The organism is Microcoleus sp. B9-D4 (genome assembly GCF_036705105.1).
Taxonomy (GTDB): domain Bacteria; phylum Cyanobacteriota; class Cyanobacteriia; order Cyanobacteriales; family Microcoleaceae; genus Microcoleus.
Genome location: NZ_JAUBTS010000002.1, coordinates 57,706 through 110,711 on the forward strand (window position 1 = coordinate 57,706; position 53,006 = coordinate 110,711).

General features: G+C 45.3%; 44 protein-coding genes. 16 read left to right on the forward strand and 28 right to left on the reverse strand.

The genetic code is table 11. The features are described 5' to 3' along the window. Nucleotides 1-118 precede the first annotated feature (118 nt). The 4 genes from QUB24_RS01630 to QUB24_RS01645 all read right to left on the reverse strand — a co-directional run bounded on the left by QUB24_RS01630 (nucleotide 119) and on the right by QUB24_RS01645 (nucleotide 5,211). Nucleotides 119-1,807 carry a dynamin family protein gene (locus QUB24_RS01630; protein WP_333149990.1) on the reverse strand — a complete coding sequence of 563 codons (1,689 nt, stop codon included), beginning with the start codon at nucleotides 1,805-1,807 and terminating at the stop codon, nucleotides 119-121. Then, on the reverse strand, nucleotides 1,804-3,882 hold the full coding sequence (locus QUB24_RS01635) for a dynamin family protein (RefSeq protein ID WP_333149992.1): 2,079 nt from the start codon (nucleotides 3,880-3,882) through the stop codon (nucleotides 1,804-1,806). The genes QUB24_RS01630 and QUB24_RS01635 overlap by 4 nt, the downstream gene beginning before the upstream one ends. A 33-nt stretch (nucleotides 3,883-3,915) precedes the next feature. Further along, on the reverse strand, nucleotides 3,916-4,248 hold the full coding sequence (locus QUB24_RS01640; protein WP_333149994.1) for a hypothetical protein: 333 nt from the start codon (nucleotides 4,246-4,248) through the stop codon (nucleotides 3,916-3,918). A gap of 441 nt (nucleotides 4,249-4,689) precedes the next feature. Next, nucleotides 4,690-5,211: a pentapeptide repeat-containing protein gene (locus QUB24_RS01645; RefSeq protein WP_333149996.1), complete on the reverse strand. Its 522-nt coding sequence runs from the start codon at nucleotides 5,209-5,211 to the stop codon at nucleotides 4,690-4,692. Nucleotides 5,212-5,438: 227 nt separating this feature from the next. On the opposite strand from QUB24_RS01645, the gene QUB24_RS01650 reads away from it, so the two are divergent. Further along, nucleotides 5,439-6,977 (forward strand): SagB/ThcOx family dehydrogenase, encoded by a 1,539-nt coding sequence (locus tag QUB24_RS01650; RefSeq protein ID WP_333149998.1) that lies wholly within the window; start codon nucleotides 5,439-5,441, stop codon nucleotides 6,975-6,977. 361 nt (nucleotides 6,978-7,338) lie between these two features. On the opposite strand, the gene mnmE is transcribed toward QUB24_RS01650, so the two are convergent. Together mnmE and QUB24_RS01660 are read right to left on the reverse strand one after the other, a co-directional pair. Beyond that, nucleotides 7,339-8,724 carry a tRNA uridine-5-carboxymethylaminomethyl(34) synthesis GTPase MnmE gene (mnmE, locus tag QUB24_RS01655; protein WP_333150000.1) on the reverse strand — a complete coding sequence of 462 codons (1,386 nt, stop codon included), beginning with the start codon at nucleotides 8,722-8,724 and terminating at the stop codon, nucleotides 7,339-7,341. 50 nt (nucleotides 8,725-8,774) lie between these two features. Next, nucleotides 8,775-8,984, reverse strand: coding sequence for a hypothetical protein (locus tag QUB24_RS01660; RefSeq protein WP_333057296.1), 210 nt, complete (start codon nucleotides 8,982-8,984; stop codon nucleotides 8,775-8,777). A 508-nt stretch (nucleotides 8,985-9,492) separates the two neighbouring features. Between QUB24_RS01660 and QUB24_RS01665 the strand changes: the two genes are divergently transcribed. After that, nucleotides 9,493-11,691: a tetratricopeptide repeat protein gene (locus QUB24_RS01665; RefSeq protein ID WP_333150002.1), complete on the forward strand. Its 2,199-nt coding sequence runs from the start codon at nucleotides 9,493-9,495 to the stop codon at nucleotides 11,689-11,691. Between the two features lie 181 nt (nucleotides 11,692-11,872). Then, nucleotides 11,873-14,062 carry a tetratricopeptide repeat protein gene (locus tag QUB24_RS01670; protein WP_445300377.1) on the forward strand — a complete coding sequence of 730 codons (2,190 nt, stop codon included), beginning with the start codon at nucleotides 11,873-11,875 and terminating at the stop codon, nucleotides 14,060-14,062. 326 nt (nucleotides 14,063-14,388) lie between these two features. Here the strand turns inward: QUB24_RS01670 and QUB24_RS01675 are convergent, their stop codons facing one another. From QUB24_RS01675 to QUB24_RS01685, 3 genes are all read right to left on the reverse strand, one after another. After that, complete coding sequence (locus QUB24_RS01675) at nucleotides 14,389-15,822, reverse strand: protein adenylyltransferase SelO family protein (RefSeq protein ID WP_333150006.1); 1,434 nt, start codon at nucleotides 15,820-15,822, stop codon at nucleotides 14,389-14,391. Nucleotides 15,823-16,141: 319 nt separating this feature from the next. Beyond that, the gene (locus tag QUB24_RS01680) at nucleotides 16,142-18,595 is read right to left on the reverse strand and encodes a GH116 family glycosyl hydrolase (RefSeq protein ID WP_333150009.1); all 2,454 of its coding nucleotides are present in this window, start codon (nucleotides 18,593-18,595) and stop codon (nucleotides 16,142-16,144) included. A 340-nt stretch (nucleotides 18,596-18,935) separates the two neighbouring features. Next, nucleotides 18,936-19,493: a gamma carbonic anhydrase family protein gene (locus QUB24_RS01685; RefSeq protein ID WP_333150011.1), complete on the reverse strand. Its 558-nt coding sequence runs from the start codon at nucleotides 19,491-19,493 to the stop codon at nucleotides 18,936-18,938. 106 nt (nucleotides 19,494-19,599) lie between these two features. On the opposite strand from QUB24_RS01685, the gene QUB24_RS01690 reads away from it, so the two are divergent. Together QUB24_RS01690 and QUB24_RS01695 are read left to right on the forward strand one after the other, a co-directional pair. Continuing rightward, nucleotides 19,600-20,109, forward strand: a complete 510-nt coding sequence (locus QUB24_RS01690; protein WP_006631343.1) for a TIGR02652 family protein — start codon at nucleotides 19,600-19,602, stop codon at nucleotides 20,107-20,109. Nucleotides 20,110-20,308: 199 nt separating this feature from the next. Beyond that, complete coding sequence (locus QUB24_RS01695; protein ID WP_333150014.1) at nucleotides 20,309-20,746, forward strand: VOC family protein; 438 nt, start codon at nucleotides 20,309-20,311, stop codon at nucleotides 20,744-20,746. Nucleotides 20,747-20,806: 60 nt separating this feature from the next. On the opposite strand, the gene QUB24_RS01700 is transcribed toward QUB24_RS01695, so the two are convergent. Together QUB24_RS01700 and QUB24_RS01705 are read right to left on the reverse strand one after the other, a co-directional pair. Next, a complete protein-coding gene (locus tag QUB24_RS01700; protein ID WP_333150015.1) occupies nucleotides 20,807-21,559 on the reverse strand; it encodes a cupin domain-containing protein in 753 nt (250 codons plus the stop codon). 121 nt (nucleotides 21,560-21,680) lie between these two features. Continuing rightward, nucleotides 21,681-21,914: a hypothetical protein gene (locus QUB24_RS01705; RefSeq protein WP_333150017.1), complete on the reverse strand. Its 234-nt coding sequence runs from the start codon at nucleotides 21,912-21,914 to the stop codon at nucleotides 21,681-21,683. Nucleotides 21,915-22,303: 389 nt separating this feature from the next. On the opposite strand from QUB24_RS01705, the gene QUB24_RS01710 reads away from it, so the two are divergent. Beyond that, nucleotides 22,304-24,304 (forward strand): heavy metal translocating P-type ATPase, encoded by a 2,001-nt coding sequence (locus QUB24_RS01710; RefSeq protein ID WP_333150019.1) that lies wholly within the window; start codon nucleotides 22,304-22,306, stop codon nucleotides 24,302-24,304. A gap of 181 nt (nucleotides 24,305-24,485) precedes the next feature. Further along, the gene (locus tag QUB24_RS01715) at nucleotides 24,486-25,790 is read left to right on the forward strand and encodes an Nramp family divalent metal transporter (RefSeq protein ID WP_333150021.1); all 1,305 of its coding nucleotides are present in this window, start codon (nucleotides 24,486-24,488) and stop codon (nucleotides 25,788-25,790) included. A gap of 92 nt (nucleotides 25,791-25,882) precedes the next feature. Here the strand turns inward: QUB24_RS01715 and ctpB are convergent, their stop codons facing one another. Beyond that, nucleotides 25,883-27,202: a carboxyl-terminal processing protease CtpB gene (ctpB, locus tag QUB24_RS01720; protein ID WP_333150024.1), complete on the reverse strand. Its 1,320-nt coding sequence runs from the start codon at nucleotides 27,200-27,202 to the stop codon at nucleotides 25,883-25,885. Between the two features lie 196 nt (nucleotides 27,203-27,398). On the opposite strand from ctpB, the gene QUB24_RS01725 reads away from it, so the two are divergent. Then, nucleotides 27,399-28,244 carry a hypothetical protein gene (locus QUB24_RS01725; protein ID WP_333150026.1) on the forward strand — a complete coding sequence of 282 codons (846 nt, stop codon included), beginning with the start codon at nucleotides 27,399-27,401 and terminating at the stop codon, nucleotides 28,242-28,244. Between the two features lie 112 nt (nucleotides 28,245-28,356). Here the strand turns inward: QUB24_RS01725 and QUB24_RS01730 are convergent, their stop codons facing one another. After that, on the reverse strand, nucleotides 28,357-28,926 hold the full coding sequence (locus QUB24_RS01730) for an rRNA large subunit pseudouridine synthase E (protein ID WP_333150028.1): 570 nt from the start codon (nucleotides 28,924-28,926) through the stop codon (nucleotides 28,357-28,359). Nucleotides 28,927-29,185: 259 nt separating this feature from the next. Between QUB24_RS01730 and wecB the strand changes: the two genes are divergently transcribed. Next, on the forward strand, nucleotides 29,186-30,298 hold the full coding sequence (wecB, locus tag QUB24_RS01735; protein ID WP_333150030.1) for a non-hydrolyzing UDP-N-acetylglucosamine 2-epimerase: 1,113 nt from the start codon (nucleotides 29,186-29,188) through the stop codon (nucleotides 30,296-30,298). 109 nt (nucleotides 30,299-30,407) lie between these two features. On the opposite strand, the gene QUB24_RS01740 is transcribed toward wecB, so the two are convergent. The 3 genes from QUB24_RS01740 to QUB24_RS01750 form a co-directional block, all read right to left on the reverse strand. Further along, nucleotides 30,408-31,640, reverse strand: a complete 1,233-nt coding sequence (locus tag QUB24_RS01740) for a TPM domain-containing protein (RefSeq protein WP_333150032.1) — start codon at nucleotides 31,638-31,640, stop codon at nucleotides 30,408-30,410. A gap of 288 nt (nucleotides 31,641-31,928) precedes the next feature. Further along, a complete protein-coding gene (locus QUB24_RS01745) occupies nucleotides 31,929-32,450 on the reverse strand; it encodes a hypothetical protein (RefSeq protein WP_333150034.1) in 522 nt (173 codons plus the stop codon). An 8-nt stretch (nucleotides 32,451-32,458) separates the two neighbouring features. After that, a complete protein-coding gene (locus tag QUB24_RS01750; RefSeq protein WP_333150036.1) occupies nucleotides 32,459-32,956 on the reverse strand; it encodes a TIGR00725 family protein in 498 nt (165 codons plus the stop codon). 141 nt (nucleotides 32,957-33,097) lie between these two features. On the opposite strand from QUB24_RS01750, the gene QUB24_RS01755 reads away from it, so the two are divergent. Then, entirely contained in the window at nucleotides 33,098-33,334 is a 237-nt protein-coding gene (locus tag QUB24_RS01755; protein ID WP_333150038.1) for a hypothetical protein, read from the forward strand. Then, nucleotides 33,319-33,681, forward strand: coding sequence for a type II toxin-antitoxin system PemK/MazF family toxin (locus QUB24_RS01760; RefSeq protein ID WP_333150040.1), 363 nt, complete (start codon nucleotides 33,319-33,321; stop codon nucleotides 33,679-33,681). Before QUB24_RS01755 ends, QUB24_RS01760 begins: the two co-directional genes overlap by 16 nt. Nucleotides 33,682-33,806: 125 nt before the next feature. Here QUB24_RS01760 and QUB24_RS01765 read toward each other — a convergent pair whose 3' ends face one another. The 10 genes from QUB24_RS01765 to QUB24_RS01810 all read right to left on the reverse strand — a co-directional run bounded on the left by QUB24_RS01765 (nucleotide 33,807) and on the right by QUB24_RS01810 (nucleotide 41,963). Continuing rightward, on the reverse strand, nucleotides 33,807-34,166 hold the full coding sequence (locus QUB24_RS01765) for a DUF5615 family PIN-like protein (protein WP_333150042.1): 360 nt from the start codon (nucleotides 34,164-34,166) through the stop codon (nucleotides 33,807-33,809). Beyond that, nucleotides 34,150-34,401: a DUF433 domain-containing protein gene (locus QUB24_RS01770; protein WP_332957339.1), complete on the reverse strand. Its 252-nt coding sequence runs from the start codon at nucleotides 34,399-34,401 to the stop codon at nucleotides 34,150-34,152. The genes QUB24_RS01765 and QUB24_RS01770 overlap by 17 nt, the downstream gene beginning before the upstream one ends. Nucleotides 34,402-34,661: 260 nt before the next feature. Continuing rightward, the gene (locus QUB24_RS01775) at nucleotides 34,662-34,907 is read right to left on the reverse strand and encodes a hypothetical protein (RefSeq protein WP_333150044.1); all 246 of its coding nucleotides are present in this window, start codon (nucleotides 34,905-34,907) and stop codon (nucleotides 34,662-34,664) included. A 15-nt stretch (nucleotides 34,908-34,922) separates the two neighbouring features. Beyond that, entirely contained in the window at nucleotides 34,923-35,348 is a 426-nt protein-coding gene (locus QUB24_RS01780) for a hypothetical protein (protein WP_333146726.1), read from the reverse strand. A gap of 20 nt (nucleotides 35,349-35,368) precedes the next feature. After that, nucleotides 35,369-35,689 (reverse strand): hypothetical protein, encoded by a 321-nt coding sequence (locus QUB24_RS01785; RefSeq protein ID WP_333055249.1) that lies wholly within the window; start codon nucleotides 35,687-35,689, stop codon nucleotides 35,369-35,371. Nucleotides 35,690-35,776: 87 nt separating this feature from the next. Continuing rightward, nucleotides 35,777-36,022, reverse strand: a complete 246-nt coding sequence (locus tag QUB24_RS01790; protein WP_333150046.1) for a hypothetical protein — start codon at nucleotides 36,020-36,022, stop codon at nucleotides 35,777-35,779. Beyond that, complete coding sequence (locus QUB24_RS01795; protein ID WP_333150048.1) at nucleotides 36,019-36,387, reverse strand: GIY-YIG nuclease family protein; 369 nt, start codon at nucleotides 36,385-36,387, stop codon at nucleotides 36,019-36,021. Before QUB24_RS01795 ends, QUB24_RS01790 begins: the two co-directional genes overlap by 4 nt. Nucleotides 36,388-36,590: 203 nt before the next feature. Continuing rightward, nucleotides 36,591-40,577, reverse strand: a complete 3,987-nt coding sequence (locus QUB24_RS01800) for a S8 family serine peptidase (RefSeq protein ID WP_333150050.1) — start codon at nucleotides 40,575-40,577, stop codon at nucleotides 36,591-36,593. Between the two features lie 277 nt (nucleotides 40,578-40,854). After that, complete coding sequence (locus QUB24_RS01805) at nucleotides 40,855-41,136, reverse strand: hypothetical protein (RefSeq protein WP_333146709.1); 282 nt, start codon at nucleotides 41,134-41,136, stop codon at nucleotides 40,855-40,857. A 107-nt stretch (nucleotides 41,137-41,243) separates the two neighbouring features. Next, on the reverse strand, nucleotides 41,244-41,963 hold the full coding sequence (locus QUB24_RS01810; RefSeq protein ID WP_333150052.1) for a hypothetical protein: 720 nt from the start codon (nucleotides 41,961-41,963) through the stop codon (nucleotides 41,244-41,246). A 242-nt stretch (nucleotides 41,964-42,205) separates the two neighbouring features. Here QUB24_RS01810 and QUB24_RS01815 point away from each other — a divergent pair, with 242 nt between their 5' ends. The 4 genes from QUB24_RS01815 (at nucleotide 42,206) to QUB24_RS01830 (ending at nucleotide 46,985) form a co-directional block, all read left to right on the forward strand. Beyond that, nucleotides 42,206-43,303 carry a tetratricopeptide repeat protein gene (locus QUB24_RS01815; RefSeq protein WP_333150054.1) on the forward strand — a complete coding sequence of 366 codons (1,098 nt, stop codon included), beginning with the start codon at nucleotides 42,206-42,208 and terminating at the stop codon, nucleotides 43,301-43,303. A gap of 74 nt (nucleotides 43,304-43,377) precedes the next feature. Further along, the gene (locus QUB24_RS01820) at nucleotides 43,378-43,650 is read left to right on the forward strand and encodes a hypothetical protein (RefSeq protein WP_333150056.1); all 273 of its coding nucleotides are present in this window, start codon (nucleotides 43,378-43,380) and stop codon (nucleotides 43,648-43,650) included. Between the two features lie 206 nt (nucleotides 43,651-43,856). Next, nucleotides 43,857-44,897: a DUF1822 family protein gene (locus tag QUB24_RS01825; RefSeq protein ID WP_333150058.1), complete on the forward strand. Its 1,041-nt coding sequence runs from the start codon at nucleotides 43,857-43,859 to the stop codon at nucleotides 44,895-44,897. A gap of 24 nt (nucleotides 44,898-44,921) precedes the next feature. Beyond that, nucleotides 44,922-46,985 carry a WD40 domain-containing protein gene (locus QUB24_RS01830; protein WP_333150060.1) on the forward strand — a complete coding sequence of 688 codons (2,064 nt, stop codon included), beginning with the start codon at nucleotides 44,922-44,924 and terminating at the stop codon, nucleotides 46,983-46,985. Nucleotides 46,986-47,109: 124 nt separating this feature from the next. On the opposite strand, the gene QUB24_RS01835 is transcribed toward QUB24_RS01830, so the two are convergent. Continuing rightward, the gene (locus QUB24_RS01835; RefSeq protein WP_333150062.1) at nucleotides 47,110-47,994 is read right to left on the reverse strand and encodes a 4-hydroxybenzoate solanesyltransferase; all 885 of its coding nucleotides are present in this window, start codon (nucleotides 47,992-47,994) and stop codon (nucleotides 47,110-47,112) included. A 210-nt stretch (nucleotides 47,995-48,204) separates the two neighbouring features. On the opposite strand from QUB24_RS01835, the gene QUB24_RS01840 reads away from it, so the two are divergent. Next, nucleotides 48,205-49,821, forward strand: coding sequence for a Ppx/GppA phosphatase family protein (locus QUB24_RS01840; protein WP_333150064.1), 1,617 nt, complete (start codon nucleotides 48,205-48,207; stop codon nucleotides 49,819-49,821). 510 nt (nucleotides 49,822-50,331) lie between these two features. On the opposite strand, the gene QUB24_RS01845 is transcribed toward QUB24_RS01840, so the two are convergent. Next, a partial coding sequence (locus QUB24_RS01845) for a Calx-beta domain-containing protein (RefSeq protein WP_333150066.1) occupies nucleotides 50,332-53,006 on the reverse strand: 2,675 nt, incomplete at its 5' end.

Here is a 53,006-nt window from a genome sequence, read left to right on the forward strand (position 1 = left end):
TTTGTGGAACAGGCATCTTGCCTGTTATTCCCACAATCAAACTGAATTTTTGTGGAACAGGCATCTTGCCTGTTATTGATGATTTGATAGTGCCATGAAAGTAATATAAAATCTCAAATCATATAACTTTTATTCTCTCCAATTGTGCTTCTAAGTTCTCGATTAAATTATTTACTAACTGTAACTGGTACTGTTGAACAGTCATATTTAATGGCTCTTTGCTGTCGTGAAAACAGATAACTTTTCCGGCGATTTCCTTGTAGTGTTGCAGCATGGAAAAAGTATCGGTACTGAAGCGAGCGAGATAGTTTTTAGCAGCCTCGCTGCAAATTTCCGTTACTTGATTTAAATAAGCTTCTGGCGATTCAGGCGGCTTTTCATACCCAGTTCTTTTATTCAAAATATAGCTAGCACCGCCGACTACTGCGGCTCCCACAGGCCCGCCCAATAGCCAACCTAAGCCTGTGGCGATCGCCACTGGAGCCACTTCGCTGTCGATCGACTTTTGTGGTGGAGGTGGCGGCGGCTCCGGTAAACTGACTTGCGGGGATGGAGGAAACGAAATCAAAAGTGCGATCGGCTGTTCTTTCTCAAAGAATTCGCAAGCTTTATTTACCCATTCTGCGATGGTTTGCTGCTGATGTAAGACCTCTCTCTCAAATTTTAGCTTCCACGCATCAAAACTTCCTTCCTGGAGCGACAGCGCCATTTCCGATTGATACCGCTGCAAAAGTGTGGGCTGGTAAAGCCAAATCTCGAAATCGGAAACGCTGGCTTGAAAGCCTTTTGATATCAATTTTTCGGCTTTTTGTTTAATTTCAATTTTGTCTTTGTGCTTTTTTTGAGCTGTGGCTATTTCTGCGGTGACAGTTTCAGCTTTGGCTCGGAGAGAGTGGCAAATTTTAGTAGCTATAGCTTCAATTCTGGGCAACTTAACTGCTAGTTGTTCCTGTTGAGCTGCCACAATACTCTGCAAAGCCGATTCAAAGCTGGCAATTCCTGTAGTTTGGGCTGCAGCCACATCTCCTTTCAGCCTCGCCCTCAACGCCGGCAAAGCATCGACGCGGTAGATATTGCTGATATTATTCGGCAAATTGGAGCGAAAACTTTCGGCAACAAACAACAAGCGATTGTAAACTTGTTTTTGGTCGTCTGGTTCGAGTAGATTGAGAAAATTGGCAACAAAGACGACTGTGTTGATGTTGCGATCGCTCAACCAATCTCTCAAGTTCTCCCGTTCCCCTAAAGTCATCAATTTGCGAGCATCTAAAACCTGCACAACTAAATCAGCCGTTAGCAATTTATCCCGAACCAAATTATCCTGTTCTTCCCGATCGTTGGTTCCCGGCAAATCCAGCAATTCCACACCGGTTTGCAGGAATGGATGGGGACAGTAAACATTCACGGCCGCCACATCATCCCGCATTTGTCTGGCGTCGTCAAGGATGGCATAGCGTTTCAAAACCTCAGTCCCCCGTTCGCTAACTTCCGTGCCGTCTTTCAGGGTAATTTTGGCGTGCAATTCCTCGCCATAGTTGACATAAATGGCAGCACCTGTAGTGGGCACTAAGTCGATCGGCAAAGCACGATTTCCAAGCAAAGCATTGAGCAAAGTTGACTTGCCGTAATTAAACGGGCCAAAGACAGCAATTTGAAAAGTTGGTTTGGCGAGATAGTCGCAGATTGAGGTGGTATCTCGGTAAAGTTGGGAGTTTTTGTCGAGTTCCAGAATACCGAGTGCTGATTTGAGATTGTTTGTTAAATCTTGATAAGTTTCGGGTTGTTGCATATTGTTTTTTTCTTTCATTTAGCGGAGGCTAGGAAACCTTGATATAGCGATTCAATGCTCTGCGACTCGGCAGAAACATCAGCCTCCAATTTTTTCAACCGCTGCGATTCAGCCTGACAATTAATCTCGCGAGATTCCTTTTGTTCGAGCAAATTATCTAACTCAGATTTCCGAGAATTAATATCACCATTCATGCGATCGCCCACTTCTCGTCCGTAAACATCAAAACACTCTTTCACAGCATCGTGAATCGGCTGCCACTGCTCTTGAGCCACCTGCGGCAGATATTTCACCAGCTCTTTTTTCGCGGCTTTCACCAACTGTTTATGAGCTCCGTCTGCTTGCAAAACCCCAACACCCATCCCCAACAATGCCAAGTACAGCGGCCCCAAAACAATCCCGGTCAAACTAGCAAGAATCGTACTAACGCTTAACACAGTAATTAAGTTGAGCAGGATATTTTTCCAATCAAAACCCGCTCCTGCCATTGCTACGCCCGCCAGATTTCCGGTGGTTAATGAGAACAATCCCATCGCCCATTTTGCCCAAGATGGCGAGTTATCTTCCTTCGAGTTGCTGACTGCTGCTGGTATTTTTTGCCCCGTCAGTTTTTCTGTGATTTTTTCAGTCACTTTCGTGTAAGATGCTCCGTAATTTGCCGCACTTTGTGAGAGTTGCGAAAATGCTGAATTCATCTCTTGTTCTGCCGTGAGAGTCCAAGCTGCTAGTTTGTCATTGATGTACTGCTCGAATGCTCGTTTGAGCGATGCTTCAAAGGCTTCTCGCTTGCCTTGGCTGAAGAAATCCAGAAATCTCAGCTCTGGTTGATACCGCAAGAAATCTGTTTCAAAGGTATTTTCTAAGTTGAGAACGTAGGCACGGAAAGAATCTGCGATCGCCCGCGATTTACTATCTCTAACTTCGATAATTTCTTGTTGAAATTCATCGCGAATCTGAGTCAGCTTTTTAAACTCCGGCTCAACTGAATTAATCTTTTCCTTCAACTCATTGACATCGCGATCGAGTAATGGTAATCTGCGGGCAACAGCGTCGCGGACGCGAGCAGAAATTTGACGCGCCAAAGTCCTCGCCGGACGCAATTCCGAAATCGCCCTTTCCTGCGTCAAAAACGTATTTAGTGCCGCCATGAATTCGGGAAAACCAGTTCCTGCCAAATCCGCATCCGGGTTTTTCATCCGCAACCTGAGTGCCTTAATTGAGGTAATTGCAAACACTCGCTCGTCGTAAATGTCGTGGCCTTCTGTTAAACAATATTCAGCCAAATTAGCTTGAAAAACCCGCCGCAGTTTCCCTTCTGCTTCTGCTAATTCTTCAGGATCATCTGGGTCTATCAAACTTTCCCGCACCTGATCCCAAGCATTTATCAGGAAGAAAATGCTCAATCCGCGATTTTTGATGTAATTTTCTAGATAGCGTCTTTCGCCCATTGTGCAAGGCTGAGTTGCCCTGAGTACAAATAAAATAGCGTGGCAGTTGTTTATGTAACCGAGAGATAATTCATTCCGGGATTCTGTATCGTTCAGTCCGGGACTGTCTACTATTTCTATGCCTTTTTCTAGCAAAGGTAAGGGATATTCTACTACGGCGCAATCGATATCGGGAAATGCTGGTTTCTTTTCTTCTTCTAGGCGTTTTGCCTCAGCGGGGTCAATTGTGTAGTTCTGTTTAAAACTTTTAAAATCTAGCTGTTTTGGGCTTTTGCCGTCATTGAAATAAATGGTGACTTTTTTTTCTGAACCATAGCGCAAAATCGTCAGCAAAGCTGTACAGGGATTTACATCGCTGGGCAGTAAGTTTTCGCCGATTAACGCATTGAGAAAAGTGCTTTTACCGCGTTTCATGTCGCCTAGCACTAGCAGGCGAAAGACTCCTTGGCGCAAGTTTTTACTGGCGATATCAATGTCGGCGTTGTCTGTTTCTAAACCGAGTTTTCCCGATGCTTCTCCTCCTGCTAATTCTGATTGGTTGATGGCTGTGGCGATGTTGCTGAGGCGAGTGGCAATTTCTCGGCGGACGGCGGCTACTCGCTCTAAATCATTGAGAAAGTTGCTAGTTTCTACTTTAAGGTTCATGGGTATTTCCTGATAGTTTCCTGCTTGAAATTTTCAACTTTTGTCTTCTTCAATAAACATTTTGTAAGCGATCCAAGCAATGCCTCCCACTATCAGGGCGGCTGCCAGCCAAGATGCTATCCGAACTGCAACGATAACAGCAATGACAATGCCTGTAAATTGAGCGGCTGCTATAATTTTTCTGCGCCACTGTTTGAGTTTGCCGTTAACTTGGCTGTCTGGTTCTTGGTACTTGCTTGTTAGATGTTCTGGCACTGAGCGGTCAATTTCGGCTTCTAGTTCGCGGAGCCGAATTTCTTGTTCTCGCTTCCGCAGTTCTTGTTCTTTGCGCCGGAGTTCTCGGGATTTGTTGTCAGGAGAATTCATAAATTTTAGCCTGTTTTCCGCTGGAAAAATGTGTTATTTATTGTCAATGTTGCGGATCGATAAGTTCTCTACGACTGTAACTCACATTTTCCGGCGTGTCGAGAAATGTTAAGAAATTTTAAAAAGGGCGATTCCCTACGGGATAGCTACGCTGTCGCGCATTTAAATTGTATATTCAGGGCGGGCGGGACGCCCACCCCACCCCACAAGACGGGGAATTGTTTTTTAACACACAATTTAAGTGTAGAACAGCTTACGCTTCACGACTAAGGATCGCGAATTAAATAATTTACACTCTTGAAAGTGGGTTGGGCGTCCCGCCCGCCATTTCTGGACGGGCGGGACGCCCATCCCACAAGAACCATCAAAATTCTAAGTTATTTAATTCTCATTCCTAATTAAGCCGATCGCCCTACGCCCTAGACTAGCCGATGCAAGTCATCAATAGCCTTCGGGCCCGATAGTAGTGCGATCGCACTCGGCTTCCGACAAATCAACCAAGCGCGATCGAAATAAGTTGCAGCCCGCTAATTGAGCTTTACTTAACTTTGCTTTCTCCAAATTAGCTCGGCTCAAATCCGCATATCTCAAATCGGCATTCGTCAAATCTGCATTGTACAAATCTGCACCTTGCAAATTGGCTTTCTGCAAATTAGCACCTTGCAAATTGGCGTGACGCAAATTTGCTCTTGATAAGTTGGCTCTTGATAAAGTTGCTTCCGACAAGTTAGCTTGATAAAGTTGAATGTCGCCCAATTCAGCCTCTTGCAAATCAGTTTTATAAAGATTGGCTTGAGTCAAATTTCCGTAGGGCAAATAAGCTCGCCTCAGAACGCTACCCGAAAGATTTATTTCTGTCAAATCTGCTTGAAACAAGTTATCTTCACTTAAGTCAACGGCGTTAAAGTTTCGCTGGCCCTCAGCATACTGAGCAAGCAATTCCTCAGCGCTTAGCTTTTGCATTTTCATTCCTCATGACGACAGCTACTGCAGCCAATCCATAACAGTAATTAATGGTTATTATTCTGTGTATTTATACTTAGGCATTGTTTTATGTTAAGCTTGTGTAACAACGATCTCATTTTTTCTAAGATTTTTTTTATATTTGTAAATTTTTGCCTTGCTCGACCAGTAAGCGGTTAGTAATGTCAAGATCGATCGAGAAACCACAGCGAATCCTCTACTGAAATATGCCAGAACTTCCTCTCTCCATTGCTCAGCACTACCACGAACGGACAAAATACGACCCTGAAACCATTGCGGCCAAAAGCAAACAGCTAGATTGGACAGAGCAACCTGTGCCTTTCAAAGAATATAAAATTGGAGCGTATTTTGACCTCAAGCCTTATCTAAAAGACCCCTCCGAGGATGCCGATGCCGAGCCCGATGCCGCTTGGTGGCATCGTTTATCTAGCTTATTGCTGTGCAGCTACGGGTTGACGGCGAAAGTGCAGACGGTAGACGACAGCTACCTCTATTTGCGATCTGCACCGTCGGCGGGTGGACTCTACCCAGCAGAGGTTTATTTAATTTCCCGTGGCACTGCCCAGTTGCCACCCGGACTCTACAACTATCAGTGCAGAACTCATTCACTTGTTCATTTTTGGGACAGTCAAGTTTGGCCATCATTGCAAGCCGCTTGTTTCCAGTCGCCAGCGCTAGAAAATACCCAATTGGCGATCGCCATTACCACTGTTTTTTTCCGTTCTTCTTGGCGTTACGAAGACCGAGCTTATCGGCGAATTTTTCTAGACACCGGCCATTTATTGAGTAATATCGAGTTAGCTTGCGCCGTCAACGATTACCGACCTCACCTGATTGGAGGATTCGCCGACGAAGCTGTCAATGAATTACTGTACATCGACTCGGAGCAAGAAGGAGCGATTTGTGTAGTTGCTTTAGCCGACTTGCTAGATATTGACCAAAACTTGCCTAAATTTAAAACAGCTTTGCCCGGAAACACCACGACAGATTACCCAAAAATTTCCGAAGGTCAACTGTTAAAATACCTCCACAAAGCCACGCATTTAGAATCAGACCCTACCGGATCTGACGGCTGGAAACTTGATGAAAGTGAAGGGGTACTAGAGGATAAATACAACTTTCCATTTTGTACTAAAGTTTCGACGGTCACTCCTTCGATTCCTTGGGGAGTGAACCTGGAAACTTTAGAAAACACTATGCTCAAAAGGCGTTCTACCCGTGCTTATACAGGTGCTTCTTTGAGCTTGGGCGAACTACTAGCTATGCTGGATTTTACTTACCAGCCGCAGCACTATATCGACCAAGGATTAGACGGTTATCCAGACTATTTCGATCTAAGTTTGATCGAGACTTTTATTGCTGTTTCGGGAGTAAATGGGTTAGAAGAAGGCTGTTACTATTACGCTCCGAAAGCTCAAGAATTGCGGCAAATTAGGTTTAAAAATTTCCGCAGGGAATTGCATTTTTTGTGTTTGGGGCAAGACTTGGGCAGAGATGCGGGGGCGCTGTTGTTTCATACGGCGGATTTAAACAGGGCTGTAGCAAAATATGGCGATCGAGTTTACCGCTATTTGCACATGGACGCGGGTCATTTGGGCCAGCGGTTGAATTTAGCAGCTATGCAACTGCGTTTGGGTGTCAGCGGTATCGCGGGTTTTTTTGACGATCGCGTCAATGACGTTCTCGGTATTCCTGCGGGTGAGGCTGTGCTTTATATTACAAGTCTCGGAAGACCTCGATCGTAAGAATGACTTAGTTGTTATTTGTCAGTAGTATTGCTTCACCAAGCCCAGCCGCATCTAAATTTTACAGTCAAGTTTGATGAAATTAACATCTTACACCATTCTCAAGAACAGGCAAGATGCCTGTTCCACAAAGAGTGAAATTCGGGGTTTCAAAAAGAGTGAAATTATTGTAGGGAGTAGGGGTTGGGCGTCCCGCCCGCCCTAAAAATACAACAGAACAGGCAAGATGCCTGTTCCACAAAGAGTGAAATTCGGGGTTTCAAAAAGAGTAAAATTATTGTGGGTTGGGCGTCCCGCCCGCCCTAAAAATACAACTTAAATGCGAGACAGCTTACCTCTTTAATTTACTCTTTTCCTCTTACTATTTGCCAATGCAAAACCTGCTAAATATTCTGTCGAGCACTGATTCTGTCACTTCTTCCCCCGTCACTTCCCCCAATGCTTGAATTGCACCGCGCAAATCTATTGTCCAGAAATCTAAAGGCAATTTGTTGCTAATAGTATCCGTGCATTGTTCCAGAGAAATTTTAGCTTTGGTTAAGGCCGCTGCTTGTCGCTGGTTGATTGCTAAGTCTGAGTTGGCTGCTTGCAAATTTCCCCCGTGGACGGCATCTAAAATTGCTGTTTCTAAGTCTTCTATGCCTCGATCGATGGCGGCCGCTGTGGTAACTATACGGTGAATTTCTGAGGAAAAAGGTAGTTCGGGGAGGGTTTTTACTAAGTCGATTTTGTTGATAATTATAATTAGGTGGCGGTGCTTTACTTGTTCGTAAATTTCCGAATCTTTCTCTGTCCAACCAGATTCCGCGTCAATTGTCAACAACACTAAATCGGCTTGTTTTGCTGCGGCGCGCGATCGCTCAACGCCAATTTTTTCTACCTTGTCTTCGGTTTCTCGAATGCCCGCAGTATCGAGCACCTGCACCGGAATTCCGCCCACAACTAGCTGCGACTCTACCACATCCCGCGTCGTACCGGGCAAATCCGTGACGATCGCCCGATCGCTCTTACTCCACGCATTCAACAAACTCGATTTTCCCACATTCGGCCGCCCAACAATCGCTACTTTCAAACCAGTTCTCAACAATTCTCCACGATCGGCAGTCGCCAAAATTGTTGACAATTCCTCCAAAACATGATTTATTTCCAAAGAAGTTTTAGCTTCATCTAAAGGCGGCAAATCTTCCTCAAAATCAATTCTCGCCTCAATTTCTGCCAACACGTCCAAACAAGTTGTTCTCAATTTGCGAATGGGCTGCGCTAATTTTCCCTGCAAACCGGCCAAAGCACTTTGTGCAGCAGCAGGGGATTTTGCTCCCACCAAATCTGCAATACTTTCAGCTTGAGTTAAATCAAGCCTCCCGTTCAAAAAAGCCCGCAGCGAAAACTCTCCCGGCTGCGCCAATCTCGCCCCATGTTCCAAACACAACTGCAAGACTTGCTGCACGGCCATGATACCGCCGTGACAGTGAAATTCCACCACATCTTCGCGAGTAAAAGAACGCGGCGCTTTCATGATTAGTAACAAAGCTTCATCGACTAATTCTTGAGTTTTGGGGCGACGGATGTGGCCGTAAAGAATGCGGTGAGACTCCCAAATTTGCCGTCCTGGGGCGCGAAACAGAGTTTCGGCAATTTTTAAGGCTGCGGAACCGGAAACTCGCACAATGCCGACGCTGCCTTGTTGGGGAACTATGGCAGTGGCGATCGCTGCGATCGTTCCTCCTTTTGTTAGTGATTCAGACATTTTTATTGTTCACACATTTAAAAGTTCTCTCAATCTCCTGTTTTTGAGTATCAGGCAATTGCTTCTCGGTATTTGAGAGTATAAATCTCTAGTTCGTCATTCAAAAAATTAAAATAGTCGCCCTTTAGGGCAAAATGCACCAGTTTCCGGGTCGAAGCGTAGGAGATATTTGGTAATCTTTTCCCTAGAATCGCTAATTGCTCGTCGGCTGCGAGAGACCAGATAACTTGAATTAGGGATTCAACCACTTGTACGTTCATTTGACTGACCTCCGGCTTGGTTGTTAAATTATACATATCTCATTGACAGGATAAACAATTTCAGCATTTTTTTTCTAAAATATTAGAAGAGCGTGGCAACAGCGATGGACTTGGCTAGCCAATCCGATCGCCCGTTTGTCCAGTCAGTCGATTTTAGATTTTAGATTTTAGATTGACTCCACAAATGAATCGGGTAGCTTGAACAGGGGTCTAAAATTTTGGGAGGCTAACGACTCCTGTCGGAAAGCAACTATCCGTTTTTGGGTGGGAGTCAGGGCTCGATCGAACTTAAATTACTCAGCCAAATATTTTGGCTATTCTGATTTCATGCGATAATGGAAAATTGACCGAAAGCATCCAGGATACAAGCCCCCGGATTCATCCGTGGAGAAAGAAAAAACCTGTATCCGATGAAACTTGCCCCCCGAATTTATCTGTGGGGTCAATGCTTCAATCTAAAATCTAAAATCTAAAATCTAAAATCGATTGACAGGGTAGAGGGCAAAGCATGATTGGTCAACTTCTAGACAGACGTTACCGCATCATTAAAGTCACAGACTCAAGTGAGGTGGGAAAAACTTATCTAGCAGCAGATACTCACCGTCCTGGGTATCCGCAATGCACGGTTAGAGAAATGCGACTCCCCGGCACAAGTTCGCAAACTCCAGAATTAGTCAAAGTTTTATTTCAAAGAAACGCAGAAATAATTGAAAAATTGGGAAAAAACGACAAAATCCCGGAATTATTGGCGTATTTTGAGGAAAATCAAAGTTTATACTTAATTGAAGAATTTATTGCCGGATTACCTTTAAGTCAAGAACTAATACCCGGTCAACCTTGGGATGAAGACCAAGTAATTAATCTGCTATCAGAAATATTAGAAATTTTGGTGTTCATACACGAGAAGGGTTTTATTCACCGCAGAATTCAACCAGACAGAGCGATCCGGCGCGAGTCTGACGGCAAATTTGTATTGGTAGACTTTAGCTTAGACAAAGAAATTAACCCGGAACTTGCTAACTGTCATTTGTTGTCGCAAACTTCCCCGAACTCTGTTAAACGGCATGAGGCAAAAAAACAGGATTTGGCGGCTCAGGAATTATACGTGCCGATCGAGCAATTGAGCGGCAACCCCCGTTACAATAGCGACATCTACGCTCTAGGTACGATCGCCCAGATTGCCGTCACGGGACTCTCACCCAACGAACTGAGTGCCTTAAAAAACAACAAAAACGAAATTCCCTGGCGAAACCTGGCAACTTGTTCGGCAGCCCTAGCAGATATTATCGATCGAATGGTGCGCCCTGACTGTGAGGAACGTTATCAGGAGGCCGCCGAAGTTTTAGCAGACCTCAAACAAATCGCCGTAAAATTGGAGGTTGAGCCGCCGCCAGCCACAATCATCACGCACGCTATGAGTCAACCGCTAAGACAAAGCCAAACCAAACTGCTGCTGTTGGCTGCAACAGCGGCAGCTTTAATCTTGTCGGCACTGATAATTTACTTTTGGCAGAGTCAAAGTCCGGCGAGGTCAAAAGAATTGTTAGCCCGCGGCATAGCCAAGGCGCAGCAAGGTGACACAACAGGCGCGATCGCCGATTATACTCAAGCGATCGCCATGAATGCCACCGATGCGGAAACTTACTACAAGCGGGCAAACGCTCGCTACGACATGGGCGCAACCGAGGAAGCAATACAGGATTACACGCAAGCCATTAAAGTCAATCCTAGCCACACCAAAGCTCTCTACAATCGAGGTATGGCCCGCCTCGACATCGGGGACAAGCGGGGGGCCGTGGAAGATTTCACCCAAGTAGTGCGACTCAATCCCAGCGACGGTGAGGCATACTCTCAGCGGGGTTTAGCCTACTACGAGTTGGGCGACTACCGCACAGCAATAGAAGACTACACTCAAGCAATTAGGCTCAGTCCCAACGATGCTACAGCTTACAGCAATCGGGGTTTAGCTCGATCGGCAGCGGGCGACAAAACAGGAGCAATGGCAGATTTTACTCAAGCCCTGCAAATTAGCCCCAAACAAGCTGGCGTATACTACAGTCGTGGTCGAGCGAGATTTAATCTGGCAGATTATCAAGGAGCGATGGAAGATTATACTAAGGCGATCGAATTACAACCCGATCTCGCCGATGCTTATACCAATCGGTGCAGCGCTTACTTGAATTTGGCCACCTACGACAAAGCGATTGCAGATTGCACCGAAGGAATTCGCCTCGCTCCAAAAGATGAAGCAGCTTACAACAACCGCTGCATTGCTTATCTGAATTTAAAACAATTTCAAAAGGCCAGCGAAGATTGCAGTTTGACGATCGGACTCAACGGCAACAATCCCAAAGCATACAGCAATCGAGGATTAGCTCGATCGGCTTCGGGAGACAAGCAGGGATCTGTGGAAGATTTTACTCAAGCAATTCGACTCAATCCCAGCGATGCAGTAGCTTACAGCAATCGCGGTACTATTTACTCAGAACTCAAAAATTACCCTTTAGCGGTTGAGGATTTCGCTCACTCGCTACGCCTCAACCCCAACAATGCTAGCGCTTTTTACAGCCGAGGCCTCGTCCGCCGCCAACTCAAAGACCGTGCTGGGGCGATCGAGGATTTTCAGAAAGCTGCAACCTTGTTTCTAGAACAAGGAAGAGCTGATGGTTTCCAAAACGCACAAGCACAAATCAACGACCCTAAATAAACTATTAATCATCAGTTAGATGTTAAAAAAAGAAGAAAAAAGGAAGAAGGAAGAAGAAAAAAGGAAGAAACAAGAAGGCCAAATTACCAATTCCCAATTACCAACTTCTCGTTACCAACTCCCCGTTACCAATTCCCCGTTACCACCTCCCCGTTACCAATTCTCACTTATAGATATGAACATGGTTGGTCAACTTTTAGACAGGCGTTATCGCGTAGTGCAAATTCTCAGTTCAGGAGCTTTTGGACAAACTTATTTAGCTGTCGATACTCGTCGCCCTGGCCACCCTCAATGTGTAGTCAAACAACTGCGCCCTCCCAGCAACACTTCCACAGTTCTCAAAACAGCTTACCGCTTATTTAAACAAGAAGCAGAAATATTAGAAAAGCTGGGAAAACACGATCAAATTCCATTTTTACTAGCTTATTTTGAAGAAGCCAATCAATTCTACCTCGTCGAAGAGTTTGTCCCCGGACACGCCCTAAATAGGGAAATTGTGGCCGGTCAACCTTGGCGGGAAGAACGAGTGCTGGATCTGTTGGAAGAAGTGTTACAAATTCTCGCCTTCGTACACTCTCAGGGAGTGATTCACCGCGATGTTAATCCCTCCAACTTAATCCGCCGCAAACCAGACGGCAAATTAGTTTTAATTGACTTTGGTTCGGTTAAAGAAGTTGCGAGTCACGTCAGCGAGTACGATACAGAATTTCCGCGCACCATCGCTACTGGAACTCCGGCTTATATGCCGATCGAACAATTTCAAGGCAACCCGCAATTTAGCAGTGACCTCTATGCAGTCGGGATGATGGCAGTCCAAGCTATCACTGGTTTACCCGGTACGGATTTGCCAAAATTGCAAGATCCGAGTCCTTCTCACACGGGGGAAATTGTTTGGCGAAACCGAGCTCAATCTTCTGTGGGATTAGCCAATATAATTGATAAAATGGTCTGTCACCAATTTGCCAAGCGCTATCAATCTGCGGAAGAAGTTTTGGTAGCTCTCAGCAAGTTGAGACACCGCCAAGAGCCGATGAATCCGGCTCACAAGAAAAGTATGGCTCCCAGCTTAGTTTCTTCTGAGCGTTTTTGGTCACGTTTGGGAAGTCGATTTGGGTTGATGATTTTGGCGGGCGTCGGGGCGGCGATAGTTCTGCTATTTCTGTTTAGTTATTGGAGCCGCCCGAATCCGATTAAAGCTAAGGAATATTACGAACAGGGAGTGGAAAAGTCTCGCAATCAAGATGCGGCTGCAGCTTTGCAGGCTTTTAATAAGTCAATTCAATTGAATCCTAAAAATGCCGAGAGTTTTTACCAGCGCGGTAATGCTAATTATGATTTACAAAAATATCAAGAAGCAATTGCAGATTATTCTCAGGCGATCGCTCTCAATCCTAAATATGTTCAGGCTTATTTTAACCGCGGCCTAGCCCGTCACGATTTTAACGACACGCGCGGGGCGATTGAGGATTACACTCAAGCTTTGAATCTCCAGCCCAAGGATGCTGATACATATTATGAAAGAGGAGTTGCTTATTTAGAACTGCAAGATTACAAGATGGCTATTCAGGATTTTAACGAAGTAATTCGGTTGCAGCCGAACCTGGTTAAAGCTTATCATTCGCGGGGGTTGGCTCGTGCTGGGAGTGGCGATTTGCAGGGGGGGATTGGAGATTATACTGAGGCAATTAAACTTGATGCTAAGAATGTTGATGCTTTCTACAGTCGGGGGAGAGCTCGCTTTCACCTAGGAGATTATCAGGGAGCTTTGGCGGATTATTCTCAGGTAATTGCGATCGATCCCAAGAGTGGAGATGCTTACGCTAATCGTTGTAGCACGCAGTTGAATTTAGGAGCGCATCAAGCGGCAATTGACGATTGCACTCAGGCAATTTCGCTAAGCGAGGAGGATGGGGTTCCTTACAACAATCGCTGCATTGCTTATTTAAATTTGAAGGATTATCCCAAAGCAATTGCCGATTGCACTCAAGCGCTGACAGTGAATCCGAATGATTTTAATGCTTTTAACAATCGTGGTTTAGCTCGCAGCGCCGGGGGTGACGCCCAGGGGGCGATCGCAGATTTTACAGCAGCAATCGGGTTCAATCCCAACAATGCTGAAGCTTACGCCAATCGGGCTAAGATTTATCAGGAGTTAAAGAATTACAATAGTGCGATCGCCGATTACGTGCAAGCTATTCGGATCAGCCCGAATTATGCGGCTGCTTACTACGGTAGAGGCATGGTTCGTAGCTCCTTGGGAGACAAAGCAGGAGCCATTAGCGATTTAGAAAAAGCGGGCAAAATGTTTCTCGATCAAGGACTTACTGGCGGTTACAAAGATGCACAATTTGAGATTGAAAAACTCAAGTAGTCAATCGATTTTAGATTTTAGATTTTAGATTTTAGATTTTAAAATTGAAGCATTGACCCCACGGATAAATTCGGGGGGCAAGTTTCATCGGATACAGGTTTTTTATTTCTGGGTCCTGATTCTGCTTTCGGAATGAATCCGGGGGCTTGTATCCTGGATGCTTGATTGTCATTAGTCATTAGTAATTATTTCTCGATGTTATATTTTTATCGGTCAATATTTTATAATCTCAGATTGTTCCGGGGCTGGTTCACGCTAATCTTTAATACCAACAGAAAATGCAGGTGAACCAGCCCTTACGCGCTATTAATTCAAGCTATTATCAATCAATTTTCTGGGTCTTGAAGTCGTTTAACCAACTCATAAAACGGTTCCCAATTATCATCAATAGCTATCGGTTCCCAAACAGCCTCAATCGTCGGTCTCAACAGCGATTGTTCGGGATTGTGCCTCCGCAAACAGTCCGCCATTTTGTCCATATCATCCGCCGACAAACTTTGCAAAACGTGATAATAAAACTGCCGCCAAGGTGCTATTGAATCCGTCGGTTCCGCCTCAGCAAAAATTTGACTAGCATCATCTCGCCAAGTGCCAGAGAACTGTCTTCGCAGTTCAAAAAAGAAATCGTGATAGCCTACTTGAGACTCCGCCAGCATTTTAATTGTCACCTTCAACAACTCATCTCCCTCCGCCTCTGGCAAATCCTCAAATCCCAATCTATTTAGCATCAACTGCCGATAAGCTGCATTATAATAATCGCCAAACTTTGCCAAACCCGCATCCATATCAGCTTGAGGAATCGCCGCTGCTAGCGGTTCCTGGAGCTTCTCTAAATTGTCCCTACAAATCAACGGTTGATTGCCGTAACAATAAAGACCCGAATAGTCAAAATAAGCTGCTGTAAATTCCGGCTTGTAAGTTGGGATAAAAGCGAAAGGCCCGTAATCGAAACTTTCTCCTGTAATTGACATATTATCAGTATTAAGCACGGCCTGGCAAAATCCTGCTGCCATCCACTGAGCGACTAATTCAGCTACTCGCTTGACTAAATCTGCATAAAATAGCGCATATTTTTCGGCAGGCGAAACACCCGCATTAGTTGCTTCTAAATGCAGTTCAGGATAGTAATATTCAATAACAAAATCTAAAAGCTTTTTAGTTAAATCCGGGCGGCGGATATAGTGCAACCTTTCAAAAGTTCCAAACCGGATGTGAGAATGACTGAAACGCACCATTACGGACGATCGGGTGGGTGATGGTTCATCGCCCCGCCACAAAGCATCCCCAGTTTCAACTAAACTAAAACAGCGAGATGTTCTAACTCCCAACCGGTGCAAAGCTTCGGCGGCTAAAACTTCGCGAATTCCCCCTTTGAGAGTGAGTCTACCATCACCGCCCCGCGAGTAGGGAGTGCGGCCGGAACCTTTAGTACCGAAGTCGTAAAGTCTGCCGTCAGTCCCGCGAACTTGGCCGTATAAGAAGCCTCTACCATCACCTAAATTGGGGTTATATTGGTTGAATTGATAGCCGTGGTAACGGAGTGCGAGAAAGGGGCGGACGCAGTGAAATTCGCCGAACGCTTCGATAAAATGTTGGTCGGTTACTTGTGCGGGGTCTAAACCCAATATCGGCAATAATTTGTCGTTGCGGAAGCGGAGAATATGCTGAGGAAAATCGGCCGCAGGGACTTCATCAAAATAGTCGCCGCCGAGGGATTCGAGGGCTGGTTCGTAGTTGAGGGAAAGCAAAGGATTTGACATTTTTCTATTTTATCTTGAAATTGGCGATCGCTCCAAATTATATACAAGTAAGGTGCGGACTGCATTGGTGTCAACAATTGCCTCAGACCCTTTTTCTCTCTCGTTTATAGCCGAGTTCGATCTCCTCCCATCTCCGGGCTTTTTCATGCTCAAATTTTAGCCAAGCTGAAGTTTGAGCATGAAAGATTAATGTTTTCCTCGAAGGCAAAAACTTTTTAAGGTCAATGTTAGTGAGAGTTTAATTAACCGTTTTCCTTGCTAAAAATGGGGTTGAAAGCTTAAATTTTAGTCGGATGCACCAGCTAATATACATTTTGCCCTATTTAAAATTTGTCAACACCCCGTAAATTGCCCAAATTGCCATCGCCCGCAAATAGTGACTCGCCCGAAAAGTCCCCCCCGCCGTAATCGCTTCCGGCGTGCGAAACTGCAACCCATTTTCATAAATCTGCTTCACCACAGCATCCGTCAATTTAAACGCTTTCTCCTCCATCCCCATCTGTACCAAAAAAGCCGCCAACCCAAAATTAATCCCCGTCCAAACTTCCAAAGGATGAGTCGCATTCGGATTTTCCGGGGAACCATTCAGCATCACCCCATTTGCCGCACCGAACTCGCCATCGTTGAACTTCAAAAAGCAAGATTCGTACACAGTTTCTAAAGCACTGGCTGCACATTCTGGCGGCACAATATCCGGTAATCCTAACAATTTCGCGTAAAATTGACCGCACAGTTGGTCTGCCATCACCACTTCCGAGTTACTCTCGCTGTCTAAACGGTAATATTGACCGTTCCACAGTTTTTCTTGATAGCTCGGTCTTGCTTGTAGCAGCCAACTGTGATATAATGCTATCTTTGCTTGAGGGTTAGGAATTATCTGCGGTGCTGCATCTTCCAAGATTTCGCCGATCGCGATCGCAGCCTCCAGCGCCGCCAACCACAAACCCCCGCAATACGCACTTATCCCCCGCATTTGCCAATCATCAAACGTCTGATCCGGTGCTCCCGAATTCTCAGGAATTCCGTCCCCATCCTCATCAAAAGTTTTCAGATAAGCCAAAGCCTCAACAATTGCCGGCCAACACTCTTTCAGAAACTCACAATCTGTGCCGCCAGTCAACAGGAAATCCCGATAAACCTGCAACACAAAATCGCAAGGCAAATCCTTCCACAAATTGCAATCTTGATAGCTAGTATAATTCGTTTTCTCCCAAGGATGTTCGTTAGGAGCACCCAAATCGTGGGGCGTCGCACCGACAGCTTTTCTAATAGCCGAAGCTTGATTCCAGCCAATAATTCTCGGCGTATCGTCTCCGGCAGAAATTGCCCTAGCAAACGCTAAAACCACCGACTTTTCCAAATCCGGCCACAGCATCAACAAAGCAAAAGAACCGTAAAGCCGCACGTCCAAACTTTCGTACCAGCGGTAATCAATGCACTCCAAAACCGCAAATTGACCCTTCGGATCGCGTTCGTCAGCCGCACTCCAAAGAGTACCGCCGTCTGTCAGGGCGTATAACTCGTTAAACAGCGCCATTTTAAAACTATCTGACAAATCTTTCCGTTCTAAAATCGGTTTTTGCCAAGCTTCAATATTTTCGCGCCAAGTATCGGAATGCTTCATTGCAGTGCGAATAATCGGCCAAGCATTTTTGCCGTTGCGGCCGAAGAAATCTGTGTAGCGACGGTAGTACCAAACTCCCGATGCAAACTCAGTAACGGGCAAATCCCACGCTATAATAAAGGGGATTTTGCGAGTTTTTCCCGGTCGAAGAGTAAAGCGAACTGCGATCGCACAAGCCAACTGTTCTCCTGCTGCTGCGGCTGTCTCGTCTTTGTCATCCAACAAGAAACCTTCAGCAGAAAAGTTGCGCCAAATATCCTCGCCATTCCCCGCCGGGTTCCAACGAGTTTGATAGAATACTTCTACCGCCGGATTAGTAATAGTTGCGATCGCCCATTGTCCATCCCCCTCTTGCGGTTCATCCTCAGCAGTCAACCGCGTCATCACGCAACCGATTCGGTGAAAATCTTCCACCAACAAATTCATATTTCCGCCGCTTTCTCCCCACCGGGGTTGATAGTCATAAAATGGACTACCATCATCTCGCACCATGACTTTCGGCGACTTGTTAGCATTAGTAAACCAACCGACAATATTCTCCCAAGTCAGCATGATGCTGAGAGTAATCGGCGCATCTGTAGGATTGTGCGCCACCCATTCAAACATGGCAACTGGGTAACTGCTTTCTTGATAGTTATCAGGCAAAATTGGCGAAAATTGCTCGCAGCTTAATTGAGCCTGAAACACATTTTCATAAACAAACCAACTCCGCGGATACAAAGCATGATAACTCCCCGAAGAATTAGAGTCTTCCCCGGTTCTTTCTTCTTCCCTTATTCCTTCTTCCTTCTTCCTTCTTCCTTCTTTTGGATACCATTTCCAACTAGATAAACTGCCATCTGTAGGCGGTTCAGTGGACAGTGCAAAAGCTTGTTTCTTGCCTTGAGTTTCTTCAAAAACGCTGAACTGACAAGCGGGCAAACTGCGAAAAATGTGCTCGCCACCGTCAATGTGCCAGAGGTTGAAGTCGCCGCGGGACGATCGCCCGATGCAGCCGGCACCGAACCCGCCCAGAGGCATTCCGTGCCAGGGCCCGTCGTCGAGATTGCTTGCGTAGCGTACTGTATAGGGATTCTCCCAACCTAGACCGATGGGACGTTTCCAGGTGTACGGGGGGATGTTTGGAGTAGATGTGCGATCGTTATTCATGTCAATTGATTTTAGATTTTAGATTATCGATATAGGAATGTTTCAAAGCTTAGGAGTTTTTTTGCGGTGTAAGCAATTATAAATCAATAATTTTTTGCTTAATTTTCATTACTGTAGTTTAGCATTTAGGAGATTGTTCGATACGCTTAGAATGACAGATTTGCCCTAAAATGTGTAAGTCTTGTACCTCAACAAAACTCATTAAGAGTGAGTCTTATAGTCCTGGACGCACGGGCGAGCGGAAACCGGGATTTTTTCAAAATACTTCGTTACAGCCCGCCCAAACCGCAAAAAACCCGGTTATGAAGGTTTTTATGCGTCCAGGACTATCCTGAAAAGTTTATTCCTTCACCTCAGCAAATCCCAACTCAGAACCTTTCCCCGCGTGAACCAAAGCCAACTTTTCGTAACGCTTAGCGTGTTCCACCAACTCGGCTGCTTCTTCCTCAGAGACATCCCGCAGGCGTTTGGCAGGCACTCCCGCAACTAGCGTATGAGGGGGAACGTCCTTGGTGACAACCGCCCCTGCACCGACGATCGAGCCTGTCCCCACCCTCACTCCATCGAGGACGATCGCCCCAATCCCGATCAGGCAACCCCGTTCAATGTAAGCTGAGTGAATCACGGCTCGGTGTCCCACTGTCACGAAATCTTCCAAAACAGTCGGTTTTCCCGGATCACCGTGCAGAATTGCTCCATCTTGGATATTGGTACTTGAGCCGATCGCAATTCGCTCTATATCCGCCCGCACCACCGCCCCGTACCAGATACTAGCGCCTGCAGCCACCTCTACCCGGCCGATGACAATAGCGCCTTCAGCGACAAAAGCCGCTTGGGACAGATCGGGCCTGGGCCAATAGGAAGGAAGTGCAGACTGAGGTTCGTTGAGATTGCTCATTAGTTGGTCGATCGTTATACTTCTAGCAGATTAGCTGGTTGTTAATACGGGATATAATAAGAGTATTTGGCACTTTTGCAGAGAAAATATGCTGGGACGCAAATAAATGATTGAAGTTGCCTTGCAATACCCGATGTTTGGCCCGGAAATTCAGTGTCCCCACTGTCGCCAAACAATTCCGGCTTTAACACTCACGGATACCTATTTGTGTCCGCGTCACGGGGCATTTGAGGCAGATCCAAAAACGGGGGAACTGGTTCACCTTCAGTCTGGGCGGCACTGGCGCCGCTGGGAGAATGAATGGTATCGCCAGCACACGCACCCGGACGGGATTCGGTTTGAAATTCACGAAGCGCTCGATCGACTCTATACTCAAGGCTATCGAGCAACTCGCGTGATCGTTGCCCAACGCTATCGCGACTTAATCAGCGCTTATTTGGAACGCAGCACGCCTTGGCGCGGCCAGTCGGAATCGCCCCGGCCGAGGCTGTACGGTTTGCCTGTGGATTTTAGCCCCGATCCCCAAGAGGACCCTTGCTGGGAAGTGATTAATTTTGATTTGGAAAAAGAGCCGGGAGTTCCGATTAGATATCCCTATTTTCGGTTGTTTGAATAGTTATTAGACATCTCCCAAAAAGACAGTTTTGAACAGGCAAGATGCCTGTTCCACAATAATTATGGGAGAGGTCTATTCGTTATTAGTCATTAGTTATTTGTTGGTTGTCATTTGCCCAAGGTTTTTTAGAATGTTTTGGCGATAGCAACCAATGCCCAATGCCCAATTTCCCAATCTAAAATCTAAAATCTAAAATCGAATGCACCACGCCTCGATTCGCACTGCTAACATTCACCGGGCGATCGCCTTTTACGAACAGTTGGGATTTACTGTGAGCGATCGCTTTACCACAGGTTACACCCTAGCCTGTTGGATGGAAGGTCTCAACGGACGCATCGAACTAATTCAAATCCCGGAACCAAAACCCGCACCGGATGCTTTCGGAGACGAGCATTATGTTGGATATTATCATTTATCTTTCGATTTAACTGAGGCGACCACTGACTTGCCTAGTTGGTTGCAGTCTCTGAAAGCTCGGTTTGAGGAAGCTGCTAGAGACCAACCAAACCAGTTTCAAGCTTTGAAAGTTTTATTAGAACCGACTCAACAGGCGATCGGGCAAAATGTTTACGAAGTAGCTTTTATTGCCGATACTGATGGTTTGCCTTTAGAGTTTATCCGGCGGATGAATGGCTAATGAGGTCAGTAGTTAGTAGTCATTAGTCATTTATATTCTTTCAATTCAGACCGCGAATCCTTAGCCAGAAGACTCAGTTGTCTCAAAAGGCTGTCGGAAGTCTTTTGCAACAATAAATCGCGTTGTATCTAGAGGATAAGTCTTAACATAAACCAGACAACCTGTGGCCGACGACGGACTATAGGGAGAATTGGGTGAATACCGCAGCCAACTACCAGCGGGGAAATCTCCTAACTCATCACTCCAAGACCCTTCGATGACAAAGATTTCTTTCACCTCAGATTCAACTACGTTCCACAAAGCCGTGCCTGGTTGCCAGCGTTCCACCCAAACTTTTTCATGAAAACCCTCTTGCTCATAAAGTGGCTTTACTTCAATTTGGGGAATAGCACCGGGCTGCCAGGACAACTCGTAAATATTGGTTTTCACCCGCTGGCGAGTGGTTCCACCATGTTGCCGTAATTTAACAAATGTCAGGCAACCTTCATCGCTATAAGGACGATGGATAAACCCTTCGGGATTGAGCATATAAGATCCTGGAGGATACACACCGGTTTCATCGGCGAAGTTACCCTCGATTACCAAAATTTCTTCTCCACCCGGGTGTCCGTGTAGCGGGAAAAAGCCACCCGGATCGAAGCGAGTCAGCATGGTGACGGGATGATCTTGAACGTTATCGTCAGACTCAAAGGCACCAAACCAGATGCCGGTAAAAGTGGTCTGATGCCAGCTTAGCGATGACTGCAAGACTGCGGCTCGACTGGATACGTCATTGTGAATTGGTTGAGGTTGCCACTCAAGTTGAGAAGACATAATTTTTGAAATTTAAGATGTATACCTGATTTTGTAGAGGCTGGTTCCTCTAGCAAGTATACATAAATTTTGTGCTATTTGCTGGTCGATCGCCTGTTCCCTATTTCCTGTTCGCTCTTCGCTATTTATACTGTTTCGCCAGTTCGATGGTTTTATCTAGCAATATACCGCCCACAGGATCTGTCCCATAGGAATCTCCGACGTGTAAGGCGATAGCCAGGGCAAAACCCACCTTGCCATCCAAGAGCGCCAAAGCCCAAAGACTCACGTAGTGGCGCAAACTAGCCTCAACTAATTTGAGATGCTCTAGGGTTCTGAAATATCTGGCTTCAGCGGCTGTCGGACTCCCCGGCAATCGTTCGATGTGTTGCTGGTCGAATTGACTAGAGAGGGCTTTCCGCTAGGGATAATCATTCTCTCTCTCAATCGGAAACTGAGAATAGTTCTTACTATTAATGGGATCATCTCACCTTTGCAGCCCAGCTAGAAATTGGAGTTTTGAGGCAGGAGTTTTGAGGCAGGAGGCAGAAGGAAAGAGGAAGAAGGAAGGAGCCAGAAGAAGTATTTTTACAAATATGAGGTGCTCCCCTATTAATCCCTAGTAACGTTCGCTACCAACTTAACAATATTTTTCTAAAATATACTATAACTTTAACTCAAAATCTAGTATATTTTATTTTTGAGTATACAATATGAATATCTATTCATACTATCAGGTATTGGGATAAACGCAGGAAAAACCATATGCAAAAAGCAAAATCGAGCTATTCCGGCTGCTGTAGTTGCAGTCATGAGGACGACCACCACGAACACAGCCATGAGAATCATAACCACGACGACCACGGCCACGGCCATGACCACGACCACGGCCACGGAGATTTTAACCTGAATCAAGAATTGATTCCTGTGATATTGGTTGTTGTACTATTTGTGGGCGGTTTAATTTTTGAAGAAAAACTGCACAACACGCCCTATTCTATAGGTGAATATCTGGTTTTCATCCCAGCCTATCTTTTAAGCGGATGGAATGTTTTAACCAGTGCGGCTCGCAACATTCTGCGAGGTCGATTTTTTGATGAAAATTTCTTAATGACTATAGCAACACTCGGCGCTGTCGCTATTCACAAACTCCCTGAAGCAGTCGGGGTGATGTTATTTTTCAAAATCGGAGAACTTTTTCAAGAATTTGCGATCGGGCGATCGCGTCAATCGATCAAATCGCTTTTAGAAATTCGCCCAGACAGCGCCAACCTCAAGGAAAAGGGTGAAATCAAAAAAGTTTCGCCAGAAACCGTAGCCGTCGGCGATATCATCCTTGTCAAACCGGGAGAAAAAATTCCCTTAGACGGTGAAATTATAGAGGGCAATTCTCAGATTGACACATCTGCACTTACTGGAGAATCAGTACCTCGAACCGTGAAAGTTGGAGAAACAGTTTTAGCAGGAACAATTAACCAAACAGGAGTTCTCACCGTCAAAGTTACTAAACTCTTCGGCGAATCTTCAATCTCCCGAATTCTGGAATTAGTAGAAAATGCCAGAAGCAAAAAAGCTGAAACTGAGAAATTTATCAGCAAATTTGCCAGCTACTACACGCCTTTTGTAGTATTTGCATCGCTAGCAGTGGCTTTAATTCCGCCTTTGTTCATTTCAGGAGCAACTAATGCCGATCGCTTTTTATGGGTTTACCGCGCCCTAGTCTTGTTAGTTATTTCCTGTCCTTGCGGATTGGTGATTAGCATTCCTCTGGGATACTTTGGGGGAATTGGCGGTGCAGCCAAGCGCGGTATTTTGGTTAAAGGCTCGACTTTTTTAGATACCCTGACAGCAGTCAAGACAGTTGTTTTGGACAAAACAGGAACTCTGACAAAAGGAGTTTTTAAAGTAGCACAAATTGTCCCTCAGAATGGTTTTTCACAATCTGAGTTAATGGAAATAGCAGCAAAAGTAGAATCTCAGTCAAATCACCCAGTCGCGACATCTATCATGGAAGCTTACGGGGGAAAGATAGATTCATCGAATGTGAAAGATTACGAAGAAATAGCAGGACACGGAATCCGAGCAAAATTAAATAATCAAATTGTGCTGGCGGGAAATGACCGTTTGCTGCACCGAGAAAACATTGCTCACGATGTCTGCAATGCTGAAGGTACAGTAGTGCATTTAGCGGTAGACAACCGCTACGCTGGGTATATTTTAATTGCTGATGAGCTTAAGGAAGACGCAGTACAGGCTATTTGCGATCTCAAGAAACTAGGTGTTGATCGAATCGTGATGCTAACAGGAGATAATCAAGCTGTAGCCGATAGTGTTGCGAAAAAGCTCGGTTTAGATTCCTATTTAGCCGAGTTATTACCCGAAGGAAAAGTCGAGGCGATCGAAAAACTGATCGGTCAATCTAGAAAAGGCGATAAAATTGTCTTTGTTGGAGACGGAATTAATGATGCACCAGTGCTTGCTAGGGCTGATGTCGGCATAGCGATGGGGGGTTTGGGCTCCGATGCGGCGATCGAAACTGCCGATGTTGTGATTATGGCAGATGCACCGTCTAAGGTGGCCGAAGCCATCCAAATTGCCCGGAAAACTCACAATATAGTTTGGCAAAATATCATTTTTGCCATGTCAGTCAAAGGCATATTTATTGCTTTCGGTGCTTTTGGGTTAGCTACAATGTGGGAGGCAGTTTTTGCCGATGTTGGGGTGGCTTTAGCAGCTATTTTCAATGCGACTAGAGTTTTGAAATAGAGTCTTCGCACATAAGAGTGCTTTTTGTCGATCGACCTCATCATAGTCGATCGCGCGCACCTCGGTTCAACCCCAAAAATATACGGTGACTCCGCCGGAATTTGATCCATACGACTGATCAAATTCCGCTAAACTTGTCATATTATGAAAAGAATATGAAAAGTGTTGAACGGTACAACCAATGACTGACTCGGAAAATAGGCCCAGCTTGCCTGAAGTCCATCGCAGCATCCCCGTTCCCAACAGCAAAGGTTTCTGGCGTAAAATGCTGGCCTACGCAGGGCCTGGATATTTGGTTTCAGTGGGTTACATGGATCCGGGAAACTGGGCGACTGACTTAGCGGGGGGAGCAAAGTTTGGCTATGCGCTATTAAGTGTGATTTTGCTATCTAATTTGATGGCAATTTTGCTGCAATCACTCTGCGTGCGTTTAGGAGTGGCAACGGGACGAGATTTGGCACAAGCTTGTCGAGATTATTTCAGTCCGCGAGTTAGTTTTTTGCTGTGGATACTTTGTGAAATTGCTATTTCGGCTTGCGATTTAGCTGAACTTGTTGGAAGTGCGATCGGACTGCAATTGCTATTTGGCATTCCCTTAGTTTGGGGAGTGTGCATCACTGCACTAGATGTGATAATGGTGTTATTTTTACAAGGTAAAGGCTTTCGTTATATCGAAGCTTTGGTGATTACGATTATTGCAATTATTGGCGGTTGTTTTATTGCCGAAATAATTTTTGCCAAACCAGATGCCGGAGGAGTTTTACTCGGTTATGTTCCCAGCCTAGAGATTTTGCAAAATCAGGCAATGCTTTATATTGCGGTTGGTATTTTGGGGGCAACTGTGATGCCGCACAATCTCTACCTGCATTCGTCGATCGTGCAAACTCGTTCTTGGCAAGAAACTGCGGATCAAAGATGGGAAGCAATTAAATTTGGCACAATTGATTCTACCGTAGCGCTGTCAATAGCTTTGTTTATTAATTCAGCTATTCTGATTTTGTCTGCTGCCAGCTTTCACTTTTCCGGCTATCAAGAAGTAGCAGAAATTCAAGATGCTTACAAACTGCTTTCTCCGGTGCTGGGTGTGGGTTCTGCCAGTGCAATTTTTGCCTTTGCTTTATTGGCTTCGGGGCAGAATTCAACCTTAACTGCAACTCTAGCAGGACAGATTGTGATGGAAGGATTTTTGAATTTTAGGCTGCGGCCTTGGCTGCGGCGCTTGCTGACTCGACTGATTGCAATTGTGCCGGCTTTGATCGTAATTATCTTGTTTGGGGAAGGTAGTACAACTAATTTACTGGTTTTCAGTCAAGTGATTCTCAGTTTGCAATTACCCTTTGCAGTAATTCCCTTGGTAATGTTTACCTCAAACCGCAACTTAATGGGAGAGTTTGTGAATCCATTTTGGCTGAAAGCCTTAGCTTGGTTAGTGGCTAGTATTATAGTAGGATTAAATAGTTTGCTGTTATTACAAACCATTTTCTAGCAATCTGAAGCTAGATAAAAATACAAAAATAAAACCCGCTGGTGCGGGTTTCATCTTCATCCTTATGGTTAATCAATTACGGTTTCAACTACTTACTTTTTAGGAACAATAACCTCATTAGCGGCTAGGGGACGCGCCGAGGAAGCAGTAGTTTTCAAAAGTGCGATCGCCTGCGCGTAGCAAGGATCATCCTTAGTCGCAACCAACATCGGTTTGTTAGCTAATTTCAGCTTTTGTTCGTCGGTGACTTCGACTTTAACATCGGGAGTAACCCCCTTCTGGCTGATATCCGTACCGTTGGGAGTATAGTAGTGAGCGATCGTCACCGCCAATCCCGAACCATCAGCCAAAGAATGCACCGACTGCACCAAAGCTTTGCCAAAAGTTTGGCCGCCCATCACAGTTGCGCGCTTATTGTCCTTCAGAGCACCGGCCAAAATCTCGCTGGCGCTAGCCGAGTTGTCGTCAACGAGCACCACCAAAGGCTTGTCAGTGAGCGCAGTGCGATTTGCCTTCATTTCCTGAGAATCGCCCGCGCGATCGACTGTGCGGACGATCGCCCCTGTATCCATCCACATCCGAGCGATATCAATGCTCACTCGCAGCAACCCGCCGGGATTCCCCCGCAAATCCAAAACAAAAGCGTCAGCTTTCTGAGCCGAGAGCTTTTTAATCGCCGCCTCCATTTGTTCGCCCGCGTGGGAGCTAAACTCTTGCAAACGGATGTAACCCACATTCTGACCGCCTTCATTCTTGAGGCTGTAGCGAACCGCGGCTACCTCAATTCTCGCCCTAGTCAGAGTGATGTCAAATTCGCTTTTGCCCTCACGAGCTATCCGCAGCGTGACTTTGGTACCTTCGTCGCCCCGAATTACCTGAGCCGCATCCGAGACAGTCATGCCTTTGGTAGTTTTGCCGTCAATCACCAAAATCGTATCGCCCGCTAGAATCCCTGCCTTCAGGGCCGGGGAATTTTCCATCGGCTCGACTACCCTAATCGCTTTCGTCTTCTCGTCTTCTTCCAGCCTCATCCCCACCCCTGTCAGTTCCCCAGAGGTTTGATTCGTCAGCGCTTCGTACTGCTTCGGGTCCATGAAGCGCGTGTACTGGTCGTTTAATTTCTCTAGCGCTTTGCGGAGAGCCGTGTAGGCTGCTTCGCGAGAGGTATAGTTTTTGCTCAACAGTTCTTGGCGGGTCAATTGCCAGTCAGTCTTGTTAAAGCTGCCATCAACATACTCTCGGTTGACAATTTGCCAAGCTTCGTCTAAGACAGCTTTGGGGCTATCTTGAAGTTCAGCGCGGACTGATTGACTCAGGCCGGGAACGAGCAAAGATATCGAAGCGGTTGTTGCCATCGCCCCACTGAACAGGGCTGCCTGTAACTTAGAAAAGCGTCTGCGGGCTTGATTCATTGAATTTGGCTCAATTCGATTTTAGATTTTTGATTTGAGATTTTATATTGCTAAAAAATCTCAAACTACTACTTAAACTATTGTGTGGAGGCTCCACCATCCCTTTGGACAGTTTAACGAGATTTTTAGTCGATCGCCAACCAATTATTACTCTCTTTCAATAAACTTAATTTAAAACTTGGATTTATAAAGTGCCGTGGAAGCTAAAATCGAACAATTTTCGCGTAAGTGGTTGAGCCTGCTCGTTAATGGAGCTATCGGTCTAGCAGCGCTGGCGGGGGTCGTCGCCATGCAGTCTAGCGGGCAGTTAGGCGGAATTTCCCCAGTTGGCGTTCAGGGCCAAAAGTCGCTCTCTGCAATGTCTGCTGCCAGTTTCAAGCGAGCCGCACAGCAAGAAGCGCAGCAAGAAGCCCTGCGGCTAAAAATGCTCAAAACTATCCCTAGTTTTGGATTTGATAATTTAATTGCAGATTGGACATTTCTCAAATTTTTGCAGTATTTTGGCGACGACGAAGCGCGAGATGTGACGGGCTACAATCTGAGCCAAGATTATTTTGACATAGTTACGCAGCGCGACCCGCGGTGGGCTGACATCTACCTGTTTCTTTCCACAGCTATTTCTTTTTATCAAGGAAAGCCTGAAACTGCTGTTAACTTTATAGAGCGTGGTACTAGGGCCCTTGCCCTTTCGCCGCAACTTCATTCCCAATCGTGGATAGTGTGGCGAACTAAAGGTATTGATGAGTTGCTGCTGTTGGGGGATATTCCCGAGTCAATTCGCTCTCACGAAATGGCCGCTGATTGGGTGGAAGGAACCCCGGAAGGAGCTTCATTGGCGCCGAGGTTTCGAGCAACTGCTGAGTTTTTGCGCCGAGATCCCGATAGCGTGCCGGTGCGGTTTAATGCTTGGAGTACGGTTTATGCTCAAACAACTGATAAGTTGGTGCGTCAAAGGGCGAAACAAGCTCTTGTCAAGTTGGGAGCTCAGGTGCAAAAAGATCAGGATGGAAAGGAGAGTTTTATTTTGCCCCCTCGAAAGTAAGCAGAAGGAAGAAGGAAGAAGGGAAATGCAGTCGCCGTAAAAGTTTCAGCTATCAAGAATGTCCTAAATGTCAAGGCAGTTGACTGTAATTCCCCAATCTAAAATCTCAAATCTAAAATCTCAAATCGGCTTGAGTTAGTTCGCGCCATTCACCAGGTTTGAGGCCTTCCAGACGCAAATGGCCGATCGCACACCTGACCAGCCGCAGCGTCGGAAACCCTACTGCTGCGGTCATCCGACGTACTTGGCGGTTGCGGCCTTCTGTGAGAGTCATTTCCAGCCAAGCTGTTGGCACGTTTTTGCGGAATCGAATTGGCGGTTCGCGGGGCGGCAAAGCGGGTTCTTCTAACAATAATTGCACTTTTGCCGATCGAGTCCGATAATCTTGAATGGTGACACCTGTCTGCAAAGCGGCGATCGCACTTGCATCAGGAATTCGTTCCACTTGCACCCAGTAAGTACGGGGATGAGCGAATTTCGGGTCACTGAGGCGGTGCTGCATTTGTCCATCATCGGTTAGCAGCAACAAACCTTCACTATCGCGATCGAGCCTTCCCACTGCATAAATGTTAGGAATAGGAATATAATCTTTGAGAGTGCTGCGTTTAGCTTCCCCTGAGTTGTCAGTGAATTGAGTTAAAACATCATAGGGTTTGTAAAATAAAATGTACCGATAGGGCATAAGCAATTAACAAAAATGTACTAATATCAATAATCCTGTAGGGGCGGGTTTCACCGACAATAATTGGCTAAAACTCACAATCTCAAAAACCCGCCCCCACCCAACGTCAAACCACTTTCTCTCTCTTCTCTCCCTCCTCTGCGCCCTCTGCGCCCTCTGCGGTTCATAAAAAAATAAATCTTGTTAACCAACGATTCAAACCTGCTCTAAAATCTTCAGCCTTTAAGAGCCTCGCAAATCTCAACTACCCAATTTTACCATGCCCGAAGCCACACACCGCGTTTGCATCGTCTTAGGAACTCGCCCGGAAGCGATTAAACTAGCCCCAGTAATTCAACAGTTCAAAAGTTCGCCAACCTTTGACACCCAAGTAATTTTAACCGGTCAGCACCGAGAAATGGTCGAGCAAGTAATGCGAATGTTCGATCTAAAAGCCGATCGGGATTTAGCAATTATGCAGCACCAGCAAACCTTGACGGATATTACATCCCGGAGTTTGCAGGGTTTGGAAGCCGCCTTTAAAGAATTGCAGCCCGAAATCGTCTTAGTTCAGGGCGATACAACAACTGCGTTTGCCGCTACTTTGGCTGCATTTTACCAGAAAATACCCGTAGGTCACGTAGAAGCCGGATTGCGAACAGACGACGTATTCAATCCTTACCCCGAAGAGGCTAACCGACGCTTGATATCTCAGCTCACACGGCTGCATTTTGCCCCGACAGAGCTGGCCCAAGAGAATTTAGTGCGATCGGGGGTTTTGGGAGAAATTCACCGTACAGGCAACACAGTCATCGATGCCTTGCTTTCTGTCGCCAAACGCGAACCAGAATGCAACATTCCTAACTTAGATTGGAGCAAATATCGCACTATCTTAGCAACAGTCCACCGCCGCGAAAATTGGGGAGAACCCTTAGCAGGAATTGCTAAGGCCTTTCTCCAAATATTAGATAAATTTCCCGATACAGCCTTGCTCTTACCTCTACACCGAAATCCCACTGTTAGAGAACCTTTGCAAGCTCTTTTGGGCAACCATCCCAGAGTATTTTTAACTGAACCTTTAGATTACGCAGAATTAGTAGGAGCGATTCAGAGATGCCATTTAATCCTCACAGATTCCGGCGGCTTGCAAGAAGAAGCACCGAGTTTGGGAAAGCCTGTTTTGGTATTGCGAGAAACCACAGAAAGACCAGAGGCAATTTCCGCAGGCACCGCTAAACTTGTAGGTACTAATTCTGATATAATTACAGCATCAGCGGTAGACTTGCTGAGCAATTCCGAAGCATACAACGCAATGGCAATGGCAATTAATCCCTTTGGGGACGGTTTGGCCGCCTCGCGGATTTTGAAAATTGTTGAGGAGTATTTTAGTTAACTACCCCCTAGCGAGTTGGGCGGTTGAAACCGCAATTAAACAAACGAAGTCCCCGCAGAGGGGGACTAATTCCTGTTAAAAAAACTCGGTTTCTACCTGCATTCCCAAATTACCAATCCCCACCGCCACCCCCACTACTGCTGTAGTCGCTACTGCTACTGCTGTAGTCGCTGCTGCTACTGCTATAGTCGCTACTGCTGCTACTGCTGTAGTCGCTACTGCTGCTACTGCTATAGTCGCTACTGCTAATGCTGCTGCTGTAATCGGCACCCGCACCGCCACCGCTGGAGTTTCCACCGCCAAAGCTACCTCCGCAGTCGCTGTTGCTAATACTGTAGTCGCTGCTATTACTGCTGTAGTAGCCACCGCAATCATCGCTACTACTGTTGCTAGTGCTACTGTAATCGACGCTGTTACTGCTGTAATTGGGACTGTGACTGCTGTAATTGCGATTGTTACTGCTGTAATTGGGACTGTGACTGCTGTAATTGCGATTGTTACTGCTGTAATTGGGACTGTGACTGCCGTAATTGCGATTGTTACTGCTGTAATTGCGCGGATAACGGCGGTGGCGGTAACGAGATATCCGAGAAAATAAGCTGCTAAATATCCTGAAGATAATGAAGCAAGGTATAAATGCTATGAATGCTGTGAATAACAACCCAAGTAAGCCATAGATTAAATTCGATGAATCTTCACCTGTGGATGTACTATTGCTAATAACTGGCGATTGACTAGGTATTGGTGACGGTTTCACCCCTTGAGATGGTACGATTGGAGCCAAAGGCAGCGTGGTTTGAGATTGAGCATTTACCATCGGAGTTTGTAAAACATTTACTAACGCCTTTGTCCCCGCTAATGTACCCCCGTCAAAGTCCTGCTGTTTAAATCGGGGCGTAATTTCGGTTTTAATAATTCCCACTACCTGTGCATCGGGTAAAATACTTTGAAGGCCAGAACCTGTTTCAATTTGAACGCGGCGTTCCCCCGACGAAATCAACAATAAAACTCCGTTATTTTTACCTTTCTTCCCAATACCCCAAAAGTTAAATAATTCTGTAGCAAATGCTTTGGGTGTCGCCGATGGCTTAGTATCAGGCACTGTCACAACAGCGATTTCTGAGCCGTTTTTCGCCTCTAAATCCGAAATCATTTGATTTAGCTGAGTTTCGGTGCTGTCGCTGAGAATGTTTGCCTTGTCTGTTACCCAAGTGTTATTTGATTGGCGGGGATTCGGTACTTGTTGTACTGTTATAGCTTGGCTTGTTAGGGGAAAGGCAATTGCCGAAAAGCACAGCAAACTGCTCCAGATTATTTGTTTATTGCTAAATTGTAACTGCATCGCTTCAGTCTCCTGAATAACTGCTAGTCTGAAATTGACATATATCTGTCCGCCTAATTACAATTAAATAACCAGCTCACTCTCATGTCAATTCATATTATTCAGAAGTTGGGTTCATAAAAATCATAATTTTAGGTGCGCCATCAGCACCTTACATTTATAGTCATGGACACACGGGTGGCGAGAAACCGGGTTTTTAACCAAAATAATTGCTTAAAACCGTCAATCTCGGTTCAAAAACCCGGTTTCTTAGTGGGCGAGTGCGAGTGCTAGCTAATTTAGATATTTTTAAGGAGAGGGAACTGGTGGCAGAAAATTGCTGCTGCCTTTATAACCGGATAAAATAGCCAGTTTTTCCAAAGATTGTCGGCCCGTGTAATATTTACCCCGAATTTCCCAAGTGGGATAAGCTTTAATATTGGCAGCTTTGCACAAATCCGGTTGAGCATCTTTGCCTCTAGGATCGCACTCAATGTAAGTAATCGCGGTAAATGCTTCTTTGCCGAAAAGTTCTTGTTGCGTGTGACAGTGAGGACACCAGTAAGCACCGTACATTCTAGCTTTGATGGTCTGCAAATGGGTTGCTAAAGCTATTTGTTCCGGCACTGATTCGCTGCGAATAGGTGGCGCTTCTTGTTCGGTAACAGGCTGTGCGGAAGGGGGAGGAGGAGGGAGGGTTTGTGCTAATTTGGGAGTGGATTTGTTGCTGAAACTGAACTGTGCAATTCTTCCGTCTGCTTTGGTAGTGACGAAAATCCCCAAAGTCAGAAAAATGCCGATCGCACAAAAGTTGAATTTGCTTACTCTCATCTTGGATTTCATCTTGGATTTGCTAGGATTTCGCGAGCTTGATTCATAGCCTCTACAGCATTGTTTACCACAAAGATGTTAAATTGTGCTAAACCTTTAAAAAAAAGTTGACTTTCGGCGCTGTGATTTAACAATATAACTTGTTTGTTAGCTTTGAGGGCGAGGGCGATTTCCGAAGCAGTGCCCGTGCCCATACCGCAGGCAATTATTACATCTGAAGAAAGAACGTTAATGTTATTTCTGGCGTTTCCCATATCGGTGACAATGGCAATATCTACAGATTCAGAAATGCCGCGAGTGTCATTTCCCGGAAGGATGCCGACTGTTAAACCGTTAGCTGATTTTGCTCCTTTGTTGGCGGCATCCATGACGCCAACATTTCTACCGCCAGTTAGCAATATCCATCCTGCTTCGGCGATGAGTTGTCCGAGTTGATAGGCGTTTTCTAAGTCTGTTGATGTGGCACTTTCGCCGGGGCCCATGATGCCAATGATGATTTTTTTCATAGTTTTGGGGTGAATATGGTGTTATTAATACTTGCTAGTTTTTTGGCACTATCTACGAATGTATGTTATCATATAAATAGTGGCTTCATAAAAACAGCTTTTGACACAACTAACTTCCCGAACCTTCCTAGTATTTTTACTATGAAAGAGCAAACATTTAAACTAGATGAATCTCAGATAAAATTTTTAGAACTCTGTCAAAACTATGGATTTAAAGATCCTAGTGAATTGGTTAGAATAGCGATTCAACGGTTGGAATTAGCGTTAGAAACCGAGCATTTGAAAGAATCGGCGATGCTCTATGCGGAAGTCTATGCAGAAGAGACTGAGTTACAGGAATTGGCGGAATTAGGTTTAGAAGAATGGCCGAAGGAATAAAACTGAAACGGGGGCTAATTATTGAAGTCAATCTTGACCCTACTAGGGGTTCTGAAACTGGAAAAATTAGACCTTGCATTATTGTGACTAACAATACTTATAATGAGAGAGTTCCCATAATTCAGGTGGTTCCAATTACTGCTTGGAGTGAAAAGAAAGCCAAGATTAGAAGTAATGTGGAGATTGAACCTTCAGAAGCAAATGGATTAACAAAAAAATCTCTTGCAGATTGTTTGCAAACGCGCCCTATAGATTATTTTTCTCGATTGGTGGATATCCGAGGTGAAGTTGAGCCAGAGGTTTTACTAAAAATCGATCGAGCTCTCAGAATTGTGTTTGCTTTGTAATTTTTCAACTTTTTAAAGAAGGAATTATGGGCGAGATCCTTTCTGAATCTGGCTGAGAAAGGGATCTCGCTCTTTTTTAACCGCAGATTAACGCAGATTAACGCGGATGTAAGAAGGGCTCTCGCTCAAGGACTAATGGAAACAACATCCCCAGCATCATTAATGCGAACTGCCGAACCTGCTGGCAGCGACGATATCATAGTGCTAACTTGTCTCATCAAAGGTACCAGATGGTCGGGCCTCGTACTGCTAGAATCTAAGACCACAATTGTAATAACACGACTTGCGAGATTTTGTTGATAGGGAAGATTTTTATCAGCAGTGATAAAAACATCAAAAGGATGATTCTCCGATCTCTCCAGAATTTCCCTGTCTTTTAGCCCTCTCCACCCCATGTCATAAACATTGCTGATTGAATGACCCTCGTCTAAGAAAGGTTGCTTGAGTTTTTGACTCAAGAGATTTTCATCAAGCAGTATAAGCATTTGAAGGATTTTCTAGCGAGAGCATCATTTTAGTTAGATTTTCTAGCACTTTAATTGCCTGACTTTCTAGGTAAGGAAAATCATTAATAAATTCTGCGAAACCGCTTTCACCTTCGAGGTAGTCGAAAAAAGTCTTTAAGGGGACACGGCTGCCGACAAATACGGGGACACCGCTCATAATTTCTGGATCGCGGTGAATAATCCCTTTTCTTTGCAGTAATTCTTCTATTTTCACGGGCTTTACTCCTTTATATCAAAAGAAGTGGGCAAGTCTAGCTGTAACTGATGGGTAATTATATCATAAATTTAGCAGAAGCGAGCTCCCTTCTGAATTATCCTTAGAAAGGGATCTCGCTCTTTTTTTACCGCAGATGGACGCAGATTAACGGGGATGTAAGAAGATATCTCGATCTTTTGATGAATGATGGGTGATATCCTTTCTGACTCTGGCAGATCAAGGGCGATCGCTCTTCCCCATTTTCTCGAAAATAGGGGTCATGCTGCTTCCAATTGTAACCGACGTTCTACTCGTTCGTATTCATCTTCTAATAGCCAGAGTTTAGCTTCTTGATAATCTGAACTCGTAAATACAATCTGATAATTTTGAGCAGGATCGTAGACACAGCTATTACCTGAACTGTCACCGAGTAAAATTAGGACGTAAGGTGGTGATGCTGTCGGATCTACCCATAATTCTGTGAATTCCCAGTTATCGGCTAGGTTTAGTTCTGGGGATGACATGGTATTTATCTCCTTTTATGAACTGAGTGCTAAGGGTTGTTTGACCAATTGTTCGACAACTAGCGATCGACAAACAGCTTCAATTTTGTTATTTCCACCAATTTCAAATAACAGATGCAGCCACTCATTAGGAGAAAGGGATAGATTTTCTAACCAAGGAGAAGGAGTAACTTGTCCCCAGCCGACGATTGTGCCGAGGTTCGCAGGCTTTTGATTTAACTGATCGGGATTTGGGTTGAGTTGTACATCAAGTCGAATGCAGGTTTTGAGGATAATGTTTAAAAATTGGTCATTTGTAGCAACTTCAGAAGTAGAATTAGTTGAATTGATCTGCCAATAGTAGTTGAGATTGAGGACATAATCATAGGGAAATTGCCACCCCATCGATAGCAATTCTGATTCGGTAAAATCGTATTGTTGCCAAATTTGTTGAAAGTTCATAATCTGACGAATAAATGGGATTAAGGGAGCAGAATAAAGTGGGTGTCTCCACGACTTCCAGGTTTTCCTGATGCGTTTAGGGGTTGTTCTGCGGGTGCACCTCCTCCTGGGCCATTGTAAACACGAGCATAGGATGAACCATCAGGTTGAGTCATAATTCTGACACTGTATTGAGTGTCTGGGCTTGTCCAAATTGTACCTGCACCGCTTTTTGAACCACCTCTAGCTGGAGTGAATATCCAACCCGAAGCAGTAAGTTCTGTTTCGAGGGTAGTTTTATCGATTCCACTGACAAGGAAATTGAGAACATCTGTGACAGCTAGGATGTTACCTGATGACATAGTTCAGGGAAGTTGGGTTTTGGATGGGGTGCATGAGCACTGGTAGGAGCGATCGCCATGATTGATTATAAAACGGGCGATCGCACCCTATTTCTTTTGGGGAAATTCTACCAATTCTGATTCCTTAAGACGTTGCGATAATAGACAATCTTCAAAGCTCAAAGCTTCTGAGTCTAAGAAACTAGCGATCGCCATTTCGATCGCAGCTTCCAGAGAACATTCTAGCTCTGTAGCTTTTGCCATCAAAGCGACTTTCACATAGTCAGGCAAATGGGTCATCAGCGAATGAATAGCTTCTGGTGGCAAGTGTTGGATCTTAAGTGTTTGAGTCATTGTTCTCTGGGGATTTTAACGTTGTAGGGAGGATTTGTAGCTTGAAGGATGAGGGTTTCTAATTCATATAATAACCCTGGTTTTTGCCATTGGTTGAGGGTAACAAAGGCAATCCTTACATCATCTGGATCGTAGCGATCGAGCCAGCCCCAGAGGAAGGCTTTGTGACCACCTCGCAGTCGATCGCGGAGGTTCTTGGCTTTGCCGATGTAGAGCAATCCTTCAGTGCGATGTCGAAAGGCGTACAAACCAACTTTAGCAGGAATGGTGTCGAAGTCGCGGCTGAGGGGATGGCACCGATCGAAGGGGGTAAAGGCGAGAGTGTCGAGAATTTGGCGGGCTTCTTGCTGGATGGGGTTGGTCATGAAAATTGCCAGATGCAAGCGGTTATTCCATCCTACAAGTAGAAGCGATCGCCCTTCTGAATTATTAGAAAGGGCGATCGGTCTTTTTTAACCGCAGATGGACGCAGATTAACGCGGATGTAAGAAGGGATCTCGCCATGATTGATGAATGATGAGGGGCGAGAGCCTTTCTGAATTATTAGAAAGGACGATCGATAATCCGACTATCTAAGAACTTTATTTTGTGCTTCCCAAAAAGCCTGTAAAGGACTCATTGTTATTGCTGTCATTTTATTGATCGCAGTTTGTGGTTGGGTTACACTAGGTGATTGGATATTTAAAGCTGCATCCACATCTGATGTCGTTGCAACAGTCAAATGAAGGTGAGTAGCCAAGTTTGGTATAGACCCAGATGGACGACCAATCTCTGTTGTCTTAGCTGTGACTGATTCACCCTTTCTACTTGTACCACTTTCTAGATGTAAATACCACCAAAAACGATTGACAAGTGTTCCGTCTACCTTTTCTTGAACACAAATAGCCCTTCCACTGAAAGGAACATCTGATTTGTTTGGATAGTTAGGTAGGTCTTGAACAACTATGCCATCGACTGGCGAGTGAATCACATCTGTGGCCAAAGCTGACATATCAATCCCAGAGTGAATCCAACCAAGAGTACCCCCTATTGGTTGGTTCTTGATGTAGTCTTGGTCATAAGCATAACCTGACTTAGATGCAATTACTCGATTTTTAAACAGAGTTTGGGAAAGTTTTACATAGACTTCATGTACTTGTGTACTGCGTTCAACTTTTTGAACATCTGGATGAAAGTAAGAGTCATTCTTAGGATCTCTTTCGTTAAAATAAACCTCGTTAGCGCCTGTCTGTAAATCCCACCAATGATCATCAAAATCACTGGGACGGAATTGACCCAATGGTTCAAAGCCTTTACCTGATACAGGCAGAGAATCCTCATAGTTTTTGCGAATGGCATTGTAGTCTTTCTCAATGCTTGAAAGTATACCGGGAAAGAAATTTCCTCCTTCACCTGTGCGAATTGTATTACCTTTGCCAGAGATTGGCTGATTAGGTGGAACAGGTACAGATGGCAAACCAGTCCCTTCTTTGTAAGCCGTCGCCTTACCTCCATTCCAGTAGATATAGCCCTTCTCAAAGTATTGAATAAGATTCCCATTTCCCAACCCCTTTTCCCCACTCTTCGGAGCGCCCAACCAGCCATCCAATCCACCTGTATTCAAGAATGCTTGACGGATAGCACCATAAAGGGGAAAAGTTCCATTTTTACTGCTGACGATCGACCCATTCTCAAATAGCTGATAGCTCGCACCATTAGAGTTGGTGACATCTGAAATGGGATTGCCCAATGTCCCTTGATAATTCTGGAAAACAGGATAGAAATTGCCACCAATGGTGCGCCCGTTGAGAGAAATTGAATTAGGCGCCGGCTGCACGGGATTGTCAATTGGTGGCTGTACGGGATTGTCAATTGGCGGTTGTACGGGATTGTCAATTGGCGGTTGTACGGGATTGTCTATCGGCGGTTGTACGGGATTGTCTATCGGCGGCTGCACGGGATTGTCAATTGGCGGTGTAGATGGGATATCTTGGACATTGGTGACGTACAAACCAGATACAAAACCGCTACCATCTGCCAGGTGATACCAGACATCACTGCTACCTTCACCATTAGGATCGTTGATTAATTCACCTTGAGTCTGGTAGTCAAATTCCAGTTGTGTCCCAGGACTGACTTTACCGACAGCAGCACTGGAAGTATCAGCAGTGGGACGAATATTAACACCACCGTTAATCTGGACAGCAATTTTACCTCCATCCGTCACACCACTCAAATTAACCGCCCGTTCCCAGGGGCTAACTTGTCCTTCTAAACCCCAAGTTGTCGGATTCGAGAAAGGTGTCGGAATATAAGCTTGCGGCGCTGTTTCCTTCGCCAATTGCACAGCTTTATTCAAATTCACAACCCCAAAACCCGTTTCTTCATCCCATCCGGGCTCCTTCAAATCGATCGCACTTCCGGTCAAAATGTCAATCACTTGAGTAGGATTCAAATCGGGATTACTCTCCCAAACCTTAGACGCCATCCCCGCCGCCTTAGCCGCCGATGCCGAAGTTCCCGACATCGTGCCAATATCATCGCCAACAGTCGATAAAGTCGGATTGTCGATCGCACCTCCGGGCACTAAAATATCCAAACCATAGCCATAGCTGGAATAATCCGATCGCCCAAATCCATCAGATGAACCAACCGTCAGAATATTCTCAAACTCCTGGGAAGATTGACCCAAAACAGACATCACGCCGCCGTCATTCCCAGCCGCTACAACTAACAGCACTCCATTCTGACGCGCATTTTCTAATGCAGCACGTTCTCGGTTCGTAAATTCGTAACGAGTGGTAATGGTTCCGTCAGCATTCTTTTGAGTTAAATCGAGGGGAAGAAGTGCGATCGCATTCTTCTTCTTTTGTGCTTTCGCCTCACCCACAAAATCAGTTAAAGCTAAATCCCATTCCCCAGAACCAATTGCCCGACTTAGGTACACATTGGCTTTATCGTTGTAGCCATCAATGCCTTTATCGTTGCCTTGAATCGCACTCACTAAACCCCAGCTAAATGTGCCGTGTTCGTTACCAGTGCCAGCAGTAAACAAAGGATTGCTATCTTTGTCAATGCGATCGCGCCCCATAGTCACTTTAGAGTAATCCAAATCGGGATTGTTCGTCGCAAACCCAGTATCGATGATGCCGATAAAGGCGCGATTTTCTGGCGGCGAACTAATCGGTAATACGGTTTCAATCGGCGGTTCGGGGTCGATCGGCTGCGACAGATCATCGATCGGCTCAAGTCCAACTAGAGGTGGTTCAGGGGCGATCGTAGGCGGTTGCACGGGTGGTGTTGGAGGGGTCGGCAGCGTTGCAACAGGTGGCGTTGTCGCAACAGGCGGCGTTGCCACAGGCAGCGTTTCCACAGGCGGCGTTGTCTCAATCGGTGGCGCGACAGCCACAGGTGGTTTTGTCTCCACAGGTGGCGTTGTCTCAATCGGTGGCGTTTCCACAGGAGGCGCGACAGCAACCGGCGGTTTTGGATCAATCGGTGGCGTTTCCACAGGAGGCGCGACAGCCACAGGCGGTTTTGTCTCAATCGGTGGCGTTACAACTACAGGCGGTTCCACAACCGGCTGCTTTGATTTGACATAATCGATCAATTTCTTGCCGCCATCAAGTTTAGTCCAATCCTTACTTGGATCGATAACTTTCTCTATTGCCGGTGCTTTCCCCGTCGCACCTGTTAAATTGAAAACCAAATCGTTGTAATCTTTATCTGAACCCTGATCGACGCGCTGATCTTCCATTGCAAAGGCCTTACCGTTGCCAGTGACATCTGCTACTTGACCGTACAACCAAGCATCATCTGGATTAGTGCTAGATAATGACAACAGCGGGCGTTTGTCACCGCCTGCACCGGGATTTTTAAACACATCTTGCACCGTACCATTTGGCACCAGCATCACCGCAAAAGCCTCTCCAGGTTTCATCGGAAATGTTTTCGCGCCGCTGTACTGCCCTGCGTTATAATTTGCTTCTCCTAAACTGCCGTTAAATAGCGGATTGGCACCTTCTGTGGGGTCAGAAATTACTACGTGACCAAAGGTAGAATTGGTCAGGGATCGTCTTGCTGCTTCTTTGATAAATTCCTGAGAACCAGGGGTAAATTTCTCCATTCCCAGCACGCTGAAAATGGCAACTTCACCTTTATAATTGCCACCGTCGTGCAGCCAGTCAAAGCCAACTTGACCCGTTGAATCTGTCGCGAAAAAGCCGGAGTCAACCCCTAAACCTGTCAGCGGGTCAACTTTGCCATCTGGGGTTAAACTAACTTGATAATTTGTATCGCGGGAGGGTGCAGAAATTTTGAGTGCATAATTGGTTGCACCCAAGTTATCGATGCTAAAAGTTCCCGAGTTTGTGCCGTTGGTTTCGATGTCTTTGACGACTTTTCCCTGACTGTCGAGGAGTTGCATCCCGACAATGGAACTAAATCCTTCAGCCGTAACTCGAAAGCTGCCTGTATTCAGCCGATTAAAACGATAGGTGTCTGTGGGGTCAGTTTTACCTGCGAAGTCGATGGAGAAATAGTTGTCGTTCAGATTGCCGATCGATATATTAGACATTTTGCACCTTGATTAATTCGATAACTTGGGGCTGATATTGATCTATCTGAAGTGCGTCGGAGTTTTTATGCGTTTTGTAATATAACTTCACAAAGAGTGTGGGGTTAACTCGCTGAACTTCCATCGCTACTTATTTATCTGGAGTAAGTTTTAGTTTTTATGCAAAGTTTCAGTCTTTGTAGCATAACTTTACACAAACTACCGGGAATCGAGGTTTTACATCCACCTCACACTCAGGGAGATGGATATAATTGCGATTGGCTGATGCCTGTTCTCCCTATTGTGGTAAAATCTGATGGTGAGAAGACCTTTGCGGAATTTGGTATTTTCTCATGCCTCCGGGGTCGCCTGCTGCTTGATTAAGAACTAACAAAAAAAACACCGCGAATAAAATTGTCTCCCAACCAAAAGGTGCCGGCTTCGGTTCTTCTTTGGGTTGATCTGTAACCGACTCGACGTTGACTTTGATGTCGAGTTTGCCCTCAATGACTTTGCCTTTGAAAAGTCCATCGCTGGCAACACCCTTAAATCGCATGGGATTAGTTTGTTCTCCTGACATTGTGGTTATCCTTGTGTTGGTAGATTATGAAAAAACCAAATTCAATGAAGGGCGAGATCCTTTCTAAATCTGGCGTATAAATGGCGCCAGATTCAGACAATCAGCAATCAGCCAGACATAAAATCAGAATTTTTTTGAGCAATGTGTCGGCCAATTCGTTGCAGTTTGGACAATCCCGTCCTTTTCCAAAAAGAGTAAATAGTCTGTGTCTTGATATTTAACTGTCGGGCGATGACTGCTATTTTTTCTGGCGACTGCTGCAAAAACAATCTTTGAACAAGAATTTGACAGTTGCAGTCGGGACGGTTTCGAGGATGACATTTCCGAAGTTTTTGTTCGGGATCTCGCCTGATGTATTGTACTATCTTCCAAGCTAAAGCTTGTTTTTCAATCCGTTCGATTTCCATCTCCAAACCATCTAAATAGTCATTGTAAAATCCGCTGCGTTCTAAAGCGTCTAAATCTAAGGACAGCTCTTTTTGATTTTTGGTAGTATGTAAATCGTGAATTCGATATCTGAGATAAGCGTTAATCCAAGTCGTCAGACTGGCTTGAATCGGAGAACGTCGGGGATTAAACTCGTGAAGGTGCTTCTCTAACCATTCCCAAGTTTTATTAACTGCTTCATAATAATAGGGATGAGAACTTTTTGACAATTTTGGTAACAGTTGCAGTTGCCGCAATAATCGATCGACCAATTTTCGACGCTGCGGATTATCCCGTGATTCCGAGCAAATTGCTAGAATTAGCTTACATAACCGCTCATCTTGAGGAGTGCGATCAGAATATTGTTCCAGTGCCAACCTCAATTTATCTATGCGATCCATAATCACCCTCCTCAAAGAAGTGTATGCAAATCGAACTGAATTAAAAATTTTCTCAAAAGCCAGTCAAAGACGGGCTTTTTGACTTACCCCACTTACAATAGAAGATTAAATTAACCCAAGCAAATTTTTCCAAGGTGGCTGAAACCTTGGTATAATCGCGGTTAGGAGCTTGGGAAAGTATAAACCTTGCAATTTAACCTTGGGAGTCCCAAGGTTTGTCAAACCTTTTTCTGGATTCGCTCATGCAGAACAATAGTGGTCGGAATCTTAACTGGAAGAAAGGTAAAGAGAGTGCAAAGCTATTAATTGAAGTTTTACACTGCTTTACTGACGGGGATTTGGAAAAATTTAATAATTGTGAAAGCCTTCAAAAATATATCAACACTCGTTGGGAAGGAACTCACCTGTGGGTGAAAAAGACAAGGCTACAGGATCTGGTTGAGCTGACACAGAAATGGGGTAAAACCTTAGACAAAGAGCAAATCCGCAATGCCCTTCACTGTCTGAAACAATTGAACATCATGGAAGACCAGCGGGGCGTAACGAATTCCAAAACAATTACTGGTTCGGACAAATGGTGTTTTGTTCTGAAGTTTCACTCTCGATGTAAGGAAGAAAATCGGGATTGGCTATTTGGAAAAGAAGAGACACAGGGAGAATGGGAACGCCGGAAAGTCAAACAGCCAGAGGTTCCTAAATCCAGCCCTATTCAAGATCCAATAACCCCTTTAGGTTTGGCGAAGGATGCTAACAATCGGGGGTTGAACTTAAAACAAGCTGGCGAATTAGTTGAAGCTAGAAAGGAGTTCGAGCTTGCTCTTAAAATTAACCCAGATAATGCAGTGACTTACTATAATCAAGCATTGATGCATGAGGAAGCCGGGAAAGTCGATCGGGCTATGGAACTATATCAGGATGCAGCATTCCTAGGCTTGGCTGCTGCTTACTGCAAGTTGGGCCGTTTGTATATCATTGAATATAAAGATTTGCGAAAATCAGTTGAAAAAATAGGGAACGGTTTAAAGCTGCTGGAAACTGAGAAAGTTGAGTATGACAAAATAGTCAAAGCAGGGTTGTTAACTTACCTTGCTTGGGCTTGGAAGGAACAAGGATGCTATGAAGAAGCTTTGGACAAGTTGCAAGATGCTGTTAAACTACAGAGAGATCGGGGTTTAACTTATGGCATCATGGCCCAAGTGCAAGAAAATCTGGGGAATGATGCAGAAGTTGTGAAATCTTGGAAAAACTGTCTGAAATATGCTAAGTCCGATGAGCCAGATGAAGACTTTTATATTGGTAAGGCTCGTCAGCGTCTCAAGCAATTAGGTGGTTCTAATTAAATGTAAAATGCGATCGCGCGGTGAGATACCCGACTTCTTTAAGAATTCGGGTATCGGGTAATTGTGTTTTTTAGGTGGATTTACTTAAGTGCGATCGCACTTGTTTGAGATTTAGTATCAATCAAGGACAGGGGTATTCATTCCCATCTCGATCCTTACAAATTCGGGGTATCATGTTAGTCGTGGCTAACCCAAGGGCGATGGGAGCGATTGAAGCACCTGAAACTGCCGCTAGTACCAAAGTTATGTTGCCGAGTGCGATCGAGCCAATGAGGAGGGGTGAAATCAAGACTTTGCAATTCATACTCTTGTCTCCAAGTCAACTAGATTTACGATCGCTAGATTAGGGAGGCATGAATATTACTTGCGATATGACGAGATATGACAGGTGTCATACTTTTTGGAAATTTCAACTTATTGAGGACTTACGCACGAGTGTTTAGAAACCGGGTTTTTTTACGAAAATACTTGATTGTAGACGACTGATTCGGTAAAAAACCCGGTTTCTTGGCCCCTAGCGTAAGTCCTGTTATTTTTTTACAGAGTCGCTGACATGAACAGAAAAGAATTGGAAGAATTAGCCGAAAAAAACTGGTATCTAGAAGACCTATACAAAGCTTTGGGTCAAGCCAAAAAAACTTACAAGCAAACAGAAAAACCCCAAAGCATTACTCCCAACGATAAAGACAATCTGCACGGCATACTTGCTAGAAAAAAATCTTCAGAAATTGCAATTATTTATAATAAAAGCTACGGTCAAACCAAAAATGAGTTATCCGATCGTCTTTATAAATATATTAGAAATCTTCTCAGATACGATCAGTCTCTGGATATTGAATCCATCGATATTCCCGATCAATTGGCAGAACGAGGATTTAAAAGAGACTCTTCTCAAGAGCGTAGAGAAACCGATCGGGTTTGGTGGCGCATTAGGATCGAGCTTGAGAATCCCGACAATTTGCAATTACAAGCAATTGTCAAGCGCCTCGGATCGGTTCTAGAAAAACCTTTGATAGTACAGAAAATAGAATCAGGTAGTACATTGTTGGCTTTTGAAAGCGAGCGTTCAGAATACGATCGCATAGAACAACTTTACAGCTCGGGTCGCCTAGCCGAATTATTAAAAGTGACCGTTAGCGATTTAGGGCAAATTACGCAGGATTCGATGCTAATTTATGTGAGACAAATGTATGAAAATATTTTTGGTGAAGGCTATCAGCCAGTAGGGTTGGTATTAACTCGCAGTCAACGCAACCGATCGCGAGGGTCGAACCAAGAAAAACTAGAATCTGTAGAAAGAGCAAAACAGATTCATTTGGGTGCAAATCAATCCGTTAATTTGACGGTTGAACTGACACCAAAAGACGAAGAAATTGACACTAAAATATGGATCGATCCATCAGGGGATGCAGTTTACCTGCCAGTTGGTTTACAAATAACCGTGTTAGATGAATTCGGAAATCCGATTCCTCAATTGCATAAACAAACTGGCAGTACAGATAACGCTGTTTTACTCACCTTTAGCGTTGAACCGGGAGAAAGATTTAGTGTTAAACTCCTTCTGGGAGATGCCAGCGTCACAGAAACTTTTTAATAATTGAAAATCCCCGAGCCACCTATGAAAAAACAAGTCATCCTCACCATCATGGAAGGAAGTTTTGAGCAAGGATTCCCGGTTAACCTGGAAATTCGAGAAGATGTAACGCCATTTAGCTTAATCTGGGGAGATGTTGGCAGACTGCCAGCCCTAGGCGATATTGAGATTCTTGATTCCTTGAAGGATTGGCAGTCAAATTTTGCAAGGAATAATGATGGCTGCATACCACGCATCAAAGTTCAAGGGGAAGGAGCGAAAGTCTTTAACAATCTCGCGGCACAAAACCTGGCATCCAACATCAATCAATGGCTCAATTCCAGTGAAAAATCCTGGAGAAAAATACTCGATGGGTTGCAGCAGCACTTGCAGCCCAACGATGAGATTAGAGTTATTTTGCAAACAGACGATGCTAACTTGCGGAGACTACCTTGGCCGGCATGGAATTTCTTTTCTGAAACTTATCATTATTCAGAAATTTCTCTGAGTACCTTAACTGTTAAACCGCCAAGCTTTAAAAAATCTGACTGTCGGAAATCAGCGGTGAGAATTTTAGCAGTATTTGGCAATACTGACGGGATTAATATTGGCTTTGACCGTCAAGTATTAAATAATTTAGCTGAACGCGGTGCCGAAATTACACCTTTAACCCAGCCCAAAAAAGCCGACTTGCTGGAGTATTTGCGAGACGAACAAGGGTGGCACATTTTCTTTTTTGCAGGTCATAGTTCAACCCTACCAGACGGTCAAATTGGTGAGTTTGATATCAGCGATTCTGAAAGTATCAGTATTGATGACTTGAAAAATGCCATGAAAATTGCGATCGCCAAAGGATTGCAGTTAGCAATTTTCAACTCCTGTGACGGCTTAGGGATAGCTAACCAGCTAGCCAAATTGTACTTACCCCAAAGTATTGTCATGCGGGAAGTCGTACCAGACGAAGCCGCACAAAAATTTTTGCAGGATTTTCTCGCCGCCTTTGCCAATAGCCAATCTTTGTACACAGCCGTGCGGGAAGCGAGGCGAAAGTTGGAAGATGCTAAGAATAAAGAATTGCCTGGTATTAGCTGGCTCCCCGTAATTTGTCAAAACCCCGCTGTTGAACCGCTAATCTGGAAACAGTTGCTCAATTGGAAATGCCTGCACACTCTCAAAGATCATTCAGATGTTGTTAATTCCGTCGCCATTAGTCCCAATCAAAACATTATTGCCAGCGGCAGTTTGGACAAAACCATCAAACTTTGGAACCTTTCTACAGGAGAATTACTCCATACCTTCACCGGACATAGTAGTGCGGTAATTGATGTTGCTTTCAGCCCCGACGGAAAAACTCTTGCCAGTGCCAGCAACCACGAGTTTTTTGACGGCAGTATCAAGTTGTGGGATGTAGCAAATAAGAAATTTAAACAAAGTCTGGGAAATACCTTGGTAGCACTGCGGACAAGCTGTTTAGCTTTCAGTCCCGACGAACAAACCCTAGCTAACGGTCACATTGGTACTACACTGATTGGTGGTACAATTGATATCTGGAATCTTCAAAAAAGTAGAATAGAAAAAACTCTCTGGGGACACGTTTGGGAAGTTAGTTCCCTTGCTTTTAGCAAAGACGGACGCATTTTAGTTAGCGGCAGTTTAGATGGTGCAGTTAAAATCTGGAATTGGCGTAAAGAAGAGTTGCTGCACACTCTCAATAGACCAGTAGATTTTTTCGGTGCCGTAGCCTCTTGGTTCGATTCTTCTATTGGGATAATTTGGTGTGTTGCGATTAGCCCGGACGGTAAAACAGTCGCCGCTAGCGGTTCCCAACAGCCAATTCAACTGTGGAATACTGAAAATGGCAGACTGCTGCGTACCTTTACAGAACACTCAGATAGCATTTATGCTCTTGCCTTTAGCCCCGATGGTGAAACTCTCGCCAGCGGCGGTGCTGACAACACGATTCGGATTTGGAATTTTCACACAGGAGAGTTGTTGGAAACTCTGGAACATCTCGGCCCAGTCAAGTCTCTTGTTTTCAGTTATGATGGTCAAACTTTGGTCAGCGGGAGTGCGGATGCTACTGTCAAAATTTGGCGCGTTCCTGTTTAAGTCAGGACTTACCCACTCCGACAAAGAAACCGGGTTTTTTACCTAATCTCTAGGTTACAACGCGTCTTTTCGTAAAAAAACCCGGTTTCTGGGGTTCCATTCGCGGTTTCCAACCCCAAGTCAGCTAAAAAATCTCCCCAACAATCATCCCCGCCAATATCACAAACCCCACCCAAACATTTTGGCGAAAAATTTGACCGTAAACAGGCTTAGGAAGCTCCGTATTTCGGAGTTGACTGTACTGCAAAAACCACAAAATAGCCGCCGCACTAATTGCCATCCAAAAACCAATGTGCAAGTGCAGATTAACTCCCATTGCTGCTAACAAAGCGACTGTACCAACAAAGAAAAAACCCACAGCATTAGCGGCATTAGCCCCGAAAAATATCGCGCTGGAATTCACCCCCAAACGCAAATCGTCTTCGCGATCGCTCATCGCATAAACTGTATCAAATCCCATCGTCCACAACACGACTGCACCCCACAGCAGCCAAGTCGCTAATTCTAATTCGTCAACGGCGGCGCTCCAACTAATTAAAACAGCAAATCCCCAGGCAATTGATAACACTAATTGCGGCACTGGAAAGAATCTTTTTGCCAGTGGATAGCAGATAATTACTGGTACGGCGGCGACACACAGCCAGAAACTTAACGGATTGAGATACAAAGCGAGAATCGCCGCGCAAGCAAAGGAAATTAATGCAACTCCTATTCCCGTTTGCACGGTGAGGGCGCGGGATGCTAGGGGGCGCGATCGCGTTCTTTCTACTTCGGGATCGATATCGCGATCCCACAAGTCGTTGATGACGCATCCAGCCGCACTCGTGGCTAGGGTTCCCAACACAATCACGCCCACCAATGCTGCAGGCGGCCTCCCGTCGGCTGCTAAAAAGACGGCCCAGAGGGCTGGAATCATTAAAATGAGCCTTCCTGCTGGTTTGTCCCATCTCAAAAGCCTCACGACGGTTAGCAATGTGGATTCGGGTTGGCGATCGGGCTGTGTAAGCATTTCAATTCTAGATTTGATATTTTTAACTTTAGATTTTATCAAATTTTAAGCACAATCACTTACTATCTCTGCTGCTGATCGCACTTCTGCCGAAATTTAAAACAGGTAAAAGTCTTGACCAGTCAGCAATTCCTGATTTTTGCTAATTTAATAGAATGCCTAACTGGATTCGTGAAATAATCATAAATATCTGTCAACCCCGATACTCCAATGGTTAATTCACTTCCTTCTGCGGAGTCAAATCGCATTATTGCTGCTATTGATATGGGTACTAACTCGTTTCACATGGTGGTGGCGCGGATCGATCCGAAATTGCCCGCGTTTACGATTATTGCTAGAGAAAAAGATACGGTTCGGTTGGGCGATTGTGAGGTTAAGACAGGGTGCTTGAAGTCCGAGGTTATGGAAAGGGCGATCGCCACTCTGCGCCGTTTTCAAGATATTGCTAAAACTTTCAATGCCGAACAAATTATCGCTGTGGCTACCAGTGCGGTTCGGGAAGCCCCTAACGGGCGGGATTTTCTCAAACAAGTTGCTGAAGAATTAGACCTGAATGTGAGTTTAATTTCTGGTCAAGAAGAAGCGCGGAGAATTTATCTCGGTGTTCTTTCGGGTATGGAGTTTAACAATCAGTCCCAGGTGATTATTGATATCGGGGGCGGTTCTACGGAGTTGATTTTAGGAGACAGTTCAGAGCCTCGCTGTCTCACCAGTACAAAAATTGGTGCTGTTCGCTTAACAGGACAATTTGTTAAAACTGACCCGATTACTAGGGAGGAGTTTGCTTATTTGCAAGCTTATATTCGTATTTCGCTGGAAAGACCGATCGACGAATTGCGCTCTCACTTCAATGCTGGCGAACCTTTGCGCTTGATTGGCACTGCTGGAACCATCGAAACTCTGGCTGCCATTAACGCTCGCGAAAAGTTGGGAACAGTGCCGAATCCCCTAGCCGGATATCAGTTAAGTTTAAAAGATTTGCGCGATTTAGTCAATCGCTTTCGCAAACTTTCTTATGCCGAAAGGTTGGCAATTCCGGGAATGTCGGACAAGCGGGCGGAAATTATTCTGGCAGGATCGATGATTTTGCAGGAAGCTATGATACTATTAGGAATTGAATCGCTGACTGTTTGCGATCGCTCTCTGAGAGAAGGCGTAATTGTTGACTGGATGCTTAGCCACGGTTTGATTGAAAACCGCTTGCGCTATCAAGGTTCCATCCGCCAGCGCAGTATTCTCCACATGGCTGACAAATATCAAGTCAATTTAGAACAAAGCGAAAGAACCGCAGCATTTGCGCTCAATTTCTTCGACCAAACTCAAGGAATTCTACACTATTGGGGAAGCGAAGAACGCGAGTTGCTGTGGGCTGCCGCGATTCTGCACAACTGCGGTTTGTACGTCAGTCATTCAGCGCACCACAAGCATTCTTACTATTTAATTCGCAATGGTGAGTTATTGGGCTACACTGAAACTGAGATTGAAGTAATTGCCAATTTGGCTCGCTATCACCGGAAGAATCCTCCTAAAAAGAAGCACGAAAGTTTTATTTTTCTTCCGAAAAAATACCGGGAGGTTGTCAGTAAGTTGCATCCTTTTCTGCGGTTAGCTGTGGCTTTAGACAGGCGGCAGATTGGCGCAATTTCTGATTTTAAATGCGAATACCGCCCGGAAGTTCGAGAGTTTCACTTACGGTTGCAGCCGCTCAATCCCGAAGACAATTGCGCTCTGGAACTCTGGAGTTTGGATTATAAAAAGCCGTGTTTTGAATATGAGTACAATCTCAAATTAGTGGCAACTTTGGAACCGACTCTGGTTCCGGTTTAAATACAAAGCCGAGCCTGAAAACGAGAAACTGTAGGGTGCGCGCGTCCCCTACAGTTTTAACTTAATCCCAAGTCTACTACCAATATTGTGTTTGACTCTACAGTCCTCCCGATCGCCCTAGCCTGCCTTCAGAAGGCAGCGTGGATTAATTTTAGAGAGGAGAAATCAATGCAATATGACTATTTGCTGACGCTATACGAAAGATTGAAGTAATGTCTCATATCATGTCCGGTCGAGCGATCGCGATTAAAGGCCGGGGCGGGTTTACAGATTTTCCGGTTTCTATTCAATATCTTGGCGAACCCGCCCCTACAGAAATCATGGTTAATTGACCGGACATGATATAATATCATGTCCAGTCGAGCGATCGCGATTTTTGTAGGGGCTCCCCTCACCAACAATACCTGCCAATAATTGACATCTCAAAAACCCGCGCCGACCGGGATATTATGATTAATCGATCGGACATGATATTAGCGATCATTCTGATACAACTGGATTCCATATTATCTACAAACCAGGTAGCCCCATTACTGTAAAATCCTGTTGAGTGATGAGATTAGCTGATACGCCGTTGAGGCTAGCTAAGATTTGATCCGTGTTGGCAATTTTGATAAAAGTTGTAGTGTTTTCTTCAACTATGCTGAGTCGATCGACCGTTAACCCTCCCGTTAAAATTAATAAATCTTCACCTTGCCTAAAATCAGCGATTACATCGTGGCCTTCACCCGCAGTCAAGAAAAAGTAATCGCGCCCGCTTCCCCCTTGCAGCGTATCGTTTCCGAAGTCTCCCCTCAACCAGTCCTCGCCAATTCCCCCAATCAAAGTATCATCACCCTCACCCCCGTACAGAGTATCGCTACCGTCACCCCCGCACAATTGATCGGCATCTTCATTGCCAAAAATTAAATCATTGCCGCTACCGCCGCACAAATAATCTGTTTGACTGCTAGCATCCATCGCTATATTGTCAATATCTCCAAAAATCGTATCCTCGCCATCGCCGCCGCAGATGGTGTCATTTCCAAACTCTCCAAACAGCAAATCATTGCCAAAATCCCCGCAAATTATATCGTTATCTTTGCCACCGTGTAAGGTATCATTGTCCTCGCCGCCAGAAAGAGTATCTTCGCTTTCTTGCCCGTACAAAACGTCGTTGCCGTTATTGCCAAAAAGCAAATCTTTTCCGGTCAAGCCACGGTCAGACGCATCAGGAGTGCCGCCAAATAAACTGTCATTACCTTCATCGCCAAGCAGGGTATCGTTGCCTTTGTCGCCCCAAACTATGTCATTATCTTTGCCTGCGATCGCCACATCAGGATCTTTACCCGCATAAATAATGTCATTCCCAGCGTGGCCGACGAGATAGTCGTTATTTTCGTTGCCAAATATGGTGTCGCTGTCTGCATCCGCGCCAACAGTAACTGGGCTAGCAAGACCACCGTAAATATTGTCGTTGCCGAATAAGCCATTTAGCAAGTCGCTGCCGTTGAAACCGTTGATGATGTCATTAATATCGCTGCCGGTTAGAGTATCTTTACCGTCAGTACCGTTGAGGGTATTTTCAGGGATATTCGGGCCGGGAATGGAAGTGCGATCGGGTAAAGTGATTCGATCGCACATACAGTCTTCCGAAGCCACAGGAATTAGCGCAGGTGTGGGGGTTTCGGTTGTTGGAGATGTGGTTTGGGCGATCGAATTGTCAGTTGCGATCGGCGTTTCCCCAGGTTTAGCCGTCGGAATTGGACTTTCCGCAGATATCAGAATTGGAGTCGGAGTCGGAGTTGGAGTTTCCCCAGGCGTCGGAGTTTCCGCAGAAATTGGCGTCGGTGTCGGAATTGGTGTCGCAGTCGGAATTGGCGTCGGAATTGGCGTCGGAATTGGAGTTTCCCCAGGCGTCGGAGTCGGAATGGGAGTTTCCGCAGGAATTGGCGTCGGAGTTGGCGTCGGAGTTGGAATTGGCGTCGGAATTGGCGTCGGAGTTGGAATTTCCGCAGGCGTCGGAATTGGTGTCGGAATTGGCGTCGCAGTCGGAATTGGCGTCGGAATGGGTGTCGGAGTTTCCGCAGGCGTCGGAGTTTCCGCAGGCGTCGGAGTCGGAATTGGAGTCGGTGTCGGAATTGGAATTTCCGCAGGCGTCGGAGTCGGAATTGGCGTCGGAGTTTCCGCAGGCGTTGGAGTTTCCGCAGGCGTCGGCGTCGGAATTGGCGTCGGTGTCGGAGTTGGAGTTTCCGCAGGCGTCGGAGTTGGAGTCGGAGTTGGAGTTTCCCCAGGAGTTGGAGTCGGAGTCGGAGTTGGAGTTTCCCCAGGCGTCGGAGTTGGAGTCGGAGTTGGAGTCGGAGTTGGAGTTTCCCCAGGCGTCGGAGTCGGCGTCGGAGTTGGAGTTGGAGTTTCCCCAGGCGTCGGAGTTGGAGTTGGAGTTGGAGTTTCCCCAGGCGTCGGAGTTGGAGTCGGAGTTGGAGTTTCCGCAGGAGTTGGAGTTGGAGTCGGAGTCGGAGTTGGAGTTTCCCCAGGAGTTGGAGTCGGCGTCGGAGTTGGAGTTGGAGTTTCCCCAGGCGTCGGAGTCGGAGTTGGAGTTTCCCCAGGCGTCGGAGTTGGAGTTGGAGTTGGAGTTTCCCCAGGCGTCGGAGTTGGAGTTGGAGTAGTATCTACAATTATCAAAACAGCACTAGAAATCGCTCCTAAATCGGCTCCATTAGTGGGATTGTTCAGAGTTAAATTAACAGTTTCATTCTCTTCTATCTCTGAATTATCAACAATGGGAATCGTGAAAGTTTGAGTAGTTTCGCCAATGCCAAAATTTAATGTTCCCGATGTCTGGTTATAGTCACTACCAGCATTAGCGGTTCCATTACTTGTACTGTAACTGACAGCAGCAGCCAAATTAGTAGCATCAGTGCGAGTAACGGTAATTGTGGCAAATTTACCGTTTTCATTAACGCTGTAATTGGCGTTACTGAAGTTAAATTTAGCGGTAGTGGTGACATTAATATTTGCCACAATTTCTGGGATTGTAGCAGCCCCGTCACTGACACTATAAGTAAAACTATCGAGTCCAACAAATCCCGGATTCGGAGTATAAGTAAACGAACCATCATTATTGAATGTGAGAGTGCCATTGTTGGGATTTGTGACTTTAGTTGCCGTCAATACATCATCGTCAGAGTTGATGTCGTTGGCTAAAA

What these genes read in the sequence shown, in the direction of transcription:
- QUB24_RS01630 (WP_333149990.1), bottom strand. Translation starts at nt 1,807, where the DNA reads ATGAAAGAAAAAAACAATATGCAACAACCCGAAACTTATCAAGATTTA.
- QUB24_RS01635 (WP_333149992.1), bottom strand. Translation starts at nt 3,882, where the DNA reads ATGAACCTTAAAGTAGAAACTAGCAACTTTCTCAATGATTTAGAGCGA.
- QUB24_RS01640 (WP_333149994.1), bottom strand. Translation starts at nt 4,248, where the DNA reads ATGAATTCTCCTGACAACAAATCCCGAGAACTCCGGCGCAAAGAACAA.
- QUB24_RS01645 (WP_333149996.1), bottom strand. Translation starts at nt 5,211, where the DNA reads ATGCAAAAGCTAAGCGCTGAGGAATTGCTTGCTCAGTATGCTGAGGGC.
- QUB24_RS01650 (WP_333149998.1), top strand. Translation starts at nt 5,439, where the DNA reads ATGCCAGAACTTCCTCTCTCCATTGCTCAGCACTACCACGAACGGACA.
- mnmE (WP_333150000.1), bottom strand. Translation starts at nt 8,724, where the DNA reads ATGTCTGAATCACTAACAAAAGGAGGAACGATCGCAGCGATCGCCACT.
- QUB24_RS01660 (WP_333057296.1), bottom strand. Translation starts at nt 8,984, where the DNA reads ATGAACGTACAAGTGGTTGAATCCCTAATTCAAGTTATCTGGTCTCTC.
- QUB24_RS01665 (WP_333150002.1), top strand. Translation starts at nt 9,493, where the DNA reads ATGATTGGTCAACTTCTAGACAGACGTTACCGCATCATTAAAGTCACA.
- QUB24_RS01670 (WP_445300377.1), top strand. Translation starts at nt 11,873, where the DNA reads ATGGTTGGTCAACTTTTAGACAGGCGTTATCGCGTAGTGCAAATTCTC.
- QUB24_RS01675 (WP_333150006.1), bottom strand. Translation starts at nt 15,822, where the DNA reads ATGTCAAATCCTTTGCTTTCCCTCAACTACGAACCAGCCCTCGAATCC.
- QUB24_RS01680 (WP_333150009.1), bottom strand. Translation starts at nt 18,595, where the DNA reads ATGAATAACGATCGCACATCTACTCCAAACATCCCCCCGTACACCTGG.
- QUB24_RS01685 (WP_333150011.1), bottom strand. Translation starts at nt 19,493, where the DNA reads ATGAGCAATCTCAACGAACCTCAGTCTGCACTTCCTTCCTATTGGCCC.
- QUB24_RS01690 (WP_006631343.1), top strand. Translation starts at nt 19,600, where the DNA reads ATGATTGAAGTTGCCTTGCAATACCCGATGTTTGGCCCGGAAATTCAG.
- QUB24_RS01695 (WP_333150014.1), top strand. Translation starts at nt 20,309, where the DNA reads ATGCACCACGCCTCGATTCGCACTGCTAACATTCACCGGGCGATCGCC.
- QUB24_RS01700 (WP_333150015.1), bottom strand. Translation starts at nt 21,559, where the DNA reads ATGTCTTCTCAACTTGAGTGGCAACCTCAACCAATTCACAATGACGTA.
- QUB24_RS01710 (WP_333150019.1), top strand. Translation starts at nt 22,304, where the DNA reads ATGCAAAAAGCAAAATCGAGCTATTCCGGCTGCTGTAGTTGCAGTCAT.
- QUB24_RS01715 (WP_333150021.1), top strand. Translation starts at nt 24,486, where the DNA reads ATGACTGACTCGGAAAATAGGCCCAGCTTGCCTGAAGTCCATCGCAGC.
- ctpB (WP_333150024.1), bottom strand. Translation starts at nt 27,202, where the DNA reads ATGAATCAAGCCCGCAGACGCTTTTCTAAGTTACAGGCAGCCCTGTTC.
- QUB24_RS01730 (WP_333150028.1), bottom strand. Translation starts at nt 28,926, where the DNA reads ATGCCCTATCGGTACATTTTATTTTACAAACCCTATGATGTTTTAACT.
- wecB (WP_333150030.1), top strand. Translation starts at nt 29,186, where the DNA reads ATGCCCGAAGCCACACACCGCGTTTGCATCGTCTTAGGAACTCGCCCG.
- QUB24_RS01740 (WP_333150032.1), bottom strand. Translation starts at nt 31,640, where the DNA reads ATGCAGTTACAATTTAGCAATAAACAAATAATCTGGAGCAGTTTGCTG.
- QUB24_RS01745 (WP_333150034.1), bottom strand. Translation starts at nt 32,450, where the DNA reads ATGAGAGTAAGCAAATTCAACTTTTGTGCGATCGGCATTTTTCTGACT.
- QUB24_RS01750 (WP_333150036.1), bottom strand. Translation starts at nt 32,956, where the DNA reads ATGAAAAAAATCATCATTGGCATCATGGGCCCCGGCGAAAGTGCCACA.
- QUB24_RS01755 (WP_333150038.1), top strand. Translation starts at nt 33,098, where the DNA reads ATGAAAGAGCAAACATTTAAACTAGATGAATCTCAGATAAAATTTTTA.
- QUB24_RS01760 (WP_333150040.1), top strand. Translation starts at nt 33,319, where the DNA reads ATGGCCGAAGGAATAAAACTGAAACGGGGGCTAATTATTGAAGTCAAT.
- QUB24_RS01765 (WP_333150042.1), bottom strand. Translation starts at nt 34,166, where the DNA reads ATGCTTATACTGCTTGATGAAAATCTCTTGAGTCAAAAACTCAAGCAA.
- QUB24_RS01775 (WP_333150044.1), bottom strand. Translation starts at nt 34,907, where the DNA reads ATGTCATCCCCAGAACTAAACCTAGCCGATAACTGGGAATTCACAGAA.
- QUB24_RS01780 (WP_333146726.1), bottom strand. Translation starts at nt 35,348, where the DNA reads ATGAACTTTCAACAAATTTGGCAACAATACGATTTTACCGAATCAGAA.
- QUB24_RS01785 (WP_333055249.1), bottom strand. Translation starts at nt 35,689, where the DNA reads ATGTCATCAGGTAACATCCTAGCTGTCACAGATGTTCTCAATTTCCTT.
- QUB24_RS01790 (WP_333150046.1), bottom strand. Translation starts at nt 36,022, where the DNA reads ATGACTCAAACACTTAAGATCCAACACTTGCCACCAGAAGCTATTCAT.
- QUB24_RS01795 (WP_333150048.1), bottom strand. Translation starts at nt 36,387, where the DNA reads ATGACCAACCCCATCCAGCAAGAAGCCCGCCAAATTCTCGACACTCTC.
- QUB24_RS01800 (WP_333150050.1), bottom strand. Translation starts at nt 40,577, where the DNA reads ATGTCTAATATATCGATCGGCAATCTGAACGACAACTATTTCTCCATC.
- QUB24_RS01805 (WP_333146709.1), bottom strand. Translation starts at nt 41,136, where the DNA reads ATGTCAGGAGAACAAACTAATCCCATGCGATTTAAGGGTGTTGCCAGC.
- QUB24_RS01810 (WP_333150052.1), bottom strand. Translation starts at nt 41,963, where the DNA reads ATGGATCGCATAGATAAATTGAGGTTGGCACTGGAACAATATTCTGAT.
- QUB24_RS01815 (WP_333150054.1), top strand. Translation starts at nt 42,206, where the DNA reads ATGCAGAACAATAGTGGTCGGAATCTTAACTGGAAGAAAGGTAAAGAG.
- QUB24_RS01825 (WP_333150058.1), top strand. Translation starts at nt 43,857, where the DNA reads ATGAACAGAAAAGAATTGGAAGAATTAGCCGAAAAAAACTGGTATCTA.
- QUB24_RS01830 (WP_333150060.1), top strand. Translation starts at nt 44,922, where the DNA reads ATGAAAAAACAAGTCATCCTCACCATCATGGAAGGAAGTTTTGAGCAA.
- QUB24_RS01835 (WP_333150062.1), bottom strand. Translation starts at nt 47,994, where the DNA reads ATGCTTACACAGCCCGATCGCCAACCCGAATCCACATTGCTAACCGTC.
- QUB24_RS01840 (WP_333150064.1), top strand. Translation starts at nt 48,205, where the DNA reads ATGGTTAATTCACTTCCTTCTGCGGAGTCAAATCGCATTATTGCTGCT.